Annotated in this window: 50 protein-coding genes, 1 tRNA gene, 3 pseudogenes and 1 other annotated feature (1 of these 55 cut by a window edge); of the genes and pseudogenes, 20 read left to right on the top strand and 34 right to left on the bottom strand. The window is 62.8% G+C overall.

Translation table 11 applies throughout. From position 1 onward, the window contains the following. The first annotated feature begins 46 nt into the window (after positions 1-46). From ahpC to ENE74_RS06975, 4 genes are all read left to right on the top strand, one after another. Entirely contained in the window at positions 47-610 is a 564-nt protein-coding gene (gene ahpC / locus ENE74_RS06960) for an alkyl hydroperoxide reductase subunit C (RefSeq protein ID WP_127690172.1), read from the top strand. A gap of 107 nt (positions 611-717) precedes the next feature. Further along, the gene (ahpF, locus tag ENE74_RS06965; RefSeq protein ID WP_127690173.1) at positions 718-2,322 is read left to right on the top strand and encodes an alkyl hydroperoxide reductase subunit F; all 1,605 of its coding nucleotides are present in this window, start codon (positions 718-720) and stop codon (positions 2,320-2,322) included. Between the two features lie 131 nt (positions 2,323-2,453). Continuing rightward, positions 2,454-3,554 (top strand): histidine kinase dimerization/phosphoacceptor domain -containing protein, encoded by a 1,101-nt coding sequence (locus ENE74_RS06970; protein ID WP_127690174.1) that lies wholly within the window; start codon positions 2,454-2,456, stop codon positions 3,552-3,554. Between the two features lie 18 nt (positions 3,555-3,572). Then, complete coding sequence (locus ENE74_RS06975; RefSeq protein WP_127690175.1) at positions 3,573-4,034, top strand: response regulator; 462 nt, start codon at positions 3,573-3,575, stop codon at positions 4,032-4,034. A 68-nt stretch (positions 4,035-4,102) separates the two neighbouring features. On the opposite strand, the gene ENE74_RS06980 is transcribed toward ENE74_RS06975, so the two are convergent. The 5 genes from ENE74_RS06980 to ENE74_RS07000 are packed head-to-tail and all read right to left on the bottom strand — an operon-like array spanning position 4,103 to position 9,729. Next, positions 4,103-5,317 carry a threonine ammonia-lyase gene (locus ENE74_RS06980; protein ID WP_127690176.1) on the bottom strand — a complete coding sequence of 405 codons (1,215 nt, stop codon included), beginning with the start codon at positions 5,315-5,317 and terminating at the stop codon, positions 4,103-4,105. Between the two features lie 26 nt (positions 5,318-5,343). Beyond that, positions 5,344-6,108: an SDR family NAD(P)-dependent oxidoreductase gene (locus ENE74_RS06985; protein WP_206517679.1), complete on the bottom strand. Its 765-nt coding sequence runs from the start codon at positions 6,106-6,108 to the stop codon at positions 5,344-5,346. Between the two features lie 9 nt (positions 6,109-6,117). Further along, positions 6,118-7,449, bottom strand: a complete 1,332-nt coding sequence (hisD, locus tag ENE74_RS06990) for a histidinol dehydrogenase (protein ID WP_127690178.1) — start codon at positions 7,447-7,449, stop codon at positions 6,118-6,120. A gap of 25 nt (positions 7,450-7,474) precedes the next feature. Further along, entirely contained in the window at positions 7,475-8,755 is a 1,281-nt protein-coding gene (locus ENE74_RS06995; RefSeq protein ID WP_127690179.1) for an MFS transporter, read from the bottom strand. Further along, positions 8,752-9,729: a nuclear transport factor 2 family protein gene (locus tag ENE74_RS07000; RefSeq protein ID WP_164847395.1), complete on the bottom strand. Its 978-nt coding sequence runs from the start codon at positions 9,727-9,729 to the stop codon at positions 8,752-8,754. Before ENE74_RS07000 ends, ENE74_RS06995 begins: the two co-directional genes overlap by 4 nt. Before the next feature lie 107 nt (positions 9,730-9,836). Here ENE74_RS07000 and ENE74_RS07005 point away from each other — a divergent pair, with 107 nt between their 5' ends. The 3 genes from ENE74_RS07005 to ENE74_RS07015 are packed head-to-tail and all read left to right on the top strand — an operon-like array spanning position 9,837 to position 12,759. After that, positions 9,837-10,865, top strand: a complete 1,029-nt coding sequence (locus ENE74_RS07005) for a cupin domain-containing protein (protein ID WP_127690181.1) — start codon at positions 9,837-9,839, stop codon at positions 10,863-10,865. Next, on the top strand, positions 10,862-11,935 hold the full coding sequence (locus tag ENE74_RS07010) for an ester cyclase (protein WP_127690182.1): 1,074 nt from the start codon (positions 10,862-10,864) through the stop codon (positions 11,933-11,935). The genes ENE74_RS07005 and ENE74_RS07010 overlap by 4 nt, the downstream gene beginning before the upstream one ends. Continuing rightward, positions 11,935-12,759, top strand: a complete 825-nt coding sequence (locus tag ENE74_RS07015; RefSeq protein ID WP_127690183.1) for a nuclear transport factor 2 family protein — start codon at positions 11,935-11,937, stop codon at positions 12,757-12,759. Before ENE74_RS07010 ends, ENE74_RS07015 begins: the two co-directional genes overlap by 1 nt. A gap of 6 nt (positions 12,760-12,765) precedes the next feature. On the opposite strand, the gene ENE74_RS07020 is transcribed toward ENE74_RS07015, so the two are convergent. The 5 genes from ENE74_RS07020 to ENE74_RS07040 are packed head-to-tail and all read right to left on the bottom strand — an operon-like array spanning position 12,766 to position 17,740. Continuing rightward, positions 12,766-14,106 carry a family 1 glycosylhydrolase gene (locus tag ENE74_RS07020; protein ID WP_164847396.1) on the bottom strand — a complete coding sequence of 447 codons (1,341 nt, stop codon included), beginning with the start codon at positions 14,104-14,106 and terminating at the stop codon, positions 12,766-12,768. Positions 14,107-14,119: 13 nt separating this feature from the next. Next, the gene (locus tag ENE74_RS07025) at positions 14,120-14,869 is read right to left on the bottom strand and encodes an HpcH/HpaI aldolase family protein (protein WP_127690185.1); all 750 of its coding nucleotides are present in this window, start codon (positions 14,867-14,869) and stop codon (positions 14,120-14,122) included. Beyond that, a complete protein-coding gene (locus ENE74_RS07030; protein ID WP_241241870.1) occupies positions 14,866-16,002 on the bottom strand; it encodes a cobalamin-independent methionine synthase II family protein in 1,137 nt (378 codons plus the stop codon). The genes ENE74_RS07025 and ENE74_RS07030 overlap by 4 nt, the downstream gene beginning before the upstream one ends. Then, positions 15,999-16,718, bottom strand: a complete 720-nt coding sequence (locus tag ENE74_RS07035) for an alpha/beta fold hydrolase (protein ID WP_127690186.1) — start codon at positions 16,716-16,718, stop codon at positions 15,999-16,001. The genes ENE74_RS07030 and ENE74_RS07035 overlap by 4 nt, the downstream gene beginning before the upstream one ends. After that, a complete protein-coding gene (locus tag ENE74_RS07040; protein ID WP_164847397.1) occupies positions 16,715-17,740 on the bottom strand; it encodes a LacI family DNA-binding transcriptional regulator in 1,026 nt (341 codons plus the stop codon). Before ENE74_RS07040 ends, ENE74_RS07035 begins: the two co-directional genes overlap by 4 nt. 572 nt (positions 17,741-18,312) lie before the next feature. On the opposite strand from ENE74_RS07040, the gene ENE74_RS07045 reads away from it, so the two are divergent. Continuing rightward, positions 18,313-20,586, top strand: a complete 2,274-nt coding sequence (locus ENE74_RS07045; RefSeq protein ID WP_164847398.1) for a TonB-dependent receptor — start codon at positions 18,313-18,315, stop codon at positions 20,584-20,586. A gap of 112 nt (positions 20,587-20,698) precedes the next feature. Here the strand turns inward: ENE74_RS07045 and ENE74_RS07050 are convergent, their stop codons facing one another. From ENE74_RS07050 to ENE74_RS07075, 7 genes and pseudogenes are all read right to left on the bottom strand, one after another. Next, complete coding sequence (locus ENE74_RS07050) at positions 20,699-22,819, bottom strand: beta-galactosidase (RefSeq protein ID WP_164847399.1); 2,121 nt, start codon at positions 22,817-22,819, stop codon at positions 20,699-20,701. Between the two features lie 321 nt (positions 22,820-23,140). Next, positions 23,141-24,276 (bottom strand): annotated as a pseudogene (locus ENE74_RS07055) (IS3 family transposase); the annotation flags it as partial. After that, positions 23,972-24,088: a sequence feature (AL1L pseudoknot), on the bottom strand. (Overlaps the previous pseudogene by 117 nt.) A 17-nt stretch (positions 24,277-24,293) precedes the next feature. After that, positions 24,294-24,503, bottom strand: a pseudogene (locus tag ENE74_RS07060) (transposase); the annotation flags it as partial. 42 nt (positions 24,504-24,545) lie between these two features. Then, positions 24,546-24,686, bottom strand: coding sequence for a hypothetical protein (locus tag ENE74_RS18180; RefSeq protein ID WP_164847400.1), 141 nt, complete (start codon positions 24,684-24,686; stop codon positions 24,546-24,548). Between the two features lie 57 nt (positions 24,687-24,743). Further along, a pseudogene (locus tag ENE74_RS07065) lies at positions 24,744-25,100 on the bottom strand (site-specific integrase); the annotation flags it as partial. Positions 25,101-25,282: 182 nt separating this feature from the next. Then, the gene (locus ENE74_RS07070; protein WP_206517660.1) at positions 25,283-26,137 is read right to left on the bottom strand and encodes a hypothetical protein; all 855 of its coding nucleotides are present in this window, start codon (positions 26,135-26,137) and stop codon (positions 25,283-25,285) included. A gap of 81 nt (positions 26,138-26,218) precedes the next feature. Continuing rightward, positions 26,219-27,490: a S8 family serine peptidase gene (locus ENE74_RS07075; protein WP_241241871.1), complete on the bottom strand. Its 1,272-nt coding sequence runs from the start codon at positions 27,488-27,490 to the stop codon at positions 26,219-26,221. A 126-nt stretch (positions 27,491-27,616) separates the two neighbouring features. On the opposite strand from ENE74_RS07075, the gene ENE74_RS07080 reads away from it, so the two are divergent. Together ENE74_RS07080 and ENE74_RS07085 are read left to right on the top strand one after the other, a co-directional pair. After that, positions 27,617-28,105 (top strand): RNA polymerase sigma factor, encoded by a 489-nt coding sequence (locus tag ENE74_RS07080; protein WP_127690191.1) that lies wholly within the window; start codon positions 27,617-27,619, stop codon positions 28,103-28,105. Beyond that, positions 28,102-28,791: an anti-sigma factor gene (locus ENE74_RS07085; protein ID WP_127690192.1), complete on the top strand. Its 690-nt coding sequence runs from the start codon at positions 28,102-28,104 to the stop codon at positions 28,789-28,791. The genes ENE74_RS07080 and ENE74_RS07085 overlap by 4 nt, the downstream gene beginning before the upstream one ends. A gap of 270 nt (positions 28,792-29,061) precedes the next feature. Here ENE74_RS07085 and ENE74_RS07090 read toward each other — a convergent pair whose 3' ends face one another. From ENE74_RS07090 to ENE74_RS07100, 3 genes are all read right to left on the bottom strand, one after another. Continuing rightward, positions 29,062-30,318, bottom strand: a complete 1,257-nt coding sequence (locus ENE74_RS07090) for an MFS transporter (protein ID WP_127690193.1) — start codon at positions 30,316-30,318, stop codon at positions 29,062-29,064. A 198-nt stretch (positions 30,319-30,516) separates the two neighbouring features. Next, entirely contained in the window at positions 30,517-32,787 is a 2,271-nt protein-coding gene (locus ENE74_RS07095; RefSeq protein WP_127690194.1) for a TonB-dependent receptor, read from the bottom strand. A gap of 48 nt (positions 32,788-32,835) precedes the next feature. Further along, positions 32,836-34,077, bottom strand: a complete 1,242-nt coding sequence (locus ENE74_RS07100) for an ester cyclase (RefSeq protein WP_127690195.1) — start codon at positions 34,075-34,077, stop codon at positions 32,836-32,838. A gap of 247 nt (positions 34,078-34,324) precedes the next feature. Between ENE74_RS07100 and ENE74_RS07105 the strand changes: the two genes are divergently transcribed. Further along, positions 34,325-35,182, top strand: coding sequence for a nuclear transport factor 2 family protein (locus ENE74_RS07105; RefSeq protein ID WP_164847401.1), 858 nt, complete (start codon positions 34,325-34,327; stop codon positions 35,180-35,182). 9 nt (positions 35,183-35,191) lie between these two features. Here the strand turns inward: ENE74_RS07105 and ENE74_RS07110 are convergent, their stop codons facing one another. From ENE74_RS07110 to ENE74_RS07120, 4 genes are all read right to left on the bottom strand, one after another. After that, on the bottom strand, positions 35,192-35,404 hold the full coding sequence (locus ENE74_RS07110) for a hypothetical protein (protein ID WP_127689637.1): 213 nt from the start codon (positions 35,402-35,404) through the stop codon (positions 35,192-35,194). Between the two features lie 65 nt (positions 35,405-35,469). After that, the gene (locus tag ENE74_RS07115; RefSeq protein WP_127689639.1) at positions 35,470-36,420 is read right to left on the bottom strand and encodes a hypothetical protein; all 951 of its coding nucleotides are present in this window, start codon (positions 36,418-36,420) and stop codon (positions 35,470-35,472) included. A gap of 437 nt (positions 36,421-36,857) precedes the next feature. Next, positions 36,858-37,034 (bottom strand): hypothetical protein, encoded by a 177-nt coding sequence (locus tag ENE74_RS18185; protein WP_164847384.1) that lies wholly within the window; start codon positions 37,032-37,034, stop codon positions 36,858-36,860. After that, complete coding sequence (locus tag ENE74_RS07120; protein WP_127689641.1) at positions 37,031-38,005, bottom strand: IS1595 family transposase; 975 nt, start codon at positions 38,003-38,005, stop codon at positions 37,031-37,033. Before ENE74_RS07120 ends, ENE74_RS18185 begins: the two co-directional genes overlap by 4 nt. Positions 38,006-38,078: 73 nt before the next feature. Here ENE74_RS07120 and ENE74_RS18645 point away from each other — a divergent pair, with 73 nt between their 5' ends. Further along, positions 38,079-38,210 carry a hypothetical protein gene (locus ENE74_RS18645; protein WP_277601359.1) on the top strand — a complete coding sequence of 44 codons (132 nt, stop codon included), beginning with the start codon at positions 38,079-38,081 and terminating at the stop codon, positions 38,208-38,210. Positions 38,211-38,215: 5 nt separating this feature from the next. On the opposite strand, the gene ENE74_RS07125 is transcribed toward ENE74_RS18645, so the two are convergent. Together ENE74_RS07125 and ENE74_RS18190 are read right to left on the bottom strand one after the other, a co-directional pair. Beyond that, on the bottom strand, positions 38,216-39,088 hold the full coding sequence (locus ENE74_RS07125) for a substrate-binding domain-containing protein (RefSeq protein WP_127690197.1): 873 nt from the start codon (positions 39,086-39,088) through the stop codon (positions 38,216-38,218). A 318-nt stretch (positions 39,089-39,406) separates the two neighbouring features. Next, positions 39,407-39,688 (bottom strand): hypothetical protein, encoded by a 282-nt coding sequence (locus ENE74_RS18190; protein WP_164847402.1) that lies wholly within the window; start codon positions 39,686-39,688, stop codon positions 39,407-39,409. A gap of 12 nt (positions 39,689-39,700) precedes the next feature. On the opposite strand from ENE74_RS18190, the gene ENE74_RS07130 reads away from it, so the two are divergent. Then, positions 39,701-40,477: a hypothetical protein gene (locus ENE74_RS07130; RefSeq protein ID WP_164847403.1), complete on the top strand. Its 777-nt coding sequence runs from the start codon at positions 39,701-39,703 to the stop codon at positions 40,475-40,477. 159 nt (positions 40,478-40,636) lie between these two features. Here the strand turns inward: ENE74_RS07130 and ENE74_RS07135 are convergent, their stop codons facing one another. The 3 genes from ENE74_RS07135 to ENE74_RS07145 all read right to left on the bottom strand — a co-directional run bounded on the left by ENE74_RS07135 (position 40,637) and on the right by ENE74_RS07145 (position 41,669). After that, a complete protein-coding gene (locus ENE74_RS07135) occupies positions 40,637-40,816 on the bottom strand; it encodes a hypothetical protein (RefSeq protein ID WP_206517661.1) in 180 nt (59 codons plus the stop codon). Positions 40,817-41,194: 378 nt separating this feature from the next. Then, positions 41,195-41,431 carry an Arm DNA-binding domain-containing protein gene (locus ENE74_RS07140; RefSeq protein ID WP_241241872.1) on the bottom strand — a complete coding sequence of 79 codons (237 nt, stop codon included), beginning with the start codon at positions 41,429-41,431 and terminating at the stop codon, positions 41,195-41,197. Between the two features lie 164 nt (positions 41,432-41,595). Next, a tRNA-Cys gene (locus tag ENE74_RS07145) sits at positions 41,596-41,669 on the bottom strand. Positions 41,670-41,894: 225 nt separating this feature from the next. On the opposite strand from ENE74_RS07145, the gene ENE74_RS07150 reads away from it, so the two are divergent. The 4 genes from ENE74_RS07150 to ENE74_RS07170 all read left to right on the top strand — a co-directional run bounded on the left by ENE74_RS07150 (position 41,895) and on the right by ENE74_RS07170 (position 47,744). Further along, positions 41,895-42,551, top strand: a complete 657-nt coding sequence (locus tag ENE74_RS07150; RefSeq protein WP_420902568.1) for a protein-L-isoaspartate O-methyltransferase family protein — start codon at positions 41,895-41,897, stop codon at positions 42,549-42,551. 49 nt (positions 42,552-42,600) lie between these two features. Beyond that, positions 42,601-44,031, top strand: coding sequence for a TolC family outer membrane protein (locus ENE74_RS07155; protein WP_127690593.1), 1,431 nt, complete (start codon positions 42,601-42,603; stop codon positions 44,029-44,031). 66 nt (positions 44,032-44,097) lie between these two features. Continuing rightward, positions 44,098-44,757, top strand: coding sequence for a DUF2497 domain-containing protein (locus ENE74_RS18195; protein WP_164847404.1), 660 nt, complete (start codon positions 44,098-44,100; stop codon positions 44,755-44,757). Between the two features lie 83 nt (positions 44,758-44,840). Then, a complete protein-coding gene (locus ENE74_RS07170) occupies positions 44,841-47,744 on the top strand; it encodes a valine--tRNA ligase (RefSeq protein WP_127690200.1) in 2,904 nt (967 codons plus the stop codon). Between the two features lie 40 nt (positions 47,745-47,784). On the opposite strand, the gene ENE74_RS07175 is transcribed toward ENE74_RS07170, so the two are convergent. Then, on the bottom strand, positions 47,785-49,029 hold the full coding sequence (locus tag ENE74_RS07175; protein ID WP_127690201.1) for a 2OG-Fe(II) oxygenase: 1,245 nt from the start codon (positions 49,027-49,029) through the stop codon (positions 47,785-47,787). 100 nt (positions 49,030-49,129) lie between these two features. After that, positions 49,130-49,789: an arylesterase gene (locus tag ENE74_RS07180; protein WP_127690202.1), complete on the bottom strand. Its 660-nt coding sequence runs from the start codon at positions 49,787-49,789 to the stop codon at positions 49,130-49,132. Between the two features lie 20 nt (positions 49,790-49,809). Here ENE74_RS07180 and ENE74_RS07185 point away from each other — a divergent pair, with 20 nt between their 5' ends. Then, complete coding sequence (locus ENE74_RS07185; protein WP_127690203.1) at positions 49,810-50,523, top strand: ABC transporter ATP-binding protein; 714 nt, start codon at positions 49,810-49,812, stop codon at positions 50,521-50,523. Then, a complete protein-coding gene (locus ENE74_RS07190; RefSeq protein ID WP_127690204.1) occupies positions 50,520-53,021 on the top strand; it encodes an ABC transporter permease in 2,502 nt (833 codons plus the stop codon). Before ENE74_RS07185 ends, ENE74_RS07190 begins: the two co-directional genes overlap by 4 nt. Here the strand turns inward: ENE74_RS07190 and ENE74_RS07195 are convergent. Further along, entirely contained in the window at positions 53,018-53,539 is a 522-nt protein-coding gene (locus tag ENE74_RS07195) for a flavin reductase family protein (protein WP_206517662.1), read from the bottom strand. The genes ENE74_RS07190 and ENE74_RS07195 overlap by 4 nt on opposite strands. A 124-nt stretch (positions 53,540-53,663) precedes the next feature. Between ENE74_RS07195 and ENE74_RS07200 the strand changes: the two genes are divergently transcribed. Continuing rightward, complete coding sequence (locus ENE74_RS07200) at positions 53,664-54,365, top strand: VIT1/CCC1 transporter family protein (protein ID WP_127690205.1); 702 nt, start codon at positions 53,664-53,666, stop codon at positions 54,363-54,365. Between the two features lie 185 nt (positions 54,366-54,550). Here ENE74_RS07200 and ENE74_RS07205 read toward each other — a convergent pair whose 3' ends face one another. Next, positions 54,551-55,312, bottom strand: a complete 762-nt coding sequence (locus ENE74_RS07205) for an SDR family NAD(P)-dependent oxidoreductase (protein WP_127690206.1) — start codon at positions 55,310-55,312, stop codon at positions 54,551-54,553. 24 nt (positions 55,313-55,336) lie between these two features. Then, on the bottom strand, positions 55,337-56,352 hold the 3' portion of the coding sequence (locus ENE74_RS07210; protein ID WP_127690207.1) for an acetyl-CoA C-acyltransferase. Its footprint extends 166 nt past the window's final position; 1,016 of the gene's 1,182 nt are visible here — the last part of the coding sequence; its start codon lies off the right edge, out of view; the stop codon is at positions 55,337-55,339.

Raw genomic sequence — 56,352 nt, forward strand, 5'->3', positions numbered from 1 at the left:
TATATGGGCATCGTTATCTGAACCCATCCACAGAATTGGAGACATCATGGCGATTATTGGCAGCGAACTGAAACCCTTTACGGCCACTGCGTACAAGGAAGGCAAGTTCGTCGACGTCACCGATGCCGACGTACGGGGAAAATGGGCTGTTTTCTTCTTCTATCCGGCGGATTTCACTTTCGTGTGCCCGACCGAGCTGGAAGATCTGGCCGATATCTACCCGACCCTGCAGGGCATGGGCGTGGAAGTCTATTCCGTGTCGACCGATACGCATTTCAGCCACAAGGCATGGCATGACACGTCGCCGGCGATCGGCAAGATCAACTATTACATGCTGGGCGACCAGAACCACGACATCAGCAACAATTTCGGCGTCCTGCGCGAAGGCGTCGGCCTCGCTGACCGTGCGACGTTCGTGATCGACCCGGAAGGCAAGATTCAGCTCGTCGAAATCACGCCCGAAGGTGTTGGTCGCAACGCTGCTGAACTGCTGCGCAAGATCAAGGCTGCGCAATACTGGCAGAGCCATCCGGGCGAAGTGTGCCCCGCTAAGTGGGAAGAAGGCGAAACCACATTGGCGCCGTCCTTCGACCTGGTTGGCAAGATCTAAGCAATCCGAACCCCCCGTGGGTCGCGAAGCATCCCGGAGACGTGCCGTCTGGCGCGGCTCCGGGGTGTAGCCCCGCGCCCGCAAACGAACCTAATGGAGTTTCCGCCATGTTGGACGCCAATGTCAAAGCCCAGTTGAAGGGCTATCTTGTGAACATCACGCAGCCCATCGAGCTGGTGGCGTCGCTGGACGACGGCGCCAAATCGCGGGAAATGCTGGGGCTGCTGGAAGACATCGTCAGCCTAACCGACAAGGCGACGCTGATCCGCAAGGACGACGACAAGCGCAAGCCGAGCTTCATGATCCGCCGTGCGGGCACCGACATCGGGGTACGCTTTGCTGGCCTGCCCATGGGGCATGAGTTCACGTCGCTTGTCCTCGCGCTGTTGCAGGTCGGTGGACACCCATCGAAAGCCGCGCAGGATCTGATCGAGCAGGTGAAAAACCTGGATGGCGACTATGCGTTTGAAACCTATTTCTCGCTGTCGTGCCAGAACTGCCCGGATGTGGTGCAGGCGCTCAATCTGATGGCGGTGCTCAATCCCCGGATCAGCCATACGGCGATCGACGGTGCGCTGTTCCAGGAGGAAGTTGACGCGCGCAAGGTAATGGCCGTGCCGACCATATTCCTGAACGGCGACGTGTTCGGTCAGGGCCGTATGGAGCTGGAGCAGATAGTGGCGAAGCTGGACAGCGGCGCCGTGGCCCGCGCCGCGGAAAAGATCGCGCAAAAGGAGGCTTTCGACGTGCTGGTGATCGGCGGTGGTCCCGCCGGTGCGGCATCGGCCATCTATGCCGCGCGCAAGGGCATCCGCACGGGCATCGTCGCGGAACGCTTCGGCGGTCAGGTCATGGACACAATGGGAATCGAGAACTTCATTTCGGTGAGCCACACCGAAGGGCCGAAACTCGTCGCCCAGCTGGAGCAGCATGTGAAGGACTATGACGTTGATATCATGAACCTGCAGCGTGCCGAAAAGCTGATTCCGGCGGCGACCGAAGGCGGCCTGCACGAAGTGGTGCTGGCGAGCGGCGCGTCGCTGAAGGCGCGTTCCGTCATCCTTTCGACCGGCGCGCGCTGGCGGCAGATGAACGTGCCGGGCGAGGACGAATATCGCAACAAGGGCGTCGCCTACTGCCCGCATTGCGACGGCCCGCTGTTCAAGGGCAAGGACGTGGCGGTGATCGGCGGCGGCAACAGTGGCGTGGAGGCCGCGATCGACCTTGCGGGGATCGTCGCCCATGTCACGCTGATCGAATATGACAGCCAGTTGCGCGCCGATGCGGTGTTGCAGCGCAAGCTTGCCAGCCTGCCCAATGTCCGCGTGATTACATCCGCGCTGACGACCGAAGTGCTGGGCGACGGTGGCAAGGTGATCGGGCTGACATACAAGGACCGCAACAGCGACACGTCCCATGTCATCGATTTGCAGGGTATTTTCGTGCAGATCGGCCTGGTGCCCAACACCGAGTTCCTGACGGAGGCAGTGGCGCTTTCACCGCGGGGTGAAATTGAAGTCGATCATCGCGGCGGCACGTCGGTGCCCGGCGTTTTTGCTGCGGGTGACGCGACCACGACACCCTTCAAGCAGATCATCATCGCGATGGGTGAAGGCTCAAAGGCGGCATTGTCGGCATTCGACTATCTGATCCGCCTGGCACCGGCCGATGCCGCGCCGCAGGAAGCGCAGGCTACGGCGCAAGCCGCCTGATCGGCACCATTGGTACATTATCCAGGACAATGGCCCCGCAGTCCGCAAGGAACCTTCGGGGCCATTGGCGCGCTTTACCCATGTTAGTTCAAGCCGGAGCAAGCCTGCTCCCCAGCTGAGCGGAGCCTGGAATGAAGCAACGAGACGACTGGCATCTTACGGAACGTGTCATGCATGAACATGGTCGGGGCGATCCCTTCGCCGCCGCTATCCGTGGCACGCGCATGCCGATGGTGATTACGGATCCGCGCAAGGAAGACAATCCGATCGTCTTTGCGAACGAGGCGTTCCAGCGGCTGACCGGCTATGACATCGACGAGATCATCGGACGCAATTGCCGCTTCCTGCAGGGGCCCCAAAGCGACCCTGTCGCCATAGCGCGTATTCGCGAGGCGCTGGCGGCCGAAGAGCCGATCAGCATCGATCTGCTCAATCATCGCAAGGATGGCAGCGTCTTCTGGAACGCCCTGTATATAAGCCCAGTGCGCGGCGAGGACGGGAGCGTCCAGTTTTTCTTCGCTTCGCAGCTTGACGTTACCGACCGGGTGACGGCGCAGCAACAGATTGCGGACCAGAAGGCGCAGGTCGAGGAACAGGTGCGGCTGCGCACCGCGGATCTGGAGGCGGCGCTGGAGGAAAAGACGCTGCTGCTGCATGAAGTCGATCACCGGGTGAAGAACAACCTGACGATGATCGGCGCGCTGCTGCGGCTTCAATCGCGCACGCTGGGCGATCCGCAATTGCAGCGCACGCTCGAAAACATGCTGGAGCGGATCGACGCGCTGGCGGTGGTGCATCGTCGGCTCTATCAGTCCGATGACATCACCCGGTTCGACATCGGCGCTTTCGCCGTCAATCTCGCGCAGGACGTGCTGGCCTCGACGGGGCGGCGCGATATCGTCCTGATGCACGATGTCGATACTGTGTTTATCCCGGCCAGCAAGGCGTCCGCCACGGGGCTGATCCTCAATGAATTGATCACCAATGCCGTGAAGCACGCCTTTGCCGACGGGCGACCAGGCACGCTGACCCTGCGGGTCAGGCAGGATACCGACCAGATTGCAATTGCGCTGTGCGACGATGGCCCCGGCTTCGATCCGGCCGTTGCGCGCCCGATGTCGATCGGCACATCGCTGGTGCAGCGTCTGTCGCGTCAGATCAAGGCGCAGACCGTCTGGCGCAGCGGCGCGGACGGCACCTGCGCGACCGTTACGTTCCCTGCAACATCGTAGCTTTTTTAGGATTTCCCAATGCCGCCCTGCGCCCCGCCGCTCAACGTCCTGATCGTGGAGGATGAAGCATTGCTGGCGATGGACATCGAAGCGATGATCCTGGATTCGGGGCATAATGTGGTGGGGGAGGCATCGTCTCTCCGCGAAGTGATGGCGCTGCCAACGGATCGCCAGCCGCATATCGCCTTCGTCGATATCCAGCTTGACGAAGGGTCGAGCGGTCTCGACGTGTGCGCGCATATCCGTCGCCAATGGGTGGATACCGCCGTCATTTTCCTGACCGCCAATCCGAAGAAAATCCCCGTCGATTTCTGCGGCGCTTATGGTGTCATTCCCAAGCCGTTCAGCCGGTCGGGGCTGATGTCGGCCATGCGCTACATTCAGGAGGGGGTGTGCGACCCGCCGCCGGTTTCGCCGCAACCCTCCAGCTTTCTCCCGGCACCCGACACAGCGCAAAAGTGGCTGCCTCGCCCGGCGTAAATGGCGGCATGCGCGGGTGGTTCATGCGACATCCGCGACCCTGAGAAGGATAGTGTCGGTGCGCGCGATTATCGTCGGGCATCCATCAGTTCGGCGGGAAAGCCGTGCGCTGTCAGTGCCGCCAATATGTCATCCACCTGCGCGGCATCGGTCAATTCCAGGCTGAAATCGATGCTGGCGGCGCGTGCGGTGGCATGGCCGAACACCCGATCATGGCTGACGTCAAGAATGTTGCCGCCATTGTCGCCGATCAGGGTCGCGATGCGGCCGAGCGGTCCGGCATTATCGAGCGCGGTGACGCGCAGGCGGACAAGCTGGCCCGCGCGCGCGATATGCCGTTGAAGCACCGCGATCAGAACGCGGCTGTCGATGTTGCCGCCGCAGAGGATAAGGCCGACGCGCCGCCCGCGGAACCGATCCGGCTGGGCGAGCAAGGCGGCGAGGCCTGCGGCACCGGCCCCTTCGCACAATGTCTTTTCGATCTGGAGCAGCAATGCGATGGCATCCTCGATCGCCGATTCAGATACGACGATCATGTCGTCGATCACGGCGCGCGCCTGTTCCAGCGTCAGTGCGCCGGGGCGGGCCACGGCTATGCCTTCCGCAACGGAGGTCCCGCCGGGAATATCCGGGGCGGCTTTGCCAAGCGCGGCGGCCATCGACGGGTAAAGCTCACTCTGGACGCCGATGAGTTCGATCGGCCGATCCTGCGCGGCCAGCACCGCGCCAACACCGCCGATCAGCCCGCCGCCGCCCACGGCGACGATCATGGTGTCGAGGTCCGGTCCCTGTTCCATCATCTCCAGAGCCACGGTGCCCTGCCCGGCCATCACCGCCGGATTATCGAAGGGATGGACGAAGGTCATGCCCCTCGCGACGAAATCTGGCACGGCCTGCGATGCTTCGGCGAAGCTGTTGCCGTGCAGGACAACCGTCGCGCCGAACCCCTCCGTCCGGCTGACCTTCACCCGTGGCGTGCCGTTGGGCATGATGATCGTCGCGGGAATGCCGAGGCGGCGGGCATGATAGGCGATGCCCTGCGCGTGATTGCCCGCCGAAACCCCCACGACACCCCGCGCCCGCGCGGCTGCATCCAGCGTCAGCAGGCAGTTGAGCGCCCCGCGTTCCTTGAAGGAAGCGGTAAATTGTAGATTTTCGAACTTCAGCCAGACATCCGCGCCGGTCAGTTGCGAAAGCGTCTGCGAATGCAGGAACGGCGTACGCTCGACGGCCGAACCGATGCGGGCCGCAGCCGCGCGGACGTCTTCAATCGTTACAATCATGGCCTTGTCCGCCCTGGATGAAGGAATCAGTCGGCGGTCCAGCCGCCATCGACGACCAGCGACGTTCCTGTCACCAGTGCCGCAGCATCGGACGCCAGAAACAGGATCGCGCCCATCAAGTCCTCGACCTGGCCGATCCGGCCAAGCTTGATTTTGGAGAGCACATCCGCCCGGAAAACCGCGTCTTCGAAAAAAGGCGCGGTAAGCGGTGTTTCGATGAAGGTCGGAGCAATGGTGTTCGAGCGGATACCGTGCTTCGCCAGGTCGAGCGCGAACGCCTTGTTCATGCCCTCCAATGCCCATTTGGATGCGCAATAGAGCGAGCGGTTGGGACCGCCGACATGCCCCATCTGCGATCCCATGTGAATGAGGCTGCCTGACACCTGGTCCGCCAGCATCTGCCTGACGCAATGCTGGGCCACGAAGAAGGCGCTTTTGAGGTTGAGATCGAGGACGGCATCGAAATCGGCCTCGGTCACATCCTGCATCGGCTTGGGTCGGTTGGTCCCGGCGTTGTTCACCAGAATGTGAAACGCCGGGCGGTTGGCGAAAAAGCGGGCGACGGCATCAAGATCGGACACGTCGAGCGTGATCGCCTGTGCCACGCCGCCGCTTTCGCCGATGGCCTGCGCCGCCATCTCGATTTCCGCCGCCGTGCGCGCCAGCAGCGTAACCGCTGCCCCCGCCTGTGCAAGGGCCGCCGCTGCCGCCAGGCCGATCCCGCGCCCCGCCCCGGTAACGACGGCGCGCCTGCCATCGAGCCGGAAGCCGGGCGTGCGGGGAAGCGCCAGTGCCATGGCTTATTCCGCCGCGACGATCAGCGGCTCGGCGCGACCGGCATAGGGTACATCGCGTCCGCCATAGCGCCGCACGCGGATGTTCGCCTGCTCACCATGCCCGGCGAAGCCCTCCAGCGCGCACAGGCGGCTGCAATATTCGCCGATCATCGCGCTCGCTTCATCCGTGAGTACCCGCTGATAGGTGCAGGTCTTGATGAACTTGCCGACCCAAAGCCCGCCGGTGTAGCGCGCCGCTTTTTTCGTGGGCAAGGTGTGGTTGGTGCCGATTACCTTGTCGCCATAGCTGACATTGGTGCGCGCGCCCAGAAACAGGGCGCCGTAATTGGTCATGTGCTTCAGGAAATAATCGGGATCGCGCGTCATCACCTGCACATGTTCCGACGCGATTTCGTCGGCAATGCGGACCATTTCGGCATCGTCTTCCGCCACGATCACCTCGCCATAGGTTTCCCATGCCTTGCGCGCATAATCGGCGGTGGGCAGGATGGTCAGCAGGCGTTCGACTTCGCGCATCGTTTCTTCGGCCAGCGCGCGGCTGGTGGTCAGCAGCACGGCCGGGCTGTCCGGCCCGTGCTCCGCCTGCCCCAGAAGGTCGGTCGCGGCCAGTTCACCATCGCATCCGATCTCGTCGGCGATCACGAGAGTCTCGGTGGGGCCGGCGAACAGGTCGATACCTACGCGACCGTAAAGCTGTCGCTTGGCCTCCGCGACGAAGGCGTTGCCGGGACCTACCAATATGTCGACCGGGCTGATCGTTTCCGTGCCGAGGGCCATCGCGCCGACGGCCTGGATTCCGCCCAAAGCATAGATTTCGTCGGCGCCCGCCATGACTTGCGCGGCGACGATCGCAGGCGCGGGCTTGCCCTGGAACGGTGGGGCGCAGGTGATGACGCGCGGTACGCCCGCGACCTTCGCGGTGATGACGCTCATATGGGCGGAGGCAAGCAGCGGATATTTGCCGCCCGGCACGTAACAGCCCGCCGAATTGAGGGGAATGTTGCGGTGGCCCAGCACCACGCCCGGCAAGGTTTCGACTTCGACATCCTGCATGCTGGCGCGCTGGATCTGCGCGAAATTGCGCACCTGTGTCTGCGCGAACTCGATATCCTTCAGGTCCTGGCCGCTTAGCTGGTCAAGGCAATCCTGTTTCTCCTGCGCGGTCAGCACATAGCTTTCGCGGTCCCAGCCGTCGAACTTGATCGAAAGATCGCGGACCGCGGCGTCGCCGCGCGCCTCGATGTCGGCCAGCGTCGCTTCCACGATATCGCGGACCTTGCGGTCGGCGTCGGCCTTTGCCTGTGCGGTTGCGCCGCGCTTCAGATACTCTGCCATCGGACACTCTCCATAAATGTGAAGGTCATGCTGCGCGCGCGGGGCGACGCAGTGTTTCGGGAATGCGCGACCAGACGAGCGCCGCCAGGAGGAAGCACAGGCTGGCCACGGTCATGGTCACGGCAAGGCCGAACCGTTCGGCTATGCCTGCCGTGATGATCGGCGCGAAAAAGCTGATGACGCGGCCCCAGTTGAAAATCGAGGCAGCGGTGGAGCGCAGATGCGGCGGATAGAGCTCGGCAAGCCATGGACCCCAGACGACGCTGGACGATATCGCAAAGCCATACATGAACCCGACGGCCGAAAGGCCCATGAGACCTGCCGGAAGCCCAAGGAAAACAACGATGAGGATGGCGGCGGCGACAAAGCCGAAAGCGCCGATTTTCCGCCCGTAACGATCCGCGAACCAGCCCCAGGCAAAGCCGCCGACGCAACTGCCCCAGAACAGCGCCGATACCACCGTGCCGATCGCCGCCCCGTCAAGGCCGCGCACCTGCTTGAGATAGGTCGTCATCCAGCCCGAAAAGGCCTGATAGGCGAAGAAGTTGAGCCCGCACATCAGCACCAGCAGCAAGGTCTGGCGACGGACATGGCTCTGGAACAGCTCGGCGATCGGCAGGCGCGATATCGCCTTCGCGGGCCGCTCGCCGCCATGGGGAATGACCTTGCGATCATCCGGCATCACCAGCAGTGCGAAGGGCGCGAGCACGACCGGCACAACACCGATGTACAGCAGCAGGCGCCAGTCGATGTCGAGCGCCAGAGCGGCGGCGGTGCCCAGCAGCGCGACGGAGGCGTTGTACACGCCCAGCGCCACACCGGCGAGCCGCCCGCGCACCGCCGGGGGAAACAGGGTCACGTAAATGCCGACTGTGATCGGATACATCGTGCCCATGAAATAGCCGAGCAGGAGGCGCTGCAGGAGTACCTGCCAGTAGCTCGCGACGATGATGCCGGAAAGCAGCAGCAGGCCGAAGCTTGCCATCACCACCACCAACGCATTGCGGCGGCCGAACCGATCGGCAAGCTGACCGTTGATGACGGCACCCATCAGCGCGCCCAGTGCCTGCGCACTGTACAGCGTGCCGGCTTCCGTCAGCGACAGGCCCAGGCTTTCGGCGATATAGGGCCGTAGCACGTCGACCGTGTTCCACGACCAGGCATAGCAGAAATAGGCCGACAGCAGGAAGGCGAAGGCGACGATCCGGCGCGACAGGGGAATGGCCTCCGCCCGTCGCCAGCCGGCATCGTCAACCGCCGCCACCGCAGGCGCGCTGGCGGCGTCCGTCGGCAAGACAACCGTCATGGCCGCAACGCCACGGGAGACAGCTCCCGCATGCGGGCGAACAGATCGACGCCCATCTGCAACAGCAGTTCGGGAATATCGATGAACACCCAGTTTTCGGCGAGCAGGTCGCCATCGCGCCGCCAGAAGTCCATGATCCGCATCGTCACCGGCAGATTGGTCGGCGGCAGGCCGAGCCAGCCGCCGCCCGTGTGCGTCGCGCGTACGCTCGGCCAGCCGGTCGAGGCGACATAGCTGCGCTCGCCGATACGGCATTTATGGTCGCCGCCTTTCCGATCGGGAAACGCCGTCAGGAACGGTCCCTGATGGCCACGCTCATAGTCGGCATGGCCGCAGAAGCTGCCGATCGGTGCGGGGCCATACCACCAGAAATCGCGGGTCCAGAAATCGACCATCCGCATGCTGGTGAGCGACTGACCGTCGTAGCGCATCAGGCCTGCGATCATCGCCTCGACGAGATCGAGACTTTTGCGGCCTTCGGCGTCGGTCGCGGGTTCGTGCACGACGCCATCATGTGTCTGCGGCCCCGGCGGCACCAGAAATGCCCCCAGCGGCCGCGCCATCGGCCAGACGCCAGCCTGCATCATCAGGCCGGGCAGATCCAGGATGAGATAGGTTTCGACCATCCTGCCGTCGATCCAGCGGTCGAACCGGCCATAACGCAGAAAGGCGACATGGCCCGTCGCCGGTATGCCCCACAGCGGTGCAGCGAAAATGCCCGCAACATGGCCGGTGCTGGCCGTCCACGCGCCGTTCGCCCATTGGCCGGAAAGGAGGATGTCGACCCGATCCTGGGCATGGGGGAAGCTTTCGAGCAGCGGCCCGAGCAAGGCATCCGCAAAAGCGCCTTCGCCCTCGACGCGGTTCAGCGGATGCGGGCCGTTCAGCACATAATCGGCTGCGACTCTGCCCGCTGCACCCTTGCGTCCTGCCGCATCCATGCCGGTTTCCAGCCGCCGCATCTTGATATCCATGCCGAATACTCTCATTCCCGGAACGCCCTCGCCATTTATATTGACTTCGAATGCAACGAACGGCAAGCTAGAAATATGCAGAACAGATATAACAGGATTTTCGGCAGATGACGGCGGCGGATGTGAAGACGGGAGAAGGCACGCAAACCGGCCTGAATGAACGGATCGTGCGCTATCGGGATCTGGTTCCCTGCCGCAACGCCTTCATCGATACACGCACCCCCGGATCGCAGGAAAAGGAAAACTTCACGATCATCGGGCCGGGCGTTTCGGAAAATCCCGAACAATATGTGCATATCGCCGAGCCCCATGGCTTCAACATCGGCGGCGCGCGGCAACCCCCCCATTGCGTCAATTCGCAGCACAGCCACGATACGGCGGAAACCTTCGTGGTGCACAGCGGTCGCTGGCGGTTCGATTTCGGGGAAGAGGGCACCGATGCGCAGGTTGAAGCCGGACCCGGCGATATCGTCTCCTTTCCGACGCAGGCGTTCCGCGGCTTCGTCAATATCGGCACCGACACCGGCTTTTTATGGTCGGTGCTGGGCGGCGACGATCCGGGGCGCGTCCTTTGGGCGCCGAAAGTGTTCGCGCTGGCGCGGGATTATGGCCTGATGCTGATGGAAAACGGCGCATTGGTCGATACCGCCAGGGGCGACCGGCCGCCCGAAGGCATCCGGCCGATGACGCCGACCAGTGCGGCAGACGTGGCACGCCTGTCCCGGATAAGCCAGAACGTTGCCAACGGGCTGGTGGTGCGGGCAGAGGCGCAAGGCGTCTCCGGCCAAGGCTGGGGGCAATTGCCGGGTGTCGCCGAATTGGCGATCATCGGCGCGGCGTCCCCGGACGAAAATCTGCCCGCAGGTGCCTTTGCCTGGCCGCACGGTTTTTCGGTGCGCAAGCTGACGCTGCAACAGGGCGCGGCGATCCCCGATCATCGCCGGGCGGCCGCCGAAGTGCTGTTCGTGCATGCCGGGGCGCTGGAGATCGTGGTGGATGGCGCGGCGGCGCGGCTCGATCCGGGTGATACCATCACCATTCCCGTCGGCGCACGGCGCGCCTATGGCAGTGCGGAAGGCGCGACGGTCTTTGTCGTGCATGGTGGCGACAGGGCGGTGCCGGTGGAGAACGCATGACTATTCCGGGCGTGGCGGGGCGCGACATTGCGGATATGATGGCGCCCCAGGGCGCCCGGCGTCAGGCGCTGCCCGGCTATGATGCCGACTATGCCGACATCGTCGATTACATCATCCGCTGTACCCACCGCATCTGGGAGCAAAAGGACATCGGCCTGATCGAGACGCATTATTCCGACGATTGCCTGATGCACCTGATGACCGGGCCGATCGAAGGCGCGGCGGGAGTCGTCGCCAACACCATCCGTACGCTGGCGGCCTTTCCCGACCGGACGTTGATGGGGGAGGCCGTCATCTGGTCGCCGGAAGCCGATGGCGCCTATCTGTCATCGCACCGCATCACCAGCAGCGGCACCAATCTGGGCGCGTCGGATTTCGGCCCTGCGACCGGCCGCCGCGTGCAGTTCACGACGATCGCGGACTGTCTGTGCCGGGAAAACCGCATCGTCGAGGAATGGCTGGTGCGCGACAATAGCGCGCTGACGCTGGCGCTTGGCCTTTCGCCGCGTGCCGTGGCGCGGGCCCATGCGAAGGCCGACCGGGCGCAGAATGACGGGCAATCGGGGGACGCTGCCCCCTGGCGCGCGGCGGCGATGGACAGGATCCGCAGCCTGAACCCGACGCCCTTTCCCGACACCGCCATGCCGACGCCCGCCGATGCGACGGCCTTTGCGCATGCGGTCGTCGACCAGATTTGGAACCACCGCCGGTTTGCGAAGATACGTGACGTTTATTCCCCCGCTGCGCACGCCGCGATGCCGGGCGGTCGGCGTCTGTTCGGCCATGGCGAAATCACCGGATGGATGACCGCGCTGATCGGCAGCTTCGGTGACGCGCGGTTTGTGGCGGATCATGTCGCAAGCGTGGAGGACGATGCGGGATGCGACATCGCGCTGCGCTGGACGATGGCGGGCACCCACGATGGCACGGCGCTGTACGGCGCGCCAACGGGACGGGCGATATATATATTGGCCGTGACGCACTGGCGCGTGGAGGCGGGCAGGATCATCGACGAAGTGACGGTGTTCGATGAAGTCGCGCTGCTGCGCCAGATCGAAGGCGGGCTGTGATGCGGCTGGCCGATATCGAGATCGCGCTGCGCGAACGCCGCGACTTTTCGGTGCTGGAACATGCCTGCCTGCACCGGGCCAGCCTGGAAGACGGCATGGGCATCGTGCGGGGACGGGATCGTGTGCGCGATGCGATCATCGCGACGCGCGCCGACGAGACGGACGGCCCGGTGCGGATCGTGCATGACCTGGGCGACATGATCGTGTTCGAAACGGCGCAGGGCTGGCGGGGGCATCGCTGGGCAGCGCGGGAAGGCGACCGGATAAAGGCGTTGACCAGCATCGATGACGGCACGGCACGATGCCGGGCCATCGGCGCCGATCCGGTGGCGACGGCGCGGCATCTGGGCGAAAGCCATCCGCTGCATGCGCCGCTGGGCGAACTGCGCCCCGGCATCGGGCAGATGGCGACACCGGAAACGCCCGACCTGCCGCCGCATTTCCCCGATGCCGCAGTGCCGCAGGCGACGGCGCTGCACAGGCTGTGGAACGCCCGCGCGCTCGACCGGATCGCCGCCCCCTGGCATGGGCCGCAGGATGCGGACGGTGATGGCGTCGGCTTCGTGCTCGGGCTGATCCGTGCCTTGCCCGATGCGGTTCTGCTGATCGAGCGGGGCCTGGTTACGGGCGACGGGACGGTGGCCCTGTTGTGGCGGCTGATCGGCCATCACCTTGGCGACTGTCTGTGGGCGAACGCAAGCGGCACCCGTATCCGCGCGATCGGCAGCAGCGTCTTTCCACCGAAAGGCGGCGAGGAAATGATGATCGACATGCTGCATGTGCAGGCGACGGCATTCCGCCCGGCAATCGATTATACCTGCTGAGGGTGCCTATAGCAGCCCTTCAATCCTAACGGGCCGCGCTGCCGCCACCAGCGCCGCATAACGCGCGGCGGCGGGCTTGGCGCGACGGGCAAATGTTGTGCGATCCACCGCATACAGGCCGAAGCGCGGGCCATAGCCCGAACGCCATTCGAAATTGTCCATCAGGCTCCAGTGAATATAGCCGAGCACCGGGATGCCGCCTGCGATCGTTGTGTGCAGATGGTCAAGCGTTTCCGCCAGATGCCGTTCGCGCAATGCCTCGTCCTCGGTCTCGATACCGTTTTCGGTGACGAACAGCGGTACGCGGGCATGGCGCCAGGCTTCCTTCAGCACCGCCGATATGACGTCGGGTGACGCTTCGGCACCGCTGGCGTTGAGCGGTACGCCGTCGGGCGCGCGCAGATATCCCGCAGGGCCTATGCGATACCGCATATAGGGTTGTACGCCGAGAAAATCATCCTTCGCTGCCGCCGCGTAGAAAAGTGCGCGGGCATTGTCGAAGATGCGCTTGTGCAGTGCCTCGCCGCCGGGCGTCGGCACCAGATCCTGGAGGGCAAGTGTCATCCCGACCTTGAGCTGGGGCATGACGGACTTGATCGCGGCCCGGCCCCTGGCATGGGCGGCAAGGCAGACGTCACGCACCTTGAACGAATCGCCCATGAAATAGGATCCGAAACGGTCGCTGCCCAGCGCGCGGCGCGCCGCCGCGATGATCGCCGCTTCGCCCGCGAAAGGCTGACTGCCGCGCATCACATAGGATGTCACCTGCGCATTGGGTTCGTTCAGGGTACAGGCTGCGCCGATCAGATCACCGATGGCGCGCGCGGCGCGCTCGGCATAGCGGGCGAAACGGTCGGCCGTGTCGGGATTTTCCCAGCCGCCCTGCGCGGCGATCCAGCGCGGGCTGGTGAAATGGTGGAAGGTGACGATGGGAAGAATCCCTGCCTCGCGCAGGGCGGCGCACTGACGCCGGTACTGGTCGAGCGTGGCGAGCGACCAGGCCCCCGGCTCCGGCTCTATCCGCGCCCATTCGATCGAGAAGCGATAGGTGGTGACACCCAGTTCGCGCAGCATCGCGACGTCCTCACGCCAGCGGTTCCAGCTGTCGCAGGCGTCGCCGGACGGTTCCTTGAAATTGGTCCCCGGCAGATGTTCGAGCAGCCAGTAGTCGCTGCCGACATTATTGCCTTCGATCTGATGCGCAGCTGTAGCGGTGCCCCAGACAAAGCGTTCGGGCCAAGATCGGCGCGGCGGCTGTGCGGCAGCAATGGCGGCGGGGAGACCGGCTGCGGCGGTGGCTGCGACGGTCAGGGCGGTCAGGGCCGTGCGGCGTGTCATATCCGTCATGTCCGATTGTCCCTCACATGCCGCAGGCGATGCGCGCGGCGGCGGCACCGGCGCGCAGAAAGCCATGGTCCGATCCCTGAAGAAACAGCGTTGCCCCCTTTTCGCGCCACTGCGCCACATCGGCGTTGCGGGGCACGAACATGCCGACTGGCCGCCCTGTCGCCGTGCCGGCCGCCAGGATGCGATCCACCGCCGCCAGCACGGCGGGATCGTCCGGGCTGTTTGCTTCGAGCGCGACGGTCAGGTCGATGCGGCCCACGAACAGCGCGTCTATGCCGTCGACGGCGGCAATCGCATCGATATCTGCCAAGGCTTCGATATCCTCGATCTGGGCGATGACGACCGTTCGTGCGGCGCTGGCCGTGCGATGGTCGGCCATGCCGGAAAGGCCATAGCCTGCCGCGCGTGAGGAACCGGCATAGCCGCGCCCGCCTGGCCCGTAATGCGCGGCGCGCGCGGCCGCCTGCGCTTCGGCGGCAGACCGGATATGCGGCAGGAGCACGCCGTCTGCCCCGCAATCGAGCGCGTTCAGTATATGCTCGTGCGCCGCCGTCTGGGTGCGAACGATGACGGGCAAGTGCGCCGCGCGCGCGGCGTGGATGCAGGCGTCGATCGCGGCCCGGTCGAACGGGGCATGTTCCGCATCGAGACACAGGAGGTCGATGCCCGCGGTCGCCAGCACCTCGACCAGCATGGGGGCAGGGGTCTTGAGGAAGGTGCCGAACAACGCCTCTCCCGCCGCGATACGCTGTTTGAGAGTCATGCCGCGATCCTGCTGCTGGCGAGCGCCGCGCCTTCCGCCAGTGCGGCGAGCTTTGCCCAGACGATTTCGGGATCGACTGCGCCAAAGCCCGCGAAGGTGGAAAAGCCGCAGTCGGTCCCCGCGATGACGCGCTCTGCGCCGAACAGATCGACGAACTGGCCGATGCGATTGGCGACGACGCGGGGATGTTCGATGAAATTGGTGGTCGAATCGATCACGCCGGGAATGAGGATCCGATCATCGGGTATGAGGCCCCGGTGCGCGGCGAAGGCTTCCCAGTCATGCTGGTGGCGGGGGTTCGCAGTTTCGAACAGCAGGCCCTGCGGCTTTGCCTGCATCAGTACGGGCAGGATCGTCTCCATCTCCACATCGCAATGATGCGGCCCTTCATAATTGCCCCAGCAGACATGCATCCGCACCCGATCGGCTGGCACGTTACGCAGTGCGTGGTTGAGCACCGCCACATGCCGGGCGATGCGGACGAGATAGTCCGCGTCGCTGCGGTTTTTGAACATCATGTGCCGACCAAGGCCAAGGTCCGGGCTGTCGAGTTGCAGGATGAGTCCGGCCGCGACGATGGCTTCATATTCCGGCCGCATCGCTTCGGCCAGCGCCTCCAGATAGGCATCGTCATCGGGGTAGAAATCATTGGGCTGGAACAGGGCGATGACGCCGGGCGACGCGGCATTCATAAAAGCGTCTTGTGGCCCGTGCGCGGCGCGCGCCGCAGCGAAGCGGCGCAGGTCGTCTTCCAGCGGGGCAAGTGTAACCGGCCGGACTTCGCCGACGCAGCGGGGCCGACGATAGCTGGGTGTCCCGCCGCCCTTGGCCTGTCGCGCGAGAAAGCTCGGGAACGCCTCCAGATCGGCGGGCGGCTGGCGCGGGCTGTCACCATCGAACCCGCTGATCCGGTCCTTTATGTAGGTGGCATAGCTGATCTTCGCCATTTCACCGTCGGACACGATGTCGATGCCCGCCGCCACCTGTCGCCGCACGCAGTCGTCGACCGCAAGCGAGAGGACGGCGTCAAGCCGCGCCGTATCGACGGCCTCGCCTGCCTCCATGGCGAAGAGCAGGTCGGTCAGTTCCGCGCCGCGCGGCAGCGAGCCGACATGGGTGGTGCGAATCATCATGGCAATTGTTCCTTGTGAAGCCAGGCAATGAGGGCATCGGCGAGCGCGTCGGGCTGTTCGAGCGGCAAGAGATGGCCGGCATTCGGGATGACATGCAGGCTGGCGGCGGGGCCGATTCTGGCGGCCCAGTCGCGGTGCCATTCGGGCGAGCACAGCCGATCCTCATCCCCGCAGGCGACAAAGGCGGGTCGCGTAATGCCGCCCAGCACAGGGCGCAGATCGGCGCGGGTGCGCAACGCTTCGCTCTGGCGCACGAAGACGTCCGGCCCGAGGCCCAGTGCCATGTCGAGCACCAGTGCCCGCAGCGCGCTGTCCTGCGCCTGCGCCTGCGCCAGATAATGCGGCTTGAGTTCATCGGCGACCACTTCCGCCAGCCCCCCGGACCGGACATCGGACTGCTGGCGCGGGCGCACGGCGGCGCGTTCGGGCAGGTCCGCGGAAGCATTGAGCGCCAGCAGGCCGATCGCGGCCAGGCGGGCAGGGGCCTGGCGCATCATCTCCAGCGCGACGATGGCGCCCATCGAAAAGCCGACGGGGATCACGACGCCCGGCGTCTCGTCCAGCATGTCCGCCGCCATATCGGCGATGGTGGACTGTCGGGAGAGGTCGCCCACGCGGCTGTCATGGCCCGCCTGCGCCAGGCGTGCCTGCAATCCCGCCCACAGGCGCGCGTCGCACATATTGCCCGGTAGCAGGAGAAGCGACGCTTTACTCATGCAAGTCTGGCCGAGGCCCCGCGCAGCAGATCGCCGGAGAACAACCGCCGCTCGGGGCCGATCGACGCATCCTCGATCCGATCCATCAGCATCGAGACGGCTGCCTCGGTCATCCGCCCGACCGGCTGGCGGACGGTGGTCAGGCGATAGCTCGCCCAGCGCGCGGGGGCCACGCCATCGAAGCCGACGACCGATACGCGATCGGGCACGGCGAGGCTGCATTCGATACGAACGGCATCCATCGCGCCGATCGCCATCACGTCATTGGCCGCGATGATCGCATCGAGTGGCGCAGCCTTCATGAGGCGCAGGGCCGCATCATAGCCCGATTGATAGGAAAAATCGCCGCGGTCGACCGGAACGTCGCGCAGGCCCGCCTGTGCAAGCCGCTCGACGGCGGCGCGCACGCGAGCCTCCCCGACTGTCGAATCGCCGGGACCGGCGATCAGGCCGAAGGCGCGCGCGCCCGCAGCAATCATCCCGTCCACCAGCATCGCTTCGCCCGCGCCCGATTCGCACATGACGGAGGATACCGGCGCTTCTTCCATCTGCCGGTTGTAGAGGACGAGCGGAATGCGGGAGCGGGCGAAGACTTCCGCCTGATCGCGCGAGAGACGGGCTGCGACGATCGCCCCATCGACCTGGTAACGCCAGATCTGGTCCATGACCGCATCGATCTCGCTTTCATTCTGGAGGGTGAACAACAGCACCCTGATGCCGCGATTGGACAGGCGGGTCGTCAATTCGGCCAGCACTTCGGGATAATGCAAGTTGGTGAGGTTCGAAATGACGACGGCGACCATGTTCGACCGGCGGGTAATCAGCCCCTGCGCGATCGCGTTCGGGCGATAGCCCAGAGCTTCGGCCGCCGCCATGATCCGCTTGCGCGTGGCGGGGGACACCGACCCGCCTTCGCGGAAACAGCGCGACACGGCGGATTGCGATACGCCAGCCAGTCGCGCGACATCATAGGATGTGCCGCGCCGTTCGCCGGTGCTGTCGCTGGGAGGCTTCACGGGCATGTTCAGAGTCTCCAATTCCGCGCGCGCGGATGCGGCGGCCAGTCGGGAGAAACCGTGCGCCAGCGCCCTTGCAGGCGCAAGAGGCAGATTGGACGGGACGGTGCGGCTGGACCTGGCGGATCGGCGCGATCGCCGGTGGCCCGTCACGCAAACCAGGCGCCGTCGATCGGTTGCCTCTGTCTGACCGAGCGATGAAATGGCCGCCTGCTCCCTCACGCCCGCTGCCTGGCGAACTTGCATCACAGTCATGACTGCAAATGACTTCGGATGCAATTTAATTGTTCATATTGCCCCGGCTGGGGAGGAAATATGTTCCAAACCATGTGGTTTTTTCGCAACATCTCGCATGGATTGCGGACCATTCTGCATTCCAAGTCAGCAAAATATGGCAGTGCACCGTCCTGAATGGCGAGAAAAATGATATTATATCAATATGTTGATTATATGATGTGTTGATGACCGACTAATCTCTTGCTTTTTTGTTACGGTGCGGCATGTTTCCGAATGCAGATCGGCGGAAAATCAGACGGTCGCCAAATCACATCGACATCATGTTTCGGGGAGATACACAGATGAGGGACAGTTTCAGTTCGGCCGGTTTTCGGCACATGCTGCGCGCCGGCGTATCGCTTGGCTTTATGGCGCTGCCCACGGTGGCGCTGGCGCAGGATGCGCCGCAGGCCGACGGTGCGGGTCTGCCCGACATCGTCGTGACCGCGCAACGCCGGAACGAGCGGGTGCAGGACGTCCCCATTTCGATCACCGCGTTCGGCGCGGAGCAGTTGCAGGCGCGCGGCATTACCGACATCTCGCGCCTCGACAAGTTCACGCCCGGTTTCAACTTCGGCCAGTCGGGGCTTGACCAGCGGCCCGCCATCCGCGGTGTGCGGACGGAGAATGTCGCGGGCAACGGCGACCCGACGATCGGCTTCTATGTCGATGATATCTACCAGAGCCGGTCGGTGCAGGCCGGTCAGCCCTTCATCGACTTGCAGCGCGTGGAAGTCGCGCGTGGCCCCCAAGGTACGCTGTTCGGCCGCAACACCTTCGGCGGCGCGGTGTCGGTGGTAACGGCCGTGCCGACCAAGGATTTCGATTACGGCGGCAATTTCATCGCGGGCAATTTCAACCGTTTCGCGGGGGATGGCTTCATCAACATCCCGGTCAGCGACACCTTCGGCATCCGTGTGGCGGGATCGAAGGAACGGCGCGACGGCTATGTGAAGAACATCGTGGTGCGCAACAACGATCTGTTCGAAAAGGATTCCAGTTTCGTGCGCGTGACCGCGCGCTACGCGCCGTCTGACGACCTGGAAGTCATCCTGCGCGGCAATTTCTGGCATGAAGGCGGGACCGGCGGTCAGGCCTTCGGTTACAAGCCGCAGGGGTTGCTGGTCGATCCGACCACCGGCCTGCGTTCGCTCAGCGGTGTGCTGGTGCCCAACGTCAACACCCTGCCACGCGACGGCATTCCCGATCTGAACGGATTCGATCTCGGCACGAGGGTCGATCCCGATCCCTACACCTGGCAGTCGCAACTGCCCGCGCGGACGGAAATCAAGCAGTGGGCCGGGTCCGGCCAGATCCGCTGGCAGAATGACAGCATCTTCGTGCGGTCGATCACCAGCTATCAGGATTTCCAGTATTTCAGCAACAGCGGGTCGATCGTCGGAACCCCGGTCGATGAAACCTTGCAGACGCGCAACAGCGAAGCCTTCAGCCAGGAGTTCCAGATCGGTGGCGCGCAGAGCAAGCCGTTGCAGTGGATCGTCGGTCTCTATTATTTCGACGACAAGATTTTCGACGAGTTCCGGTCCGACCGGCTCAATCTGAACGATGGCGTCAACGGCGGCGCGTTCCCCACGGCGGTGAAGGTGAAATCCTATGCCGCTTATGCGCAGGCATCCTATTATGTGACCGAGCAGCTTCGCCTGACCGGCGGCGGCCGCTATACGATCGACAAGAAGGATTTCGACGCCGACAACTTCAACCTCGTCGCCGGGGTGCCGGTCCGCACCAGCGGTCTTGATGCGTCCGACAAGTTCAAGAAGTTCACCTGGCGTCTGGGGGCGGATTATTTCGCAACGCCGCAGAACATGCTCTATGCGAACGTCTCCACCGGCTTCCGCTCGGGCGGCTTCAACGGCGGCGCGGGCACCAACCCCAACATTCCCGCCACCTTCCAGCCGGAAACCGTGACGGCCTATGAAATCGGGTCCAAGAACCGGTTCCTCAACGGCATGCTGCAACTCAATCTCGCAGCATTCTATAACGACTTCAAGGATTTGCAGATCCAGAACCAGTTTCTGGTGAATGCCGTCACCTTGTCGGCCATCCGCAATGCCGGTGCAGCCTATACTTATGGTCTGGAAGCCGACGCGATCTTCAAGCCCGTGCCGGAATTGACGCTGACGGCGACGATGAGCCTGATGAAATCGCGCTATGAGGAATATGTGACCGGCCCGCCGGCGGGCTATTCCGGTTCCTTCCTCAGCCTGGAGGGGAACCGCATTCCCTTCACGCCGAAATATAAGTTCACCACCGGCGCGCGCTATGACCTGGTGATCGACGGGATCGGCATCATCTATCCGCAGATCGATGCCGTATTCTCGGGTGGCTATTTCAATACCGACTACAATACCGTGCTCGACTATCAGAAAGCCTATCAGAAGCTGGACCTGCGCCTCGGCTGGGATTCGGAAGACGATCGCTTCGGGGTTGAGCTGTTCGTCGAGAATGTCACGGACGAAGCAGTCAAGAACCGGGGCGTCTTCGGGTCGCAGGGGCTGAACGCCAACTACGAGCCGCCGCGTTTCTATGGCATCCGCTTCCGCGTCCGCAAATAAGCGGCGCTAGTCGCAATAAAAGGCGGGCCAGGCATCACGCCTGGCCCGCCTTTTTTTTGATCGCCCTATGCGGTGGACCGGTGCCCCCGCACAGCTGCGGTTCCGGCAGGGATCAGCGGGGCGCCTCGAACACCGCGACATCCCAGGGGGCAAGGCGCGCCTCAGCCGTCATTCCGCCATCGCCCAGCAGCGTCTTCATCGGCTGCGGCAAGCGCACGGTCTGCGGCACCGTCCCCCAGTTGATGGCGAGATAGACCGTGCGATCGCCGGACTGGCGGGCCGTCACTTCGACATCCGCCGGAATGTCCGGCCAGACCGGTGACACCTTTGCGCGCCCCGCCGCCCAGGCGATCACGCGGCCCAGCATCTCTTCGTCAAGCCACGCACCGACATAGGTTATCCGCCCCTTGCCGACCGGGCGGGTGACGACGGCCGCTTGCCCATCCAGCCAGCCGTCGGCCGTGCCATAGCGCAGCAGAACCTCGACATCGGTTGCCTGCGGCGTCAGCCGCTCCGCCCAGACGGTCGCCGATCCGCTGCCGACCGACCCGGACACCGGCCAGGGCGCGGGCGGGATGGCGCTCATGTCTATCCGCGCGCCGAGCATCGTCTCCAGTGGACCGAGCTGGCCGGGTTGCCACAGGTTCGAATCCTCATCCTTGACGCCCGATCGCGGCCCCAGCACGAGATGGCCGCCGCCTTCGACATAGGCCGCCAGACGCTGTGCCGTTTTCGGGCTCATCAGGTGGAGGCTCGGCGCGACAACCATCGGATAGCGGGATAGACCGTCCCAGTTTCGCGGCACGTCGACGCCCTTGGCCGCGCGCATCAGGGCGCCACGATAGCGGGCGAAATGCTTCCACACGTCGTAATCGGCGGTCATCGGCTGACGCTCAATGGCCCATCGGCTCGGATAATCGTACAACAGGGCGACGTCGGTCTGCGGCACGGTGCCCTTCACGGCGGGCCACGCTTTTTCCAGCTCGACACCGGTACGGGCGATTTCATCGTAGACCGGATTGGGCCGACCGCCTGCATCCAGCAACGCGCCATGATTGGTTTCCCGGCCGTTGAGCGGCATCCGCAATGCCCAGAAGGAATAGCCGTCTGCCCCATGCGCGACCGATTGCCAGACCATGGCGCGCAGTTCACCGCGCGGCTGCGTGTAGTTGCGGTCCGACCAGTTCATGTTGCCGGGTGCCGCCTCCAATATCCAGGGCGCGCGGCCCAGGTACCCACGATAGAGATCATGCAGCAACGCGCCTTCGCCCGGAACCAGACGGGCACCTTCGAAATACCAGTCCCACCCGACGAAATCGAGTTGCTGCGCCGGCACGCCAAAATCGAAATTGTCATAGTGCGCGACGTAATTCGTCGTAATCGCCACGCCCGGCGCGAGATGCGGCCGCATCGCATCGATCTGGACGCGCTGATAATCTGCCCAGGCATCGCTGAAAAAGCGCAGCCAGTCGATCCAGAGCTGCGGCTGATCGTTGGCATCGGGAATGTTGATCTGCGCCCAGTCGCTGTAGATCAGGCTCCAGTAGACATTGAAATGACGCTGGTTCATCGCATCGACGGTCGCGTATCGGCGCTGCATCCAGTCCTGAAACCGCTTGCGGGTTTCGCCGTCATAGGTCGCCCGGCCATATTCATTGTCGATCTGAAAACCGATGACGGCGGGATGGCGGCCATAGCGCCGCGCCAGTTCCCCGGCGATCCGCGCCGCAAAGGTGCGATAGCGCGCGCTGCCGACCGAATACTGCCGACGGCCACCGTGGCGCGCCGGGCGGCCGTCCGCTTCGACCACCAGCGTGTCGGGATAGGCCTGCGTCAGCCAGATGGGTGGCGCGGCCGTGGGCGTGCCGATCATCACCTTGAGACCATGGGCCTGCGCACGGGCGATGGCGCGATCGAGCCAGGCAAAGTCGTAGACCCCCTCGCGCGGCTCCATCTTCGCCCAGGCGAACTCGGCGATGCGGACATAGCGGATACGCGCCTTGCGCATCAGTGCGAGTTCCGCGTCCCAGCCGCTTTCGGGGAAATGTTCGGGATACCAGGATACGCCATAGGCAAAGGCCGCAGGCGGCGCGGGGGCGGGTCGTTCCGGCGGCGGCGTATCCTGCGCCCGGACGGGAGGGGCGGCGGTCGTCACCAGAACCGCTGCGGTCGAAAGGAACATCATGGCGCGCCGCCGTAGTGTCTTCCGCCAGGCCTTGCTTGTACTGCTCATAACATGCTCCCCAATTGATTGCATCCGAATGCAATACAACAGGGCTACTGTATTTTCAGGCGCATGTCAGCGCCGATCTGTCGGATTATCGCGCACTGGGACCGAGATGGAGGCCCGAGCCAAGTTTCAGAGTGGAGCTTTTGTAAGGCGTTATTGTATTTGGTATACCCAGCTACCGGGTGACAACCAGTCGGTTTCTTTGAACGCATATGAGAAACGGCAAATCATGCTCGCAAGCATGGGCAAATTCAAATTCGATCAAGGGCATCAAAAGGCGTAGTCTGAACCGCCCCGGGACTGCTGGAGGCCGTTTGGTTTAAGTTACGCGGCCATGGAGACGTCGTCCAGTGTGGCGTAATATCGTTCCTCGGCTTCGGCGGGCGGGATATTACCGATGGGCTCCAGCAGCCGCCTGTTGTCGAACCAGTCAACCGATTCGAGCGTGGCATATTCGACCGCTTCAAACGATCGCCATGGACCTCGCCGGTGGATCACCTCGGCCTTGTAAAGGCCATGGATTGTCTCGGCCAAGGCGTGGTCGTAGCTGTCACCAACACTCCCGACCGGCGGCTCGATTCCGGCCTCGGCGAGCCGCTCGGTATATTTGATGGATACATATTGGCTGCCGCGGTCGCTGTGGTGGACAAGTCCGCCACGATGAACAGGTCGGCGATCGTGGATAGCTTGCTCGAGCGCATCCAGGACGAAGTTGGCATGTGCCGTTCTGCTGACCCGCCAGCCCACGATATAGCGGGCATAGACATCGATGACGAACGCCACATAAACGAAGCCCGCCCATGTCGCGACATAGGTAAAGTCCGACAACCAAAGCATGTTGGGTGCCGACGCATGGAACTGCCGGTTCACTTGGTCGAGCGGGCAAGCTGCAGCTTTGTCGCCGATCGTCGTGCGCACCGGCTTGCCGCGGATGACACCTTGCAACCCCAGGTCACGCATCAGCCGCTCGATGGTACAACGCGCGACGGCGAAGCCCTCGCGGTTGATCTGCCGCCAGACTTTACGCACCCCGTAAACACCGAAGTTCTCGGCAAAGACGCGCAGCACCTCTGGCTTCAGGTCCCGATCGCGCCGAGCACGATCCGATAGCCTTCTTGGATCTCGTCGCTGAGCGGCACGCTCATGATAGGTGGATGGGGCGATCGGCAGAACCCGACAGATCGGCTCGACCCCATAAACCTCACGATGCTCGTCAATGAAGGCAGTCATCTCCGAAACGGGCGGTCGAGCTCCGCCTGGGCAAAATATGCCGACGCCTTGCGCAAAATCTCGTTGGCCTGGCGCAACTCACGTTTCTCGCGCTCGAGCGCCCTGAGGCGATCAGCCATCTCGGTCGGCACACCGACGCGCTTGCCGCTATCAACCTCAGCCTTCTTCACCCACTCATGAAGCGTCTGCGGAACACAGCCGAGCTTCGCTGCGATCGAAACAATCGCTGCCTATCGTGATGGATGATCGCCTTCCGCCATCGCACAAAGCGGTTGTAGCAGGTCGTGCGCGGCCCATAGCGCTCTGGCAGGTCGCGCCATGGCGCACCGGACCGCAGCACCCAGAAGATTCCGTTCAGCACACGGCGGTCATCGACGCGCGGAACACCTCTCGGCTTGTTAGGCAACTGCGGTTCGATCACACGCCACTCGAAGTCGGTCAGATCATATCGGCTCATGCCGACCCTGAATCACTGTTCGATGGAAAGGGGAAGGCTTGTTTATAGCCGCCCGACACTCTGCTCGATGATGTTACCAATGACGACGAGGGCAACGACGCCCCCGAGCAGCCACCACCCTAAGCGCGGCTTCCACCGGTTCAGGAAGATCACCGTTATCGGCAAGCCGATCATGATCGCCACGGCGACTATTAAGTCGAAGCCACTTATCGGCATAGGTCCACCATCGTCAGAAACCTAATCGTCTATGCTCCCGCCTCGCAACTCGAGCCATTTTAACAGGCGCGCACGAACATCATCCAGAATTTCCAATTGTACCGGACGCCCTGTCTTTTGTTGAACGACAATCGCTCGGTGACAAATTTCACGATTGCAGACGATGTCGCCAATTTTCATTTTTACCAGATCACACCCGCGTAATTTGCTGTCGATGACTAGATCAAAACGCGCTCGATCCCTGATGCGTCCGTTCTGATCCAGAAAAAAACGCACCGTCCAGATCTGGCGCGGCTTTAATGCCCTTTTTGCACCGACCTTGCGTCCCGCATTCCATGCGGGCCACTCCCGTGCAGCACGATCAAACTCTGAATACCCCATCAGAATTCGCCATGCGAGAGAGGTAAGATGGTGCGACCTCAACGCTTTTCGCAAGATTGCGGGAAGCGGCAAGAGCGCTGGAAGCCGTCAAATGGTCGCAGGGCAATTGCGATGACAATGCAGTGTTGAGGCAAAAAGAGGTGGGCACACGGATAGCGTATGCCCACCTTTCTAAGGCGAGGTCACTGCACGTCGGTTCGCTGATCCGCGCGATCGTTGCCGCCGCCGGCCTTGCCCTGCTTCCTAGCTTCCCGGTTCACGTCCGATTTACCCATGCCGGAGACAAGTGCATCGCCGCTGCCGCTGAAATTGGCGGCCGGCAATGTCGCCGTGTGGTTGCCGACATCGACCAGCACCTGCTGCACGACGCCCTGACCGCTGGTGCGGACATCCTGTACGGTGCCTATCACCCGGCCACGCGCATCCTCCACCGCCATGCCCGGTTCGATCGCGAACATGCCTGCGCCATTGGCCGCGCCGGATCCGGCAAGCGCCAACTGGCCGAGGCTGCCCTGCGCCGAACCGCTGCCCTGACCGCTGCCCGATACACCACCGGTGGAATTGACCGCATTAAGGGCGCTGTTCTTTGCACCATTTGCGGTGCCGCGCGCTGTATCCGTCGCCTGCCCGGCGGTGCCACGCACGGTGCCCACGGCCTGACCCGCCGTATTGCGAACGGCATCGGTGCCGACTGCCTGCACATTCGCACCGCCACCTGCCGAACCGGAAGCATTGCCGCCGGTAGCACCCGATACCGTGCGGCCCAGGATTTTCGCATCGCCTGCGGCAGAACCGCTGGCGCTACGGCTGGTGCGCGTATCCAAGCTGGCGGTGCCCGCGCGGCGATCGACACTGCGGTCGATGCGGGTTTCACCCGCGGTGCTGCCCACGCCGCCCAGCGATCCGGTGACACCACCGACCGTACCGCCCAGATTACCACCAAGGCCGCCACCGCCGCCGCCCAGAAGCTGCGCCGATGCCGGGGCCGCGATGGCCATGGCCACAAGGATGCTCGTCGTTTTCAGAAAGCTCTTCATGTCAATTCTCCCAGATAAACCGCTCTTGGGAGGACAACGGAGGCCGCGCAGGATTTAATCCCGGCAGTGCCGAAAAAAATGTCAGCGGGTGCGGCAGATGCCGCAGATCAGCCCGCGACCGTAGGTCTTGTCCGCGCCTTTGCCGCCCAGATCGCGGGCTTCGGCATCCAGCGCCCGGATGGCCGCTGCCCGGCGTGCCGGGTCCGCCACCGGATAATGCTGCACAAGCCGCGCGGCGACCAGCGGCGCGGCATAGGATGTTCCCCGCACCCGCACGGTTTTGCCGCCCGGTACCGCCGCCAGCATGTCCGCGCCCGGCGCGGCATAATCGAGATGCTGCGCCCGCCCGGCCTCCGGCAAGGCGCGATCCCGCCCGTCCACCCCCGTCACGGCGATAACGCCGGGGTACGACGCGGGAAAGGCGGGCGGTGCCGCCGGACCGTCATTGCCGACAGCCGCCACGATGACCAGCCCCTTGCCCTGCGCGCTGGCAATCGCTTTGCCCAGCAGCGGATTGGCCGGGCCGACCAAGCTGATCGTTGCCACCGGCACGCCGCGCCGCACGAACCAGCCCAGCGCCCGCGCGATCGCCGTCGCATTGCCGCCTGCCGGATCGGTGCCATAGACGTCCGCCACCAGCAGTGCCTTGCCCGGTGCGGCCCCCCGCACGCTGCCCGATCCGATTAGCAGCGATGCGATCGCCGTGCCATGCGCGCTGGCGGAGGGCGCACCGCGCGTGAACCCTTGCGCCTCGACAGGGCTGGTGATCGCGGGATGGGTGGCGACGCCGCCGTCGATCATGCCGATGGCCGGCCTGACAACCGCACGACCGGATGACTGCACCCCGGCGGCAATCTGTGGCGCAGAAGCACCGCTCTGCACATAGATGTTGTCCGCACTGATATCCGCCGCCGGAAGCAGCGTGCGCAGCGCCTTGATCGCATTACCCAGCGATTGCCCTTTCGGGACGGCAAGGCGCACGATGTCAATGTCGATCCCCTCGATCGTCTCGCGATCCATCAGCGCAAAGCCCGCCTGACCGGCGGTCGTCACATCCGCAGCACTCGCCCCCGTCACGATCAGCACGCCGCTGACCGCCGGATTGCGCCGGTCGTCAAAGGCGACGCTGCCCCGGCTCTCGCGTACCAGCGCCTCCAGCCGGTCCAGCCGGATATCCTGCAACCGCTGCGTCAAAGCCCCGACCGGCAAACTGTCCAGATCGGGCAGGGACAGGCTGTCAATCGTGCGCCCCACGATACCGCCCGGTGCCACAATCTGCGCCGCCGACATCGCGGGCACGGCCCCCGCAACGCACAGCGCCATATATTTGGCGAACGGGATCAGCGATTTCATAGTCACCGGCATAGCCTTTGCCTTGCGCAAGGGAAAATATTTGTGCTCTTTTCAGAAGCGTTCAGGGATTAAACGCACGGGTCCATCCGTTTCATCCCCGGTAATCAATGATTGGAAATCTGCCTGATGGCGTTCGAGCGCGATTTGCTGGCCTTGCTTCCAAGACTGCGGCGCTTTGCGATGAGCCTGTCGCGCGATGCGGCGGATGGCGACGATTTGTGCCAGGCGTCGATCGAGCGCGCGCTCAAGTCGCGCGACCAGTGGCAGGCAGGAACGAGACTGGATAGCTGGATGTACCGGATCATGCGCAACCTGTGGATCGACGAAGTGCGCGCCCGCACACGCCGTAGCCAGACCTTCGTGGCGGAGGACGCCGGGCTTGCCGTCGGCAATGATGGCGACCGGCAAACTGAAATGGCGGTCGAAATCGGTAATGTCGGTCGCGCCATGGAGAAGCTGCCCGACGAGCAACGCGAAGTGATTGCGCTCGTCCTTGTCGAGGGCTTTGCCTATCGCGAAGCCGCCGAAATCCTCGACATCCCGATCGGCACGCTCACGTCGCGCCTGTGTCGCGGGCGTGAGGCATTGATAGTCCATCTGGGAGAAGCGGCATGACGATCGATCCGGAAACGCTCATGGCCTATGCCGATGGCGAACTGGACGCCGTGAGCGCCAAGCGCGTCGAAAAGGCAATCACGGCACAGCCGGAACTGGCCGCGCAGGTTGCCGCGCACCGGGCCTTGCGCGCCACACTGGCCGATCATTTCGCGCCGGTGGTCGAGGCACCTTTGCCCGATCGGCTGACGGCCCTGCTCGACGATCGGGTCGTGCCATTCCAGCCCGCGCCGCGCAAAGCCACCGTCTTTCAGGTGCGGAACCTCGCTGCAATGGCGGCGGCGCTGGTGATGGGCCTGTTGCTGGGGCAAGTCGTCTCTCTGGGAGGATCGGCAACCGTCGGCACCCGGCAGGGCGCCCTTGTCGCACAAGGCGATTTGGCCAAGACGCTGGATATGCAACTTGCCTCCACACAGCCCGCCGATGCCGCAACTCGCATCGGCCTGACCTTTCGCGATCGGGAGGGACATGTTTGCCGGTCCTTTGAAAGCCCGGCTCTATCAGGCATCGCCTGCCGCGCCGAAGATATATGGCGGCTCAAGCGGACAATCGATGGCGACGCGCGGGAGATGCAGGCCTATCGCCAGGCGGGGAGCGCGGAAATCATAGAGGCCGCGCAGAACATGATGGCCGGGGCACCTATGGATGCCGAGGCAGAACGCAAAGCAAGGCAAGCCGGATGGTGATAGAGTTGTAAGGCTTTCTCGCGTTAACGACACCTTCCCGGTAGTCCGGCGGCCAGATTTCGCTCCTCAGCAGCGGACTGTCAGTTATTCCACGGCAAGCGTCCAACGATATCAGATGTTCGGACATGTTGATCACTCAACCCGATAATCTGGGCAGTAGCCTTTCAAATGCTGGGACATAATGCAGACAATTGGCGCGAAGGGTAATCTCAAATGTATGCTGCTTCGTGTCACTGTAGAACCGCGTTCAAGACCGCCAAATCCAACTGATCATTCCGGGGCAAAACCCTTATACCGCCGCCCAGTGCGCAATGTTTCGGGCAAGCGCGACCAGATCAGCGCCGCGGCGAGGAAACTCAGCGGGGCAAATGCCATCCCGAAAGCAAGGGGCGCATGCGCCGCGACCGCCGTGACCGCCAGCGGTGCGAACATCGAAATCACATGCCCGCCATGGAACAGTGATGTGCCCATCGGCCGCAGACGGACCGGAAACAGCTCGGCAAAATAGGCAGCCCAGCAGTTCGTGCAGGCGAGCCCGATGGCATAGAGCAATTCGACCGCGATCAGCAGCGGCATCCAGCTCGGCGCAATCAGAAAACCCGCGACGCAGATCGCAGCCAGCACAAAACCCAGCAGATTATATTTGCGGCCATAGCGATCCGCGACGATACCCCAGATCACGGTTCCTGCCAGTGTTCCTACACCATCGACAGCCACAATCACGCCAATCATCTCTTCACTGAACCCGCGAACATTGAGCAGATAGGTGGTGATGAAGCCGCTGTAGAACTGATAAGCGCTGAAATTGAGCCCTGCGATGACGATGCACGCAATTGTTATGCGTGCACGTCGGCCTTTCAGCATCTCGCGCCAGGCCCCGCGCTCGCTGTTGCTTTCGGCCGATGTCTCGTCATTGCCATATACTTGGAACCTGCGGTCGTCCGGCAGGAACAGAAGGGTCGCCAGGGCGACAGCCAGGGGCAATATCGCCGCGATGCGAACAAGCGTCCGCCAGCCATTGTCGCCCAGTATGGAACCCAGAAAGCCGAACGTCATCAGCGATACGGAAAACATCGCCATGTTGACCGACAGCAGACGTCCACGCAGGCGGGGCGGAAAGACGTTCGCCAGCATCGTGATCGAAGCGATATAGCATCCGGGCAATGCGATGCCGATGATGAAGCGCGTCACGCCCCATGGCCAGAATCCGACCATGGCTTCATTGGCGAACGTGCAGGCACTCAGGATCAGGCTGCAGGCGACAAGGGCTGCTTTCGATCCGTATCGCGCGACGAGCGATGGCATGACGAAGGAACCGATTATCACGCCTGCCGCCTGCACGGAGTAGAGCAGAGCCGTCTGCTGCAACGTCATTCCCGCATCGCGTATCAGGAACGGGCGGACATAATCGACCAGGATAAAGCTGTAATTATAGGCAAGACTGGCGATTAGCATCACGGCGTAGATGACAAACTGCTCGCTGCGCCGCAGATCGTCGGCCCGCCGCAATGGAAGCGCCTCCGTCACCGCACGCTTTCGTGCAAGAGAAAAATGATACCACACGCAGGCAGGGTGACGCGCGCCCTGACCGTTCCGTCAAGACGCGCGCCCGTGAAGGTGCTCAGCATGTGCATAGCCCCGGCATGACGAGCAGTGGTGTTCTCCCGACATGATCGGTCGACAGCAGCGTCGCGATGCTTCCGATCATGTGGGCCATCCTTACTCTCACTGATATCTGAAGCTCAAGCGAAGGCCGTAGAAACGGGGCTGCTCATAGCTTGTAATCAGCGTCTGGGACCCGAATGCGCCGTAATTCAGCACAGCCTCGTTGGTCAGGTTGGTGACAAAGCCCTCCAGAGTGAGGCGATCATCCAGCGTCGTATAGCCAAGCGAGGCATCCACCGTTTGATAGGCTGGTTGGCGGTCGATCGGCGTATTGTAGTCGGTGTTGTAGAACCCTCCGGAAAGGACCGCGCTGACACGCGGCGTGATCGTGCCGAAGCCTTCGATCCGTGCATCATAGGCCGCGCCCACGGTGAACTTGTAGGATGGTGTGCGCGGGATGCGGTTGCCCCTGAAATCCAGTTGCTGATTGGGATAGAAGCGCGACGGCCGCCCGAAGAAACCAAAGTCGGTAAACTTCGCATTCTGCAGCGTGGCAGTCGCATTGAGCGTCAGTTCAGGCACGGGCTTGATGACCGTTTCCGCCTCAAGACCATAGGCACGTGCCGCACCCGCATTGATGACGGCCGATATCACCGAAGTGCTGGGCGCAGGCAGCGGAAACTGGCTTTGTATCTGCAGGTTCTTGAAATCATTGTAATAGGCTGACAGGTTCAGTTCGACCTTGTTGTCGAAGAACCGGTTTTTGGAGCCGACTTCATAGGCCGTTACACGTTCCAGGTCGAAGGTCGGCGACACGCTGCTCACCGTCAGCGACGCAACGTTGAACCCGCCGGAACGGAAGCCTGTCGAAACACTGCCATAAAGCAGATTTTCGCGGGTCAGGAACAGTTCCGCACCCAGCCGCCAGGTAAATCGCTTGAACGTGTCGCTGTCTTCCGCCGATCCATAATCGGCGAAGCTGTCGAAGGACGCCGCGCTTATCCCTTTCCTGTCGCGCGTATAGCGTCCACCTGCCGTCAGGCGCAGCGCATCGGTGACATAGAGCGAGGCCTGCGCATAAGCGGCGATCGAATTGGTGCGCAGGTTGTTCGGCGCGAAAAAGTCATAGCCCGGCGATGTCAGCGAGAACTGGTCGAAATAGCGGTCGCGATAATAGAACAGCCCTGCGACCCAGCTGAATGGCTTGGTTTCCACTCCGCCGATCTGAAACTCCTGCGTCAGCGTCTTGGTATTGCGATCCTGAAGATATTCGGTGTCCGGCGATCCGACGGCCTCGCCCGTATTGGAGCGATATTTGAATGTCTGGTAGCTCGTCACCGAACGCAGAAAGATGCTGTCGTTCGCCCAGCGGATCTGGGCATTTCCGGCATATTCGTTGAGGCGCGCTCGCGGCTTGAAGGACGATTCCCATTCATAGGGCCCGGTCGAAAGCTGCCGCCCGACGTCAAAGCCGTTAATGTCGGCCACACCGTCTCTGAGCGCGGTAAAGAATGGCAGCGGCGTACCGCTCAGGCTTCCAAGACCAGTCGCCGGATCGATGATGAGACCACCCTGCTTGTAGCCATAGGCCCCCGCACCGGTCCCGCCCTCATGCCAGTAGGTGCCGCGCAGGATGACTTCAAGCTGGTCGGTCGGGGTCCAGCGCAACGTTCCACGCAGATAGCCCGTCTTCCTGTCGTAAATGTCGTTTCCGGGCACCACCACATTCTTGACATAGGGGTCGCGCGTTTCCGCCATGCCCGCGACACGCAGGCCGAGCGTATCGCTCAACGGCACACTGACGAATGCCTTGGTCTGTACACGGTCGTAATTGCCCAGGGTGATGTCGATCCCCGCTTCGGTCTGGTTGCCGGGAACGGCATTCACGATGGAAATGGCACCGCCGAAGGTGTTGCGCCCGAACAAGGTACCTTGTGGCCCACGCGCGACTTCCACCCGTGCCACATCGACGAAGGGATGGCTGGCCTGAACCGCGAGCGATTGGTACACGTCGTCGATATAGAAGCCGACGGTCGTGTCGCCGTTACCGTCGACCGCATCGGTGCGTACGCCGCGAATACCCGGGCGGGTATCAAAGCCCGACTGGCCAAAGCTCAGCCCCGGCGTAAAGTTCGAAAGCCGCGCAATGTCACGCACGTCGCCCTGAGTCAGGGCCTCCTGTGACAGGGCGGTTATCGCGATCGGCACATCCTGCAACCGCTCCTCGCGGCGTTGCGCGGTGACGACGATATCGCCCACGCCGCCGGTGCTGTCAGCATCGGCCTGGGCGGTAGCGGCGGGACGCGGCGATGCGGAAGTGTCCTGCGCAAGCGCGCCTTGGTTCCAGGCAACAGAGCAGAGTAGCATGGTAAGAAAGTGCGTATTGCGCATGGCCGTCGTCCCCTTTTTGGCAGATAGTCTGATTGTCGCGATATTTCCCTAGATTGGCTCGCTGGCCATGATCTGCTGGAGCAGGTCGAACTCGTTGAACATCATCCACTCTTCGCGGATGCGTCCGCCCTGAATGCGATATTGGTTGATGCCCCAGATGCGGCATTGCCGTCCGGTTGGCTGTCCGTAGACGCCAAAGCCGCGATGCGTGCCCACGGCGGACCAGCGAAGCGAGGCGAGATACCCCTCCTCTTCATTGCCCATCCAATAGACTTCCTCGACCTGGGTGGCGATATCCGGGAACATCGCGATCAGGCTCAATATGAAGCTCTTGTAGGCGGAAAGGCCGCGAAGCTCCCGGTCGGTCGGCCCGTGAAAGGCAAGCCGGGGATCATAGAGGCGATCGAGGGCCGCCATGTTCCGCCAGTTCCATACGTGATGATGGCTGTGGCGCAGCTCACCCTCTATGTCGAAGCCGGATGTCTTGGCGAGCGCCATCTGCCGCGGCTTGCCTTGGCCCTGCAACCTTGTGCCTTCTGCGGGCTGAACGCGCGGCCCGCCTTCCCGCACGCGCATGTCGCCGAACTCGCGAGCCTTGTCGAACAGGTTATAGCCCATCTGCTGCAGCATCGCGGACTGATTGTAGATGACCCATTCCTCATGGATCTCGTTCGCCTCTGCCAGACAATTGGCAATGCACCACAGGTTGATGCGCTTGCCTGTCGGCGGCCCGAAGCGGCTGTACCCGGTGTTGGTGCCGGTGATGACCGTGCGGTGTGAGGTAAAGAACCCGGTATCCTCGTTGCCGGCCCAGATGATTTCGTCCGCGTACAGGCGAATATCGGGAAAGGCATTGATCGTGTGAACCGTGTCCGCAACGATCTTGTCGCGGCCATATTGCAGCCCCGCATCGTCCTGCACACGGCAATTGTGCCGATAGGTGTCGTAAATGTAGCCGATGTCCTTTTCTTCCCATATCCGATGGGTGATGCGGACAATGTAATCTATGATGTCGACATATTGGTCCTCGAAGCCGCGCATCGGCTGGCGCCGGGCAACATCGGGCACGGCGAGCATTTTGTCGGTGCCGCCGCGCAACGCATCGCGCAGGGAAATGGCATAGTCATGCGGCATGGCGGACAATGGAACACGCAACGTTCCGTCAGAATTATCTGCCTTGCCAGCCGCGCTACCCGCCGCCTTGTTCGTTCCGATCGGCGTCGGATGCGTATCGGCCGACAAGCCTTTCTCTGTGCGCTGCTTGAACATTGCCGCATCCGTATCGGCCATACTCAGTTCCTCAATCCGTGTTTTTCCATATTTTGGAGAAAAACATAATTCATGAGGGAGCGCAAGTGCCTGTTTTAGAATTATTTCAGTAAATTTTGTCTATATTTTTCAATAGAATTGAGGATTTTTTCAGATTCAGGAACCGCTTGCTCTTCTCCTGAATGTGGTTATTTTACCAAAGTTACAGGAACGCACTCTGGAGAAAATGATGCTGAGCCACTCGCCTGGCGATACAAAACGTCAGATCATGACATGTCTGCGCCAGCTTGCGCGCGCCACGCCTTCAGAACTGAAAGCCGTCGCCAGCACGTTTTTCGCGCCCGACGTGGCCTATATTGCCGGCTGTCCCGTAAACCAGATGCACGGGCTGGACGAGGTGGTGGAACGGCATCTCGCGCCGATGAAGTCGGCGATGCCCGACCTTGAGCGCCGGGACGACATCCTGATGAGCGGCCACTGGAACGGTGGCGACTGGATTTCCGCCACAGGCTATTATTATGGTACGCTGACAGGCGAGTGGTTCGGCCTGCGGCCCAGCCAGAGCTGGCTCTATGTGCGCTTCGGTGAGTTCTACCGGATCGAGAACGGCCGCATAGTCGATGCCTATGTCATTTTCGACTGGATCGACGTGTTTCGGCAACTGGGCATCAACCCGCTTCGTCCCGCACTGGGTGTAGAGGGCCTGTGTCCGCCCCCGCTGGCACAGGATGGTCTGGTCCTGTACGATGCCGACCCGGCGGAATCGGTGCAAAGCCTCAAACTGGTCGAAGCCATGATCTTCGAGGGCATGTGGGCCTTTGACGGCATCAATCACGAAACGATGCGCTTCCATGATTTCTGGACGCCCGACATGATGTGGTATGGTCCTGGCGGCATCGGCACCACGCGCGGCATCGACAATTTCTATCGCTATCATGAAGGGCCGTTCAATGAGGCCTGGCCCGATTTCAAGGGCGGCAATCATGTCGCGCGCTTCGGCGACGGGCCTTTCACCTGCTCCACCGGCTGGCCCAGCATCCGCGCAACGCACACGGGCGGCGATTTCCTGGGTCTGGCACCGTCGGGCAAACCGATGGGTTCTATATACGTGCTTGACCCAGATTGATGATGGCATTTAGTCAATTGTGTCGATCCAGCGCCAAGCGGCCCCAAAAATGGTGATGGCGATTATCGCTAACCCAAGCTGAAAGATGCCTCGAACATCACCATACTTATCGAGCAAGATCACGTCAGGCACCACGGCTATGATGCCTTTTACAACAACGACAGCCGCCAACGCGCTGCCACAGGCACCCGCCACGCTTCGTTTAAAATCCTGATTGGTCATGGGCCTCTCCCGTTAGAGGTCAATTATCACAAAAAAAGCCCGGCGGGTTAGGCCGGGCTTTTCAATCAGTCGTCCTTCTGCTTGCCATCGTCACCCTCCGGCAACAACGGCATTAACTTAGCAAGCCGCGAGATGAGCTCAGTAAGATGCCACTGGCTCGTAATCTTCGTATTGATCGTAACACTATCAAAGTCGAACACTGGCTTAAGGTCGTTAGTCGATGTGGCGACCTTCGCTTGCTCAAGAGGAAGGGTCGGCGGTTTGCGATCCTGACCATCCGGATGGTCAACGATTTTTACTTGTTCCATAGAATATCCCGTCTCGGTTCCCTCGACAAAGAACCAAGCGCCATCGGGCGTGGTGGCTCGTACGCGAACTGGTTTCGCGAACTGAAGCTGCCCTCCCACCTCGACTTCCACAAAATCACCTACGCTTGGTTTGGGCGTATCTACCATGTCTGGCTTACGCTGTGAACCGTTCTCGTCGGGCTTTTGCGTCGGCTTATCCATCCCGGCATACATAAATGACGAAATGAAGTTGGCCACTGCGGCTTCAGCCCCCTGCTGATTGAAGCCCTTCTCGGATACCAGCCAATATTCCATTACCGTCTTGTCGGGGAGGATGGGGCCATATGTGTCATAGAGCTCCGCGAAAACAGGCGGCTCAATCACAGCTTGCGCCATCGCTCGCTCACGATCAGGTGACCCCGGACGCTTGTCTAGCGCAATCCTGCGAGCCAAATCTGTTAGCTGGACTCGCCTGTCGGTCCCTTTCCCAACGTATTCCACTAGTCCGTATGAATTTAGCGCGGCCATCGTCTGTCGAGCACCACTGCTCTTTGGAGCGTAATTCCACAGCTTGTAAAAGGTTTCAGGAGAGAGTTTCGTTCTCTCCGCACCTTTTGCGGTGATCTCGAAGACCCGATCGAGCGCTCTCTGCAAATCTATGAAGGGGTAGCTTGGCCCCCTGCCAACGGTGAGCTTTAGATCGTCACCAGCGTCGATATCATCAGCCATCACATAACCCTCTCAAGTGTCGATGGATACAATAAGCCTTTTTCTAGTAATATGTCTAGAAAAAAGCCCTTCATGCCTTTTTTGGGCTCTTCGGCAAATTATGCCTCTTGCCACATGCTTGGTAGGTCGTTAAGCAATACGACGTCGGACTGAACGAAAGCCGACCCGGAGATCGTGTTTGATGTGATAGTGGAACGGACACCGCGACCAACGAAAGGCCGCCAGAAACGGAAAAGGCCGGAGCAAAGCCCCGGCCATCCGTAGTTTCAACGGGCGCTAAGCGCTGCGTTTCCACCGCTGTGACAAGCAAGGAATCGCACGGTTAGCGCCCAAATTCAAGGAAAAAGCAAATGCGCTTCATCCAGGGATATTACCGCATCAGGCGCTGTCGCGTCGAACGTGTGCGGTGCTATTATCGCCGCCGTTAATCCAGAGGATTAGTCACCGCCCTTAGTGGGCTTTTCATCAACACCTAGGGATCGCTTCTGCGGTCCCTTTTTTTGTCTCAGCTTCACGTTGTCCGGCAACTCGTCGGGATCGACGCCTATGAACCTTTCGAGCGCTTCGGCGAGCGGCATGTCCAGCCCAAGGGGCTTCTCTCGCTTGCCGCTCATGCCTTCAAAGCCTTGTAGGTGAGGCGTCCGGCGGTCTGCGCGAGAAGGGCGTTCACGCGGTCGCCTTCGCCCATGCTGCGGAGATTGAAGCGCCATGTCATCTCGCCAAGGTAGGCGTTCAGGTGCTTGGGCGAAAGGAAATGGTGAGTGCCGATGATTTGACGCTTGAACAACGCCCAAACACTCTCAATCCCGTTAGTGTGCAGGATATAGTGGCGCACATACTCGCCAGCGCTGTGGTTTACGCGGTGGTGATTGTAGGCGTCGGACAGGCCGACGAACGCGCCATGCTCATCGGTCATCAGGTTAGCGCCCGACTTCACATTGTCACGGATGACGGTCTGGACGGCCTTGGCGCTCAGGTTCGGCGTGGTGCCGGTGCGCAATTCGCCGTCGCGTTCCAACATACCAAGAACGGCAACCTTACCTTTGCCACCTTGTTTGCCGCCGGTGCGCTGATGAGCGTGCTTATTCTTCTCTTTGCCGCCGATGAAAGTTTCGTCGGCTTCTACAATGCCGTCCAGCGGGCGGTTGAAAGACTGGGTTTTGATCGCATAGCGCAAGCGGTGGGTCATGAACCAAGCCGTCTTTTGCGTAACGCCGATATCCTTGGCGAGTTGGGTGCTGGCGATGCCTTTCTTGTGCGATGTGATAAGCCAGATCGCCAGCATCCACGAGCGCAGCGGGATTTTGCTGTCTTCAAAGATCGTGCCGACCTTTATGGAGAAGCGCTTGCGGCAGGCATAGCACTTGTAGGTGTTGGTCGGAGTTTTAACCTGATTTTCGCCAGCGCCAACAACGCGATTCATGCGCCCAATACGGTTGGCGTCCGCATTTTTGCAGAGCGGACAAAAAGCACCGTTTTTCCAGCGGATCGCCGTAAAATGGTCGATCGCGGCCTGTTCGTCGGGGATTACGGCCATCATCTGAAGGATGGTGTCAAACTGCTGAATGGCGGGTTTCTTGCTCATGCAGCCTGATTAGCACGCTCCCCGCCTTGGGTCAAGCATGTATATAAGTCCCAAACCGATCACGATGCGGGTCATGGACTGGTGGCGGCGGGACGGCGACCGGCTTTCGGAAAACTGGATTTTCATCGATCTTCCGGACCTCTTCCGGCAACTCGACCGAGATATTTTTGCTGAAGCGCGTGAACGCCAGCGGCCGATCGGGTGAGCGCCTCAGCCCGCCCGTCGCATCGGCAATGACGCCTTGCGTACGGGCTTTTCCAGGCGAGCCGTGCGTCCTTCGATCAATTGCGCGCCATAGAGACGGATTTCGGGCGGTCCGCCGGGTTCTTCTATCCGGTGCAGGAGCAAGTCTACAGCCGTGTTCGCCAGCAGGTTCAGCGGCTGGCGCATCGTTGTGAGCTGATAGGACGGCAGCAGCGCCGTCTGCGTGCCGTCGATGCCGACAATCGATAGATCCCGTGGCACGCGTATCTGAAGATCGCGGGCACGATCCAGCGCGCCGATCGCCATGGCGTCGTTTACGGCGATAATCGCGGACGGCTTCGGCTTCATGCGCGCGAACAGCGCGTCTATCGCCGCCGCGCCACTGGCATAGCTGTAATCGCCACGCTCCACTTCGATGGTGAGTGCCCGGCTGCGTTGCAATGTGCCGATTGCGCCGGCCGCCCTTTCCACGCCGACCAGCGAATCATCCGGCGACGCAATGATGCCGAAACGGCGATGCCCGGCGTCCAGAAGCATCGTTGCCAGCATGTGGCCGCAGGCCGCATGATCGCAGCTGATCGAATCGACGGTCGGGCCCTGCGCATGGCAATTGTACAGAAGAAGCGGCACGCCCCGTTCCGACGCGCGGGCAATTTCCCGCTCCGATGGTCGTGCCGCCGCAATGACTCCTGCAACGTCAAGCCGTTCGATCGCGGCCATCGCCATGTCCGCATCATGTTCATGCTCTATGATGTACAGCACGAACTGCATGCCCTTGCCTTGGAGGGCTGTTGCCAGTTCGGGCAGCAATTCGGGATAGGCCAGTGTCGTAGCGCGGGCAATCACAAGCGCGACAAGAGGAACCGGGGTAGCTGACATTGTGATGTGTGCAGTGCAGTTGAGGACGGGCCGATCTTATGTATCGTCCTAGGGGGGCAGGTCAACGTGGGCGACTGCTTGGAGTCTGCGTGGAATCCGGAGTATTTGAACAAAAAGTTGTCCCGAGGAATTTAGAATACACGATGAACCCGGGTAAGCTCCAATTCTGCCGAAATAAATGGGGCATAACTTCCCCATCAGGACCGTTGTTTAAGGCTCCACTCCAAAGCCTGCTCCATACAAAATGTGAGCGTCTCATTCTGATGTCGACCGGCTCCTGCATTGAACGCGTACAGTTCTAATGCATAGGCGCGATCCTTACACCTCAGGGCGGAGATTGCCAGGCTCCAGGCCAGCGAGCCGCAACTGGAAGGCTGGTTCGAGGACACGGACGGCCAGAGGATCAAGCAGATCAAGCGGATCGACGCGACGCTGAAACGCTACGACGCACTCGCGCCCGAACTGGTCAAGGAGCTGGTCACGCGGGTCGGTCAGGCCAATCCGGTGGCCCGCCTCACGCCGCCCCCGGCGGCAAAGGCTCCGACGCAGCGCACGGGGGCGGTCGACATCGCCAAGATCGGCCGTGACTTCGAGCGTCACCTGTCGCCGCTCATGGCCCGCGCTATCGCCAAGTATGAAGAGGACTATGCCGCCTGGCTCGAGCAGGTTCATGGTCAGCTTCGCGATCTGCATATCACCTGGCGACGCCGCCGCGAGTGGCCGGGCGCCCTGTTCATGGGCGTCAACAAGGGTAACCGGCGGGCGTTGAAGGCGCTGGTGGAGCTTGCGGTTGGCGGCAAGTTCACGATCCGGCGCCTGAAGAAATGGACCGGAGACGCCAAGACGGTAGACGACCGGAAGCGACGTGCCGAGCTGAGCATTCCGATGCCGCCCGCACTGCCCATCGCGTCGACCCTTGCCGCAAACTTACTGGGCTCCGCCAACCGCGACATTTTCGGTCCAGATCGCACTCCGCTCCTTGATCCTCTGGCTCGTCTCAACACCACCCGCGATGCAGACGCCTTCTGTTGGCGTACGGGACGCGAAGACCCAACCGATCGGCTGGAACTTGAGTGCGAGAACTGGCGGCATCAACGCGAACCGGAGGATTTCGCGTTCGAGATCGGCGGCAGCGATACCGAGTCTATCGAAGGCGTGGTGGCGGGCACCCTCAGCGCCGCCAATCTGAGCGCCGCGGTGCAAGCCCGCCTGCCGGTGCGGATCGCGTTTGCGGACCAGCCGCTCGAACCGATTGCCGAACAGATGGTCGCGGAGTTCGAGCGCGTGTCGCAGCGCTGGCGGCAAGCCCAGAAGATCGTCGAGCCTCGCGATGCGCAAAGCGAAGCCGACGCAAAAGCTGACACAACTCCTTACCCCGGAAGATGGTAAACCGGCATTGGAGCGGCTGCTAGAGGGCGTTATCCTGTTGATGAGGATGTCGCCAGATTGGGCATCGTTTAAGCTAAGGTTGGATGAATATTACCCGCGTTTCGGAGATACGTTGCAGCTTCCGCTAGAGAGCGGAACGTATTGCTTCCCTGCGCCGGACTAGGAATCTTTCGCCCACCGCTTAGCTGCCGCCTTCTGCGCAATCTCCTTGCGCCGCTCCGGCGTCATATTCTCAGCGCGCTTCTTGCCTCCAGCGCGGCCCATTTCAGCCGCCGCGCTGGATAGCTTTTCGTCGCGTTCGTCCTCAACCTCGCCTGTAGCGATCTTGCCGACCAGCACGGCTAAGCCGATCGCGGCGGCTGGGCGCTTCTCTCCGCGTGGACCTTTAGGCAAGGTACGGCCTCCAATTCTCGGCTGTCATAAGTGTGTTGCCAGCGAAGTGTCCCCGCCGCACAAGGCGCGAGGTTGAGAATTCTCTGGAATAAATCTGATCGCAGTAACCGCAGCGGATCGCCCTTGCAATCCATTCGCCGGTAACGCCTGCTGCCTCTAGTTTCTCGGCTGCAATATCGTGCTGCGGTCTACCATGCCCGCCGCTGCATTCAGCGGGGCACGGATTTGATGATCTTGCCATATAAACCTCCATGCTTTCCGCTAAGCATATAGGAAGAGGCGGCTGGATGCGACAGGCAAGGCGTCAATTTTCAAAGTGAGACACTACCCATGAGCCAGTTGCCTACGGGCCGCACCCCGGGCAGCGCGCGCCTCGGCCAGCGTAATCTCGGGATGCGCCCCTAGCGACAGTTTCCGCTCCACGCCGTCGATACGGCATTTGACTCGCCACAGCTTGCTGCTTCGTGGATTCACGAGCAAATACAAACCTTGGGAGTCTGTAGCTTTGTAAGGCTTATCTGCGGGCTTCGCATTGCGGATAGCGGTATCGGTTAGCGCCATTGGGGGCCTCGATTCTGCTGGCGCCTTTCGAAGCCCCCAAATTAGGCCCCCATCATCCGCAATTGCAGGCAAACAGGGGCCTCCACTGACAATCAGCGAATGCCCATAAACTACCGGAAATCAGGGATTTTTCAACTGTTGACCGACGTCGCTGGACAGGATTTTGGAGGCCCGAGCCGGAATCGAACCGGCGTGCAAGGATTTGCAGTCCTCTGCGTAACCACTCCGCCATCGGGCCAAACCGTGTCGTGGGAGGTGCGCAATGCGCAGGCTGGGCCATAAAGTCAAGGGTGCCTATCGGCCGGGCAGGCCCATTGGGCGCGGCCATAGCATGAGCGGCCCCGCATGAAAGGCCGTTGCAGTGGCGCAAAAGCGACTTGGCGCGACGAGGCAGGTGAATTAGAGGTCTGCAAAGTCATTTGCTGTATTGCGTTGGCAACACAGTTATGCCAATCGGAGATCTATGGTGACGGAACCCAATTTTGCGGCCATGCGCGCCGCCATGGTTGAAAACCAGCTTCGCACGAGCGACGTGAACGATGTTCGCGTGATCGCGGCGATGGCGCAGGTGCCGCGCGAGGCGTTCGTGCCGGTGACACGGCAGGCGATGGCCTATATCGACCGGCCCGTGCCGCTGGCCGACGGACGTGCGCTCAACCCGCCGCTCGCAACCGGGCGGTTGCTGACCGAAGCGGCCGTGCGGCGCGGGGAAAAGGTGCTGCTCGTCGGTGCGGCAACGGGATACACTGCCGCGCTGCTCGCCGCCATGGGCGCGCAGGTAACGGCCGTGGACGATGCCGCCTTGCTGACGCCAGATGGCACATCGTCAGTCGCGCCGCTGGCAGGCGTCACACTGGCACCCGGCACGCTTGCGGGAGGCGCGCCTGCCAATGGCCCTTATGCCGTCATCATCATCGACGGCGCGATAGAGGAAGTGCCCGGTGCGCTCGTTGAGCAGCTTGGCGATGGGGGACGGATGGCGACAGGGCTGATCGACAAGGGCGTGACGCGCCTCGCCATCGGGCGCAAGAGCGGGGATGCCTTTGGCCTTACGCATGTTGCCGACATCGAAATGGTCGTCTTGCCCGGATTTGCCCGCCCGAAAACCTTCGTATTTTGAGAAAGTCCGGCATTTGAAACGTCTTCCAGTCCGAGCGCAGCGCCTTGCCATGCTGCTGGGGAGCAGCGCCGTCCTAGCCGTGCAGTCTGTTCAGCCGGTGTCGGCAGAGACGTTGCAGGATGCGCTGCTCAAAGCCTATCAGACCAACCCGACGCTGACCGGCGCGCGGGCGGGGCTGCGCGCTACGGATGAGAATGTGCCGATCCAGAAAGCCGCCGGCCGACCCAATGTGCAGGCCAGTGGCTCGTTCACCGAAAGCATCCTGAAGCCGACGATATCATTTACCGCTCCGCAGCGGACGGTTAATGCGCAAGCGCAGCTCAACGTTCCGATCTATTCCGGCGGAGCGGTGAAGAATGCCATCACGGGCGCCAAGACGCGAGTGGAGGCAGGCCGCGCCAATCTGCGTGGCACCGAGGCGTCGGTGTTTTCGCAAGTGGTAGCGGCCTACATGGACGTCATCCGCGACAGTGCGATCGTTGCCCTCAACCGCGCCAATGTCGGCGTGCTGGATGTCAATCTTCAGGCGACCAACGACCGGTTCGAAGTCGGCGACCTGACGCGCACGGACATTGCCCAGTCGCAGTCGCGCCTGGCGGTTGCCCGCAGCGATTTGCAGACAGCAGAGGCCAATCTGATCCGCTCGCGCGAAAACTACATCGCGCTGGTCGGCACGGTGCCGGACGATCTGGAAACGCCGCCTCCCTTGCCCGGCCTGCCTGAAAGTCCCGATCTGGCGGTACAGGTCGCCGTTGCCGACAATCCCGACATTCTTGCCGCAAAGAAGCAGCGGGAGGCGGCCGTATACGACGTGCGCGCGGCGCGTGCGGCGGCCAAACCAACTGTTTCGGTCTTTACCCAGGGAGCCTATACCAATTATCTCACTACGCTGAACGGCGGGACCGGGGCGCAAGTCAACGAAACGGCGTCTGCTGGCGTGCAACTCACCGTGCCGCTTTATCAGGGCGGACGCCCGGCGGCGCAGGTGCGGCAGAATCAGGCGCTCGAATCGCAGGCGATCGAGCGCGAAATCGAAGCGGAGCGGAGCGTGATTTCGCAGGTCCGCGCCTCTTATGCGAGCTGGCAGGCCTCGCTCCAGACGATCGTGTCCAGCCAGGCGGCGGTCGATGCGACCGCGCTGTCGCTCGAAGGGGTGCGGGCGGAAAATTCGGTCGGCAGTCGCACCATCCTCGATATCCTCAATGCCGAGCAGGAGGCGCTTAACGCGCGCGTCCAGCTCGTTTCCGCGCAGCGCAATGCTTATGTGGCGGGCTTTTCGCTGCTCGCGGCAATGGGCCATGCGGAAGCCGACGATCTTGGCCTGGCCAGCGGGACGCTGTACGATCCGGTGCTGAATTACGATCGCGTCAAGAACAAGCTGCTCGACTGGGGCGGCGACCCCCGGCCGCAGCCCGTCGCCACGCGCACCGTTGACACACCCGCACAAAACGCCATGGTGTCGCCCGACGCCGCAAAATGATGGTTAACGCCGGGTGCGGACCATGGCGGCGAACGGGTCGAACAAGGGTGAAGTGAGGGGTACGCAATGGGGGACATGACCAAGGAACCCTCGATGGAAGAGATACTCTCCTCCATCAAGCGCATCATCGCCGAGGAAGGTGACGAAGCCAGCCGGGGGATTTCCGCCCGCGCACCCAAGCGTGGCAAGCCTGCCGAAGACACGAGCCAAGCCACTGATATCGAAGGGCGTGACGTCATCGAGACGGTCTCTCTGGCCAGCTATGCGCGGCCCGAGGAAGTGCTGGAGCTGACCGAGGCGCTCGACCCTGCCGGGCCTGCCGCCCATAGCGAGGAACCTTTGGCCGCGCCGTCGGTCACGCCTGCTTCACCGCCCGCACCGGAGGCAAATGTGATGGCCCGCACCGCAATCAAGCCTGCCCCCGAATCGGTCGCGGCAGGGACCGTTGCGCCTGAAGCCATTGCAGCTGAAAACCCTGCTCCCAAATCCGGCGCGGCGGAAACGATGCTGTCGGTCGAAAGCGAAGTCGCCACGCGTCATTCGCTCTCCGCCCTGTCCGCCATGGTGGTGAAGCCGCAGGAAGGCGGGCGTGACAATACGCTCGAATCGCTGGTGCGCGAGTTGCTCCGCCCGATGATGAAGGACTGGCTGGACGCGCACCTGCCCGATCTGGTGGAGGCGATGGTCGCCAAGGAAATCGCGCGGATTACCGGACGCGCCCTTTAAGATCCTTTGCCGCACACCGGTCTGCGTAACGCCGGGCGGACATTGGCTTTGACGGGTTCGTCGCAATCGCTAAAGGCAGTCGGATGACCGATCTGCCCAAGACTTTCGACCCCGCGACTATCGAATCCCGCTGGTATGCCCATTGGGAGGAAAACGGCCTGTTCCGCCCGGAACGGCCCGATGCGCAGCCGTTCACCATCGTCAATCCGCCGCCCAATGTCACCGGCAGCCTGCATATCGGCCATGCGCTCGACAACACGTTGCAGGATATCATGATCCGTTACGAGCGGCTGCGCGGCAAGGATGCGCTGTGGGTCGTCGGCACCGACCATGCGGGCATCGCCACGCAGATGGTGGTCGAGCGGCAGATGAATGCGCGCGGGGAAAAGCGCACCGATTACACGCGCGACCAGTTCGTCGAAAAGGTGTGGGACTGGAAGCGGGAGAGCGGCGGCACGATCACCGGGCAATTGCGGCGGCTGGGCTGCTCGATGGACTGGTCCCGCGAACAGTTCACGATGGACCCGCATTTCTCGAAGGCGGTCACGAAAGTGTTCGTGGACCTGTACAATCGCGGCCTCCTGTATCGCGACAAAAGGCTGGTCAACTGGGACCCGGGCCTGAAAACCGCGATTTCCGATCTGGAAGTCGAGACGCGGGAAGTGAACGGCAAGTTCTGGCATTTCCGCTATCCGCTGGCCGATGGCGTGACGCTGGATGCCAATGGTGACTTGGGGGGGCGCGACCATATCGTCGTCGCGACAACGCGGCCCGAAACGATGCTGGCCGACATGGCCGTCGCTGTGAATGCGGCGGACCCGCGCTATGCCTCTGTTGTCGGCAAGCATGTGAAGCTGCCTATCACCGGCCGCTTGATCCCCATCATCACCGACGACCATGCCGACCCGGAACTGGGCAGCGGTGCGGTGAAGATCACGCCGGGGCATGACTTCAACGATTTCGAGGTCGGCAAGCGGGCCGGGATCAAGGCGGGCGACATGCTCAACATGCTGGATGCCGATGCGAAGGTCGTCCAGTGCGGCGATATTCCTGAGGAGTATCTCGGCCTGGACCGTTTCGATGCGCGCAAGGCAGTGGTTGCGGAAATGGAGAGGCTCGGCCTGCTCGACAGGATCGAGGACCGCGTGATCCAGACGCCTTATGGCGATCGCAGCGGCGTAGTGATCGAACCCTGGCTAACCGACCAGTGGTATGTCGATGCGGCGACGCTGGCGAAACCGGCGATCGAGGCGGTGAAGACCGGCGCGATCGAGATTGTGCCCAAAACCTGGGAAAAGACCTGGTTCAACTGGATGGAGAATATCCAGCCCTGGTGCGTGTCCCGGCAACTCTGGTGGGGGCATAGGATACCGGCTTGGTTTGGGCCGGCGAAAACAGAAAACGGCATTGCTACATTTATGGAACAGCAGTTCCATGCTGATGGTTCCTTCACGGAAACGAGCAGTTCAAAGAACGAAACCTTTGTTGCGCTTACTGACGCTGACGCAATCTCGGCTGCTCAGGCTTTTTACGGTCAGCAGTTTAAGATCGAAATTGATGATCGCTTTCCGCGTGCGTCTAGCAGCACCATTTATATTGTGCGCGATCCCGACGTCCTAGACACATGGTTCTCCTCCGCCCTCTGGCCCTTCGCCACGCTGGGCTGGCCAACCGAAACTCCGTTCGTCCCGAGCGAAGTCGAGGGACAGGCGGCACGCGCTGCACAGGGTGTCTCGACTTCGCTCGACACGAACGGGAAGGGGATTGACGCCGCGGAAGGGGAGAGGGGGAACCTGGTTGCCCGCCATTACCCCAATGACCTGCTCATTTCCGGGTTCGACATCCTGTTCTTCTGGGATGCGCGGATGGCGATGATGGGGCAAGAGTTCATGGGGGATGTCCCTTGGAAGCGCCTCTATCTCCACGGCCTTGTCCGCGCGGCGGATGGCTCGAAGATGTCGAAGTCGAAGGGGAATACCGTCGATCCGTTGGGCCTCATCGATGCATACGGTGCCGATGCGCTGCGCTTTTTCATGAGCGCGATGGAAAGCCAGGGCCGCGACATCAAGATGGATGAAAAGCGCGTCGAGGGATATCGCAACTTCGCGACGAAGCTGTGGAACGCCGCGCGCTTTCTGCAATCCAACGGCATCGGCGCATCGCAATCGGTCACCGCGCCGACCGCGACCTTGCCCGTCAACACATGGGTCATCGGCGAAGTCGTCGATACCGTGCAGGCCATCGACAAGGCGCTCGCCGACCTGCGCTTCGATGCGGCGGCGAACGCCATCTATCATTTCGTCTGGGATCAATATTGCGACTGGTACATCGAACTGACCAAAGGGCAGATCGACGAGGAGACGCGCGCTGTCGCTGGATGGGCCTTCGACCAGATTCTCGTGATGCTCCACCCCTTCATGCCCTTCATCACCGAGGAACTGTGGCATGCGATGGGCGCGCGAGAGAGCGACCTCATCGTTGCGCAATGGCCGCAATCCGTAGTCGCGGATGATGGCGAAGCGCGCGCCGAGATCGACTGGCTCATCCGCCTCGTGCAGTCCGTCCGCACGGCCCGCACCGAACTCAACGTGCCGCCGGGCGCAAAGATGAAGGCCATCGTGCGCGATGCCTCAGACGCAACGCGCGCGCGCCTGGACCGGCAGCACGCGTCGCTGGCGCGGCTGGCGCGTATCGAGGCGGTCACGTTCGGCGATGCCGACGAAGCGGGTGCGGCGCAGGTCGTCGTCGATGAAGCGACATATATCCTGCCGCTCGAAGGCGTGATCGATCTCGCTGCGGAAAAGGCGCGCCTCACCAAGGCGATGGACGCCGCCGCGAAGGAACGCGACGCGCTGGCGGGCCGCCTCTCCAACGCCAGCTTTGTCGAGCGGGCCAAGCCCGAAGCGGTCGAAAAGGCGCGCGCGGATCATGCCGAGAAAGCGGCCGAGGCGGAACGGCTGGCGGCCGCACTGGCGCGACTGGGGTAATCGGCGGGAACGGGCGGTCTCCGCCTTCACGCTCCTGCCATCAGACCTTCGCGGGGCGCTTTGCCTTGGCTTTCGGTGCGGCCTTGGCCGGGGCCTTGCGTACGGTCTTGCGAGGCACCGGCGCGGGTGCCTTGGCTTCCTTGTCGCTCGGTTCGAACCAGCCGGGCGCGGCTGTTACGGATTTGACCACTGATTTGCGCAGTGCAGGATCGGCCAGATGCTGCGCATTTTCGAGCCGCACCTTGGCGGCGGCTTCATCGTAGAGGAAGGGCAGCAGGGCATAGCGTTTGCCGCGCGTGATCGGCGTCGCCTCGTGCAGCAGCGAACAGGAGAAGACGATCGCCCCGCCGGTCGGCGCGCGATAGGTGCGCGGACCGAATTGCGGGAAGCGCAGGTCGCCACCGTCATAATCCTCGGCATTGAGGTTGATCGTCACGGCAAAGCGGCGATGCGCGGTGCCCAGCGTCGTATTGTCCTTGTGCGGGCGGAAATAGCCGCCGGTCTCTGCATCGTAGCAGGCGAGCAGATAGCGTTCCATGCGCGTCACCCGGAACTGGAAGGCGCGTTCGATCGCCGGTACAACCCGGCGCATGATCCGCTGTTGCAGGGCGGCGCGCAGATGCGCGTCCTCGATCGAACAGTCGGCGCGCCGCTTGTGGTTGTAATCGACGACCAGAACGGTCTGCCCCGTGGCATGGTCGGTCTTCATGAAGCCGCTGTCCTCGACACCGCGTGCCTGCGCATAAGCAATGAAATCGCGGCACAGCGCCGGTTCGATGACATTGGGCACCAGCAGAACGGGTGCCCACTGGTCCGCCATTTCGGTGGGGGTGGGCAAGGCAGCGATCGCTTCCCGGATTTGCGCCATATGGGTGGCGGGATCGACGATGGGGATGATCGCCTGCACGCGCAGGGCGGGATCGAGCACGAAACTCATGAGATGCAGCCGCTCGACCTGACTATCGACCGCGCGCACCGCCCCGAACTGACGCGCGAGGTTGCGGTCGAAATCCCACAGGATGCGGATGCCGGGATAGCGGTCTGCAATCAGCGGCGCGGTTTCGTCCTGCGGATCGTTGCTGACGAGAAAACAGGAAGCGAGGACATCGTCGAACGGACCCGCGTCGCGAAAAAGCTGCTCGAAAAAGGCAGCCATGCCCGGTGTCCGCGCGCCGCCGATGAACGTCATCACGACATGCCGTCCGGCGATGCTGTCGAGAACATAGGCCGGGTTTGTCGCGGATCGCGCGATGAGGGACGGAACCGGATCGCCAACAGTCAACATGTGCAGCAGCCTATGGCGATATGGTTAACGAAAGTTTATCGGCAGCACAATCCCCACCCCAACCCCTCCCCTCCCCTCAAGGGGAGGGGCTTTATTCAGGTCATAACAACCCCTTCACCACGGGCGCGACGCCGCGCACCACCACCCCGACACCCTGTGCAGTGGGATGCAGATTGTCCTTCAGCAGCAGCGACCGGTTTCCCGTCACACCTTTCAGGAAAAAGGGATAGAGCGGCACGCGATACTGTTTGGCGAGGGTCGGCCAGATGGGATCGAACTTGGCACGATAGGCACTGCCAAGATTGGGCGAGGCCAGCATGCCTGCGAGCAGAACCTTGATATTCCGGCGTTTCAGATCGGCGAGAATGGCGTTCATGTTCGCGCGCGTCTGTACCGGGTCGATACCGCGCAGCATGTCGTTGCCACCCAGCTGAACGATCACCAGATCGGGCTTGCGCCCCAGGGACTTGAGCACCCAGCCCAGCCGCGCCTTGCCCTGTGCCGTGGTATCGCCCGATACGCCGGCATTGTGGACGCGCACGGCGACACCCTGTCGGCGCAGGGCCGTTTGCAATTGCACCGGGAAACTTTCGTTGGGCTTGAGACCATAGCCTGCGGTCAGACTGTCTCCGAACGCCAGCACGAGCTTTTCCGCCGCCTGCGCCGGGAATGCCGCCATCAGCCCGATCATCGCGCCCACTTGGACAAGATGCCGCAATGCACCATATAGTCGTGACCGGCCACCTGGCTTGCCTTGCATCAGAAAGTCTCCATCATCCCATGACAGCCCCCGATATTGTGATCGACGCCCGCGATGTCACCCTCTCGCTGGGCAAGGATGCAGCGCAGGTCGATATATTGCGTGGCGTGAGCCTGTCCGTGGCCGCCGGGGAGAGCGTCGCGCTGCTTGGGCCTTCGGGTTCGGGCAAGTCATCGCTGATGGCGGTGCTGTCCGGCCTGGAGCGTGCAACCGGCGGGTCGATCCGGGTGGCGGGCGCGGATTTCGGGGCGCTGGACGAAGACGGGCTGGCGCTGGCCCGGCGTGGCCGCATCGGCATCGTCCTGCAAGCCTTTCACTTGCTGCCGACGATGACCGCGATCGAAAATGTCGCCGTGCCGCTGGAACTGGAAGGGGCGGACGACGCCTTCGCCCGTGCCGAGGCGGAACTGGTCGCCGTGGGCCTTGGCCATCGCCTGACGCATTATCCCGCGCAGCTTTCCGGCGGGGAGCAGCAGCGCGTCGCGATCGCGCGGGCCATCGCGCCGCGCCCCGCGCTGTTGTTCGCCGACGAACCGACCGGCAATCTGGATGCGGCGAACGGCGCGGCGATCATGGACCTGCTGTTCGCGCGGCAGCAGGAGACCGGCGCAACTCTGGTGATGATTACGCACGACATTGCCTTGAGCCGCCGCTGCGACCGGATCGTCACCATGCGGGACGGGCGGATCGTGGAAGGTTCAGTCGAAAACGCGCTCGCGGGTATCGACGCATGATGCTGGCGCTGCGCTTTGCCCTGCGCGACCTTCGCGGCGGCTTGCAAGGGTTGCGCCTGCTGATCGTGTGCCTGTTTCTGGGTGTTGCGGCCCTGGCGGGCATCGGCAGCCTGACGGCGTCGATCAACGCCGCCTTGTCCGAACAGGGGCAGGTGATCCTGGGCGGCGACATCGGTTTCGACCTGAACCAGCGCAGCGCCACCCCGGAGGAGCGCGCGGCGATGGCGCGCGAAGGCGCTCTGTCGCAGACGACGCGCATGCGGGCGATGGTCGCCCGCACCGACGGTTCGGATGCGGTGCTGAGCGAACTCAAGGCGATCGACGCTGCCTGGCCGCTGTACGGGGCCTTCACGCTGGACGGAGCGGGCAGCCGACCCAAGCGTGGCGAAGTCGCGCTGGCAGACACGCTCGCCGACCGGCTGGGCGTCAAGGCAGGCGGTCAGGTAAGGATCGGCGACGTGCTGTTCCGTGTTTCCGGCATCATCGCGCAGGAGCCGGACCGGGTCGGCGCGGGCTTTACCTTCGGACCCAGCGCGATCATTGCGGCGGACAGCCTGCCCGCCACCGGCCTGCTGCAACCCGGCAGCATTTACGAAACGCGCTATCGCATCCGCATGCCCGCTGCCGCCGATCCGCAAGCCGCGATCGACCGAATCAACGCCGCCGCGCCGCAGGCCGGTTGGGAAGCGCGGGATCGCGCGAACGGATCGCCCGGCACGCGCCGCTTTATCGACCGGATGGGGCAGTTTCTGTCACTCGTCGGTCTGGCCGCGCTGGTGGTGGCCGGGATCGGTGTCGGCAATGGCGTGGCCAGCTATCTGGACGGCAAGCGACCCGGGATTGCGACAATGAAGGCGCTAGGGGCCTCAACCCGCACCATTTTTCTCACTTATCTCCTCCAGATCCTGATCGTCTCCTGCGCCGGCTTCCTGCTCGGTCTCGCTGTCGGTGCGGCCTTGCCGTGGATCGTGACGCTGCTGGCTGGCGACCTGCTGCCGGTGCCGCCCAGCTTGGGCCTCTATCCCGTCCCGCTGCTGACGAGCGCCGCTTATGGCTTGCTAACGGCGCTGCTCTTCGCCATCGTGCCGCTGGTCCGCGCGCGCAATGTTGCTGCGGCCGCGCTGTTTCGCGGTGGGCTGGGCGATCAGGGGCGGACGGGGCGCTGGGTTTGGCTGGCGGTGGTGGTGATCGCCGCGCTGATCGTGGCGCTCGCGATCGGCACCGCGCGAGAACCGATGCTGGCCGCGATATTCCTGGGCGCGGCCTTCGCATTGTTCGTGATGCTCGCATTGCTGGGATCGCTGGTCCAGTGGATCGCTGCGCGCCTGCCGCGCCCGCGCCATCCTTTGGGGCGTCTGGCGCTCGCTAATCTCCACCGCCCCGGCGCGCAGACGGGGCGACTGATGGTCGCACTTGGCCTTGGCCTCTCCCTGTTCGCGACGCTGGCCGTGGTCGAAACCAATTTGTCCGGCCAGATGGCAAGCAGCATCCCGGCCAAGGCCCCCAGCTTCTTCGCGCTCGACATTCCGTCGGATGGCGTAGATCAGTTCCGCACGATTGTGACGCGGCAGGCCCCCGGCGCGGACATCGTGACGACGCCCTCGCTGCGCGGCCCGGTGGTCGCCGTGCGCGACCAGCGCGTTTCCGATATGAAGGACATTCCCGAGGACGCCTGGATATTACGGGGCGACCGGGGCCTTACCTATGCAGAAGACTTGCCGCGCGGCAACAGCATCGTGGATGGGGCATGGTGGCCGAAGGACTATAGCGGCGAACCTCTGGTTTCCGTCGATATCCGCGCTGCCAAGGCGCTGAACCTGAAGATCGGCGACATGCTGACCGTCTCCGTCCTCGGCGTCGAAATCCCCGCGCGTATTGCCAGTTTCCGGGAAATCGACTGGGACAGCATGGGTCTCAATTTCGGCATGATCTTCTCGCCCAATGCGCTGGAAGGCGCGCCGCACAGCTATCTGGCGACGATCGCGCTGCCCGGCGGCGCGGGAGCGGCGGCGGAAAAGGCGATCAACCGCGATGTCATCCGCGCCTTTCCCTCCGCCTCGCTGATCCGGGTGAAGGAAGTGATCGCATCGCTCGGCGATCTGCTGACGCAGCTTTCCGCCGCAGTCCGCGTGGCGGCCTCGGTGGCAATCGCCGCGGGCATCGCGGTGCTGGTCGGGGCGATTGCCGCCGCCCGGCGTAGTCGCACTTATGATGCCGTGCTGCTCAAGCTGCTGGGTGCGACGCGGCGGCAGGTGCTGATCGTGCAGGCGCTGGAATATGCCGCGCTTGCGTTGCTCGTCTCGGGGATTGCGCTGGCCGTGGCGAGCGGTGCAGGCTGGTATCTCGCCACGCAGACGCTGGGCCTGCAATGGGCACCGGACTGGGGCGTGGTGCTGGCGACGCTGGCCGGCGGCGCGGCACTGACACTGGCTCTGGGGCTTGTGGGTTCGCTCCCCGCGCTTGCCGCGCGACCGGCGCAGGCCCTGCGAACGCTTTAGGCGACCGCCTCCGCGACATCGCCGATCCGCACATAGCGGCCATCGACATAGACGAGCGGATCGACGGTATCGGCGGCGAACATCTCCACGACATCGCCGATGAAGATGCTGTGCGACCCATAGGGTATCCGCTGCGTCTGGCGGCAGACGAAACTGGCCTGAGCGTCCGTCAGGCGCGGCACGTCAATGCCGGTATCCGCCCAGCTGCCCACATCGAAGCGCGCCTCGCCCTTTACAGCCCCGCTGCATGCCGCCGAGATATGCACATGCGCGGCATCGAGAATGTTGATGCAGAAATCCGCGCCTGATTCGAGAACGGGATGCATCGACGCCGTCTTGTTGACGCAAATGAGCATCGAGGGCGGGTCCATGCTGAGTTCGCTTACCGCCGTCGCCGCCATGGCGTGGCGCACGCCGTCCTTCTTCGTGGAGATTACCACTACCGCCTTCGCGAGACGGCGCAATCCGGCCCGCATCTGGATGGGAAGGGGCTGGGCGGTGACATTGTCCTGGGCCATGCTGTGCTTTCGGGGCGGGGAGGAGCGGAAAGGCGGTGGTCCCCGCGCTGATACCCCGCTGATGGCCGATTGCCAACGGGCTTTGCATGGTTAACGGTGGCGGTTCGACAGGAAGGGAAAGGCCATGTCTCGCTATATCTCGCACGGGGAAAGGCATCTGGTGTCGCGGATCGGCTGGCTGCGCGCTGCGGTGCTAGGCGCGAATGACGGGATCGTATCTACGGCCAGCCTCATCATCGGCGTGGCTTCGTCCACGCCGCAGCCGGGCGCGGTGCTGATCGCCGCTGCTGCGGGCCTGGTCGCGGGGGCGATGTCCATGGCGGCCGGCGAATATGTTTCCGTCAGTTCGCAGTCCGATACGGAACGGGCCGACCTGGCGCGTGAACGCAACGAACTCGCGACTGATCCCGACAGCGAAGTCACTGAACTCGCGCATATCTATATCGGGCGCGGCCTTGCCCCGGACACCGCGCTCGAGGTTGCCCGTCAGTTGATGGCGCATGATGCACTGGGCGCGCATGCCCGCGACGAACTGGGCATTTCGGATGTGAGCGCCGCGCGTCCTGTTCAGGCGGCACTGACGTCGGCGGGTACCTTTGCGGCGGGGGCGGCAGTGCCGCTGATGCTGGCAATCGCAACGCCGATGCGGACGCTGGTACCGATGGTGGCGTTCGCCTCTTTGCTGCTGCTGGCCCTGCTCGGCGCGATCGGCGCAAAGGCAGGGGGCGCGCCGGTCGGCCCCGCGGTGCTGCGTGTTACATTCTGGGGAACGCTGGCAATGGTGTTGACGGCGGCGATCGGACGGATCGCGGGCACCGTCGTCTGATGAGCCAGTAAGGGACTGGTCCCCCCGCGAAAGCGGGGGCCAGGGTCGCACGGTGTAGCATTCGAGGCTCTGGACCCCTGCTTTCGCAGGGGAACAAGACATGCATGCTCGCAGGGAATGATCGCTCAAAAGCGAAGTTCGCCTAGTGCTTTGTTCTACCTTGATTTTTGAGCCGTGAAATCACTCTAGCGCGGTGCCATGCGAATGGCGCCGTCCAGGCGGATCACTTCGCCATTCAGCATCGGATTGCGGATGATCGCCTCGACCAGTTGCGCATATTCGGCCGGGCTGCCCAGGCGACTGGGATGCGGGACCTGCGCACCCAGCGCATCCTGCACATGCTGCGGGAAACTCTCCAGCATCGGGGTCAGGAACAGGCCGGGCGCTATCGTCATGACACGAATGCGGTGCTGCGCAAGGTCGCGGGCGACGGGCAGGGTCATGCCTACGACGCCACCCTTGGATGCGCCATAGGCCGCCTGGCCGATCTGCCCGTCATAGGCGGCGACCGAAGCGGTGTTGACGATGACGCCGCGCTCGCCCCCGATGTCATCAAGGGTCGCGGCGCGCGCGGCAAATTGCGCGAGAACGTTGAACGACCCGATCAGATTGACTTCGACCGTCTTTCGAAAGCTGTCGAGCGGGTGCGGCACATTATTCTTGCCGACCGTCTTCGTCGCAGGCGCGATCCCCGCGCAGTTGACGAGGATGCGGGCGACGCCGTGCGCCTGTTCGGCAGCGTCCAGCCCCTGTGTCACGCTCCTTTCATCAGACACGTTGACGCCGACATAGAGGCCGCCGATTTCCGTCGCTGCGGCCGTCCCCGCTTCATCGTTCAGGTCAAATATCGCGACTTTCGCGCCCTGTGCGCCAAGCATCTGTGCGGTCGCCTTGCCAAGGCCCGATGCGCCGCCGGTCACGATTGCGGCCAATCCGGTGATGTCCATAATCTTCAATCCTCTCCGAAACGATCAGGCCAGTTCGACGGCCATGGCCGTGGCTTCCCCGCCGCCGATGCACAGGCTGGCGACACCACGCTTCAGGCCCCGCGTCTCCAGCGCCGCGATCAACGTTGCCAGAATGCGCGCGCCGCTGGCACCGATTGGATGGCCGAGAGCCGTTGCGCCGCCGTTCACATTCAGCTTTTCGGCGGGGATCGCCAGCTCGCGCGCGGCAATCATGGCCACAACGGCAAAGGCTTCGTTGACTTCGAACAGATCGACGTCTTCGGCTGTCCATCCGGCCTTCGCCAGCACCTTGCGCATCGCCGGTACCGGCGCGGTCGTAAACAGGCCCGGCGCATGGGCATGGGCGGCATGGCCGACCACGGTCGCGATGACGGGAAGGCCCAGCCGGTCGGCGATGCTGCGCCGCGTCATCACCAACGCCGCCGCGCCGTCGGAGATCGAGGACGCATTGGCGGCGGTGATCGTGCCGTCCTTGACGAAGGCGGGCTTCAGGCTGCGGATCTTGTCCGGCTTCGCCTTGCCGGGTTGTTCGTCGGTGTCGATCACGACATCGCCGCCTTTGCCGGACACCGTGACGGGGGCGATTTCGCGGACGAACGCACCGCCCGCGATGGCGGCATTGGCGCGTTCCAGCGAGCGGAGCGCATAATCATCCTGCTCTTCGCGCGTGAATTGATAGTCGCGCACGGCATCCTCCGCGAAGGCACCCATCGCCTTGCCGGGGGTGTAGGCATCCTCCAGCCCATCGAGCATCATCGTATCGATAATCCGGTCATGCCCGATCCGCGCGCCCGACCGATGCTTGAGCAAGGCATAAGGGGCGTTGGTCATGCTTTCCATGCCGCCTGCGACGATGACCTCGGCGCTGCCCGCCATCAGCGCGTCATGCGCCATGATCGCCGCCTGCATACCCGATCCGCACATCTTGTTGACGGTCGTGGCCTCGACCGATTGCGGCAGGCCCGCGCCCAGCGCCACCTGCCGCGCGGGGGCCTGGCCCAGCCCGGCGGGCAGCACGC

Origin of the sequence: Sphingobium algorifonticola (assembly GCF_004005485.1) — a bacterium.
In the GTDB taxonomy this organism is placed as follows: Bacteria; Pseudomonadota; Alphaproteobacteria; order Sphingomonadales; family Sphingomonadaceae; genus Sphingobium; species Sphingobium algorifonticola.

Excerpts from the sequence above, each read along its gene's own strand:
- ENE74_RS07010 (WP_127690182.1), top strand. The coding sequence starts at position 10,862 with ATGACTATTCCGGGCGTGGCGGGGCGCGACATTGCGGATATGATGGCG.
- ENE74_RS07080 (WP_127690191.1), top strand. The coding sequence starts at position 27,617 with ATGGCGTTCGAGCGCGATTTGCTGGCCTTGCTTCCAAGACTGCGGCGC.
- ENE74_RS07100 (WP_127690195.1), bottom strand. The coding sequence starts at position 34,077 with ATGGCCGATACGGATGCGGCAATGTTCAAGCAGCGCACAGAGAAAGGC.
- ENE74_RS07050 (WP_164847399.1), bottom strand. The coding sequence starts at position 22,819 with ATGAGCAGTACAAGCAAGGCCTGGCGGAAGACACTACGGCGGCGCGCC.
- ahpC (WP_127690172.1), top strand. The coding sequence starts at position 47 with ATGGCGATTATTGGCAGCGAACTGAAACCCTTTACGGCCACTGCGTAC.
- ENE74_RS07200 (WP_127690205.1), top strand. The coding sequence starts at position 53,664 with ATGTCTCGCTATATCTCGCACGGGGAAAGGCATCTGGTGTCGCGGATC.
- ENE74_RS07180 (WP_127690202.1), bottom strand. The coding sequence starts at position 49,789 with ATGCAAGGCAAGCCAGGTGGCCGGTCACGACTATATGGTGCATTGCGG.
- ENE74_RS07190 (WP_127690204.1), top strand. The coding sequence starts at position 50,520 with ATGATGCTGGCGCTGCGCTTTGCCCTGCGCGACCTTCGCGGCGGCTTG.
- ENE74_RS07115 (WP_127689639.1), bottom strand. The coding sequence starts at position 36,420 with ATGGCTGATGATATCGACGCTGGTGACGATCTAAAGCTCACCGTTGGC.
- ENE74_RS07140 (WP_241241872.1), bottom strand. The coding sequence starts at position 41,431 with ATGGCGCTAACCGATACCGCTATCCGCAATGCGAAGCCCGCAGATAAG.
- ENE74_RS07110 (WP_127689637.1), bottom strand. The coding sequence starts at position 35,404 with ATGACCAATCAGGATTTTAAACGAAGCGTGGCGGGTGCCTGTGGCAGC.
- ENE74_RS07130 (WP_164847403.1), top strand. The coding sequence starts at position 39,701 with ATGGCCCGCGCTATCGCCAAGTATGAAGAGGACTATGCCGCCTGGCTC.
- ENE74_RS07040 (WP_164847397.1), bottom strand. The coding sequence starts at position 17,740 with ATGCCCGTGAAGCCTCCCAGCGACAGCACCGGCGAACGGCGCGGCACA.
- ENE74_RS07120 (WP_127689641.1), bottom strand. The coding sequence starts at position 38,005 with ATGAGCAAGAAACCCGCCATTCAGCAGTTTGACACCATCCTTCAGATG.
- ENE74_RS07085 (WP_127690192.1), top strand. The coding sequence starts at position 28,102 with ATGACGATCGATCCGGAAACGCTCATGGCCTATGCCGATGGCGAACTG.
- ENE74_RS07175 (WP_127690201.1), bottom strand. The coding sequence starts at position 49,029 with ATGTTGACTGTTGGCGATCCGGTTCCGTCCCTCATCGCGCGATCCGCG.
- ENE74_RS07105 (WP_164847401.1), top strand. The coding sequence starts at position 34,325 with ATGACATGTCTGCGCCAGCTTGCGCGCGCCACGCCTTCAGAACTGAAA.
- ENE74_RS06970 (WP_127690174.1), top strand. The coding sequence starts at position 2,454 with ATGAAGCAACGAGACGACTGGCATCTTACGGAACGTGTCATGCATGAA.
- ENE74_RS06995 (WP_127690179.1), bottom strand. The coding sequence starts at position 8,755 with ATGACGGTTGTCTTGCCGACGGACGCCGCCAGCGCGCCTGCGGTGGCG.
- ENE74_RS07015 (WP_127690183.1), top strand. The coding sequence starts at position 11,935 with ATGCGGCTGGCCGATATCGAGATCGCGCTGCGCGAACGCCGCGACTTT.
- ENE74_RS07150 (WP_420902568.1), top strand. The coding sequence starts at position 41,895 with ATGGTGACGGAACCCAATTTTGCGGCCATGCGCGCCGCCATGGTTGAA.
- ENE74_RS07020 (WP_164847396.1), bottom strand. The coding sequence starts at position 14,106 with ATGACGGATATGACACGCCGCACGGCCCTGACCGCCCTGACCGTCGCA.
- ENE74_RS07030 (WP_241241870.1), bottom strand. The coding sequence starts at position 16,002 with ATGATGATTCGCACCACCCATGTCGGCTCGCTGCCGCGCGGCGCGGAA.
- ENE74_RS06980 (WP_127690176.1), bottom strand. The coding sequence starts at position 5,317 with ATGATTGTAACGATTGAAGACGTCCGCGCGGCTGCGGCCCGCATCGGT.
- ENE74_RS07195 (WP_206517662.1), bottom strand. The coding sequence starts at position 53,539 with ATGGCCCAGGACAATGTCACCGCCCAGCCCCTTCCCATCCAGATGCGG.
- ENE74_RS07005 (WP_127690181.1), top strand. The coding sequence starts at position 9,837 with ATGACGGCGGCGGATGTGAAGACGGGAGAAGGCACGCAAACCGGCCTG.
- ENE74_RS18645 (WP_277601359.1), top strand. The coding sequence starts at position 38,079 with ATGGACTGGTGGCGGCGGGACGGCGACCGGCTTTCGGAAAACTGGATT.
- ENE74_RS18185 (WP_164847384.1), bottom strand. The coding sequence starts at position 37,034 with ATGAGCGGCAAGCGAGAGAAGCCCCTTGGGCTGGACATGCCGCTCGCC.
- ENE74_RS07185 (WP_127690203.1), top strand. The coding sequence starts at position 49,810 with ATGACAGCCCCCGATATTGTGATCGACGCCCGCGATGTCACCCTCTCG.
- ENE74_RS07125 (WP_127690197.1), bottom strand. The coding sequence starts at position 39,088 with ATGTCAGCTACCCCGGTTCCTCTTGTCGCGCTTGTGATTGCCCGCGCT.
- ENE74_RS07045 (WP_164847398.1), top strand. The coding sequence starts at position 18,313 with ATGAGGGACAGTTTCAGTTCGGCCGGTTTTCGGCACATGCTGCGCGCC.
- ENE74_RS06975 (WP_127690175.1), top strand. The coding sequence starts at position 3,573 with ATGCCGCCCTGCGCCCCGCCGCTCAACGTCCTGATCGTGGAGGATGAA.
- ENE74_RS07155 (WP_127690593.1), top strand. The coding sequence starts at position 42,601 with ATGCTGCTGGGGAGCAGCGCCGTCCTAGCCGTGCAGTCTGTTCAGCCG.
- ENE74_RS07170 (WP_127690200.1), top strand. The coding sequence starts at position 44,841 with ATGACCGATCTGCCCAAGACTTTCGACCCCGCGACTATCGAATCCCGC.
- ENE74_RS07095 (WP_127690194.1), bottom strand. The coding sequence starts at position 32,787 with ATGCGCAATACGCACTTTCTTACCATGCTACTCTGCTCTGTTGCCTGG.
- ENE74_RS07035 (WP_127690186.1), bottom strand. The coding sequence starts at position 16,718 with ATGAGTAAAGCGTCGCTTCTCCTGCTACCGGGCAATATGTGCGACGCG.
- ENE74_RS18195 (WP_164847404.1), top strand. The coding sequence starts at position 44,098 with ATGGGGGACATGACCAAGGAACCCTCGATGGAAGAGATACTCTCCTCC.
- ENE74_RS07075 (WP_241241871.1), bottom strand. The coding sequence starts at position 27,490 with ATGAAATCGCTGATCCCGTTCGCCAAATATATGGCGCTGTGCGTTGCG.
- ahpF (WP_127690173.1), top strand. The coding sequence starts at position 718 with ATGTTGGACGCCAATGTCAAAGCCCAGTTGAAGGGCTATCTTGTGAAC.
- ENE74_RS07000 (WP_164847395.1), bottom strand. The coding sequence starts at position 9,729 with ATGGATATCAAGATGCGGCGGCTGGAAACCGGCATGGATGCGGCAGGA.
- ENE74_RS07205 (WP_127690206.1), bottom strand. The coding sequence starts at position 55,312 with ATGGACATCACCGGATTGGCCGCAATCGTGACCGGCGGCGCATCGGGC.
- ENE74_RS07025 (WP_127690185.1), bottom strand. The coding sequence starts at position 14,869 with ATGACTCTCAAACAGCGTATCGCGGCGGGAGAGGCGTTGTTCGGCACC.
- ENE74_RS07070 (WP_206517660.1), bottom strand. The coding sequence starts at position 26,137 with ATGAAGAGCTTTCTGAAAACGACGAGCATCCTTGTGGCCATGGCCATC.
- hisD (WP_127690178.1), bottom strand. The coding sequence starts at position 7,449 with ATGGCAGAGTATCTGAAGCGCGGCGCAACCGCACAGGCAAAGGCCGAC.